General features: G+C 72.5%; 52 protein-coding genes (1 of these 52 cut by a window edge). 20 read left to right on the plus strand and 32 right to left on the minus strand.

Annotated elements, in window-relative coordinates; genetic code table 11:
- The first annotated feature begins 642 nt into the window (after positions 1 to 642).
- Positions 643 to 837 carry a hypothetical protein gene (locus IG86_RS0131365; protein ID WP_030664060.1) on the plus strand — a complete coding sequence of 65 codons (195 nt, stop codon included), beginning with the start codon at positions 643 to 645 and terminating at the stop codon, positions 835 to 837.
- A 240-nt stretch (positions 838 to 1,077) separates the two neighbouring features.
- Here IG86_RS0131365 and IG86_RS0131370 read toward each other — a convergent pair whose 3' ends face one another.
- Together IG86_RS0131370 and argS are read right to left on the minus strand one after the other, a co-directional pair.
- Complete coding sequence (locus IG86_RS0131370; RefSeq protein ID WP_030831996.1) at positions 1,078 to 1,875, minus strand: VOC family protein; 798 nt, start codon at positions 1,873 to 1,875, stop codon at positions 1,078 to 1,080.
- Between the two features lie 215 nt (positions 1,876 to 2,090).
- Positions 2,091 to 3,869 carry an arginine--tRNA ligase gene (argS, locus tag IG86_RS0131375; protein WP_030831994.1) on the minus strand — a complete coding sequence of 593 codons (1,779 nt, stop codon included), beginning with the start codon at positions 3,867 to 3,869 and terminating at the stop codon, positions 2,091 to 2,093.
- A gap of 191 nt (positions 3,870 to 4,060) precedes the next feature.
- Here argS and lysS point away from each other — a divergent pair, with 191 nt between their 5' ends.
- A complete protein-coding gene (gene lysS, locus IG86_RS0131380; RefSeq protein ID WP_030831991.1) occupies positions 4,061 to 5,800 on the plus strand; it encodes a lysine--tRNA ligase in 1,740 nt (579 codons plus the stop codon).
- A gap of 99 nt (positions 5,801 to 5,899) precedes the next feature.
- Here the strand turns inward: lysS and IG86_RS0131385 are convergent, their stop codons facing one another.
- The 3 genes from IG86_RS0131385 to IG86_RS42595 all read right to left on the minus strand — a co-directional run bounded on the left by IG86_RS0131385 (position 5,900) and on the right by IG86_RS42595 (position 9,166).
- Positions 5,900 to 7,240 carry a DUF2637 domain-containing protein gene (locus IG86_RS0131385; RefSeq protein ID WP_030831989.1) on the minus strand — a complete coding sequence of 447 codons (1,341 nt, stop codon included), beginning with the start codon at positions 7,238 to 7,240 and terminating at the stop codon, positions 5,900 to 5,902.
- Positions 7,241 to 7,370: 130 nt separating this feature from the next.
- A complete protein-coding gene (locus IG86_RS0131390) occupies positions 7,371 to 8,132 on the minus strand; it encodes a DUF3558 family protein (RefSeq protein WP_045937351.1) in 762 nt (253 codons plus the stop codon).
- Between the two features lie 113 nt (positions 8,133 to 8,245).
- The gene (locus IG86_RS42595; RefSeq protein ID WP_030901445.1) at positions 8,246 to 9,166 is read right to left on the minus strand and encodes a hypothetical protein; all 921 of its coding nucleotides are present in this window, start codon (positions 9,164 to 9,166) and stop codon (positions 8,246 to 8,248) included.
- Positions 9,167 to 9,357: 191 nt separating this feature from the next.
- Between IG86_RS42595 and IG86_RS0131400 the strand changes: the two genes are divergently transcribed.
- Positions 9,358 to 10,551 carry an RtcB family protein gene (locus IG86_RS0131400; protein WP_030831980.1) on the plus strand — a complete coding sequence of 398 codons (1,194 nt, stop codon included), beginning with the start codon at positions 9,358 to 9,360 and terminating at the stop codon, positions 10,549 to 10,551.
- A 73-nt stretch (positions 10,552 to 10,624) separates the two neighbouring features.
- Here IG86_RS0131400 and IG86_RS0131405 read toward each other — a convergent pair whose 3' ends face one another.
- On the minus strand, positions 10,625 to 11,209 hold the full coding sequence (locus IG86_RS0131405) for a Uma2 family endonuclease (protein ID WP_030831977.1): 585 nt from the start codon (positions 11,207 to 11,209) through the stop codon (positions 10,625 to 10,627).
- Positions 11,210 to 11,368: 159 nt separating this feature from the next.
- Here IG86_RS0131405 and IG86_RS0131410 point away from each other — a divergent pair, with 159 nt between their 5' ends.
- Complete coding sequence (locus IG86_RS0131410) at positions 11,369 to 12,052, plus strand: polysaccharide deacetylase family protein (protein WP_030901448.1); 684 nt, start codon at positions 11,369 to 11,371, stop codon at positions 12,050 to 12,052.
- Here IG86_RS0131410 and IG86_RS0131415 read toward each other — a convergent pair.
- Both IG86_RS0131415 and IG86_RS0131420 read right to left on the minus strand, forming a co-directional pair.
- Complete coding sequence (locus IG86_RS0131415) at positions 12,049 to 12,813, minus strand: SDR family NAD(P)-dependent oxidoreductase (protein WP_030831971.1); 765 nt, start codon at positions 12,811 to 12,813, stop codon at positions 12,049 to 12,051. The two genes, IG86_RS0131410 and IG86_RS0131415, sit on opposite strands and share 4 nt — an antisense overlap.
- A gap of 62 nt (positions 12,814 to 12,875) precedes the next feature.
- The gene (locus IG86_RS0131420) at positions 12,876 to 13,211 is read right to left on the minus strand and encodes a YnfA family protein (RefSeq protein ID WP_030831969.1); all 336 of its coding nucleotides are present in this window, start codon (positions 13,209 to 13,211) and stop codon (positions 12,876 to 12,878) included.
- Positions 13,212 to 13,326: 115 nt separating this feature from the next.
- On the opposite strand from IG86_RS0131420, the gene IG86_RS43280 reads away from it, so the two are divergent.
- The gene (locus IG86_RS43280; protein ID WP_244306176.1) at positions 13,327 to 13,836 is read left to right on the plus strand and encodes a hypothetical protein; all 510 of its coding nucleotides are present in this window, start codon (positions 13,327 to 13,329) and stop codon (positions 13,834 to 13,836) included.
- A gap of 42 nt (positions 13,837 to 13,878) precedes the next feature.
- Here IG86_RS43280 and IG86_RS0131430 read toward each other — a convergent pair whose 3' ends face one another.
- Positions 13,879 to 14,607 carry a Mut7-C RNAse domain-containing protein gene (locus tag IG86_RS0131430; RefSeq protein WP_030831965.1) on the minus strand — a complete coding sequence of 243 codons (729 nt, stop codon included), beginning with the start codon at positions 14,605 to 14,607 and terminating at the stop codon, positions 13,879 to 13,881.
- A 42-nt stretch (positions 14,608 to 14,649) separates the two neighbouring features.
- Positions 14,650 to 15,066, minus strand: coding sequence for a winged helix-turn-helix transcriptional regulator (locus tag IG86_RS0131435; RefSeq protein ID WP_030831962.1), 417 nt, complete (start codon positions 15,064 to 15,066; stop codon positions 14,650 to 14,652).
- Positions 15,067 to 15,198: 132 nt separating this feature from the next.
- Here IG86_RS0131435 and IG86_RS0131440 point away from each other — a divergent pair, with 132 nt between their 5' ends.
- A complete protein-coding gene (locus tag IG86_RS0131440; protein WP_030901455.1) occupies positions 15,199 to 16,095 on the plus strand; it encodes an NADP-dependent oxidoreductase in 897 nt (298 codons plus the stop codon).
- Here the strand turns inward: IG86_RS0131440 and IG86_RS0131445 are convergent.
- From IG86_RS0131445 to IG86_RS0131530, 18 genes are all read right to left on the minus strand, one after another.
- Positions 16,079 to 16,615 carry a GNAT family N-acetyltransferase gene (locus IG86_RS0131445; protein ID WP_030831957.1) on the minus strand — a complete coding sequence of 179 codons (537 nt, stop codon included), beginning with the start codon at positions 16,613 to 16,615 and terminating at the stop codon, positions 16,079 to 16,081. The genes IG86_RS0131440 and IG86_RS0131445 overlap by 17 nt on opposite strands.
- 51 nt (positions 16,616 to 16,666) lie before the next feature.
- Positions 16,667 to 17,449 carry a zinc ribbon domain-containing protein gene (locus IG86_RS0131450; protein WP_078906097.1) on the minus strand — a complete coding sequence of 261 codons (783 nt, stop codon included), beginning with the start codon at positions 17,447 to 17,449 and terminating at the stop codon, positions 16,667 to 16,669.
- 1,298 nt (positions 17,450 to 18,747) lie between these two features.
- The gene (locus IG86_RS0131455; RefSeq protein ID WP_030831952.1) at positions 18,748 to 19,320 is read right to left on the minus strand and encodes a phage tail protein; all 573 of its coding nucleotides are present in this window, start codon (positions 19,318 to 19,320) and stop codon (positions 18,748 to 18,750) included.
- Entirely contained in the window at positions 19,317 to 21,302 is a 1,986-nt protein-coding gene (locus tag IG86_RS0131460) for a putative baseplate assembly protein (protein WP_030901459.1), read from the minus strand. The genes IG86_RS0131455 and IG86_RS0131460 overlap by 4 nt, the downstream gene beginning before the upstream one ends.
- Positions 21,302 to 21,724 carry a GPW/gp25 family protein gene (locus tag IG86_RS0131465; protein ID WP_030664125.1) on the minus strand — a complete coding sequence of 141 codons (423 nt, stop codon included), beginning with the start codon at positions 21,722 to 21,724 and terminating at the stop codon, positions 21,302 to 21,304. Before IG86_RS0131465 ends, IG86_RS0131460 begins: the two co-directional genes overlap by 1 nt.
- Positions 21,724 to 22,041 (minus strand): PAAR domain-containing protein, encoded by a 318-nt coding sequence (locus IG86_RS0131470; protein ID WP_030831946.1) that lies wholly within the window; start codon positions 22,039 to 22,041, stop codon positions 21,724 to 21,726. The genes IG86_RS0131465 and IG86_RS0131470 overlap by 1 nt, the downstream gene beginning before the upstream one ends.
- A gap of 66 nt (positions 22,042 to 22,107) precedes the next feature.
- Positions 22,108 to 23,925, minus strand: a complete 1,818-nt coding sequence (locus IG86_RS0131475; RefSeq protein ID WP_030831943.1) for a VgrG-related protein — start codon at positions 23,923 to 23,925, stop codon at positions 22,108 to 22,110.
- Positions 23,922 to 24,647, minus strand: a complete 726-nt coding sequence (locus tag IG86_RS0131480) for a CIS tube protein (RefSeq protein WP_030664132.1) — start codon at positions 24,645 to 24,647, stop codon at positions 23,922 to 23,924. Before IG86_RS0131480 ends, IG86_RS0131475 begins: the two co-directional genes overlap by 4 nt.
- A gap of 75 nt (positions 24,648 to 24,722) precedes the next feature.
- A complete protein-coding gene (locus tag IG86_RS0131485) occupies positions 24,723 to 25,148 on the minus strand; it encodes a phage tail protein (protein WP_030831940.1) in 426 nt (141 codons plus the stop codon).
- Positions 25,149 to 25,182: 34 nt separating this feature from the next.
- Complete coding sequence (locus tag IG86_RS0131490; RefSeq protein ID WP_030901464.1) at positions 25,183 to 28,224, minus strand: hypothetical protein; 3,042 nt, start codon at positions 28,222 to 28,224, stop codon at positions 25,183 to 25,185.
- Between the two features lie 4 nt (positions 28,225 to 28,228).
- Positions 28,229 to 28,387 carry a DUF6760 family protein gene (locus IG86_RS43785; protein WP_167344733.1) on the minus strand — a complete coding sequence of 53 codons (159 nt, stop codon included), beginning with the start codon at positions 28,385 to 28,387 and terminating at the stop codon, positions 28,229 to 28,231.
- Entirely contained in the window at positions 28,384 to 28,881 is a 498-nt protein-coding gene (locus tag IG86_RS0131500; protein ID WP_030664145.1) for a zinc-ribbon domain-containing protein, read from the minus strand. Before IG86_RS0131500 ends, IG86_RS43785 begins: the two co-directional genes overlap by 4 nt.
- Positions 28,878 to 29,318: a phage tail protein gene (locus tag IG86_RS0131505; RefSeq protein ID WP_030031999.1), complete on the minus strand. Its 441-nt coding sequence runs from the start codon at positions 29,316 to 29,318 to the stop codon at positions 28,878 to 28,880. The genes IG86_RS0131500 and IG86_RS0131505 overlap by 4 nt, the downstream gene beginning before the upstream one ends.
- 59 nt (positions 29,319 to 29,377) lie before the next feature.
- Positions 29,378 to 30,943 (minus strand): phage tail sheath family protein, encoded by a 1,566-nt coding sequence (locus IG86_RS0131510; protein ID WP_030901466.1) that lies wholly within the window; start codon positions 30,941 to 30,943, stop codon positions 29,378 to 29,380.
- A 169-nt stretch (positions 30,944 to 31,112) separates the two neighbouring features.
- Positions 31,113 to 33,149, minus strand: a complete 2,037-nt coding sequence (locus IG86_RS0131515) for an ATP-binding protein (RefSeq protein WP_107051984.1) — start codon at positions 33,147 to 33,149, stop codon at positions 31,113 to 31,115.
- Between the two features lie 149 nt (positions 33,150 to 33,298).
- Positions 33,299 to 34,003, minus strand: a complete 705-nt coding sequence (locus IG86_RS0131520; RefSeq protein WP_030831927.1) for a Pvc16 family protein — start codon at positions 34,001 to 34,003, stop codon at positions 33,299 to 33,301.
- On the minus strand, positions 34,000 to 37,173 hold the full coding sequence (locus IG86_RS0131525; RefSeq protein WP_051785526.1) for a DUF11 domain-containing protein: 3,174 nt from the start codon (positions 37,171 to 37,173) through the stop codon (positions 34,000 to 34,002). The genes IG86_RS0131520 and IG86_RS0131525 overlap by 4 nt, the downstream gene beginning before the upstream one ends.
- Positions 37,174 to 37,358: 185 nt before the next feature.
- Entirely contained in the window at positions 37,359 to 38,072 is a 714-nt protein-coding gene (locus tag IG86_RS0131530; RefSeq protein ID WP_030831921.1) for a helix-turn-helix transcriptional regulator, read from the minus strand.
- A gap of 188 nt (positions 38,073 to 38,260) precedes the next feature.
- On the opposite strand from IG86_RS0131530, the gene IG86_RS43285 reads away from it, so the two are divergent.
- Positions 38,261 to 39,613, plus strand: coding sequence for a COG1470 family protein (locus IG86_RS43285; protein ID WP_078906099.1), 1,353 nt, complete (start codon positions 38,261 to 38,263; stop codon positions 39,611 to 39,613).
- Positions 39,614 to 39,964: 351 nt separating this feature from the next.
- The gene (locus IG86_RS0131540; RefSeq protein ID WP_030901479.1) at positions 39,965 to 40,870 is read left to right on the plus strand and encodes a helix-turn-helix domain-containing protein; all 906 of its coding nucleotides are present in this window, start codon (positions 39,965 to 39,967) and stop codon (positions 40,868 to 40,870) included.
- A gap of 120 nt (positions 40,871 to 40,990) precedes the next feature.
- Here IG86_RS0131540 and IG86_RS45175 read toward each other — a convergent pair whose 3' ends face one another.
- A complete protein-coding gene (locus IG86_RS45175) occupies positions 40,991 to 42,400 on the minus strand; it encodes an ice-binding family protein (RefSeq protein WP_276329202.1) in 1,410 nt (469 codons plus the stop codon).
- A 647-nt stretch (positions 42,401 to 43,047) separates the two neighbouring features.
- On the minus strand, positions 43,048 to 43,656 hold the full coding sequence (locus IG86_RS0131550) for a hypothetical protein (protein WP_078848567.1): 609 nt from the start codon (positions 43,654 to 43,656) through the stop codon (positions 43,048 to 43,050).
- Positions 43,657 to 43,789: 133 nt separating this feature from the next.
- Here IG86_RS0131550 and hemL point away from each other — a divergent pair, with 133 nt between their 5' ends.
- From hemL to IG86_RS0131590, 8 genes are all read left to right on the plus strand, one after another.
- The gene (gene hemL / locus IG86_RS0131555) at positions 43,790 to 45,112 is read left to right on the plus strand and encodes a glutamate-1-semialdehyde 2,1-aminomutase (protein ID WP_078848566.1); all 1,323 of its coding nucleotides are present in this window, start codon (positions 43,790 to 43,792) and stop codon (positions 45,110 to 45,112) included.
- A complete protein-coding gene (locus tag IG86_RS0131560) occupies positions 45,109 to 45,807 on the plus strand; it encodes a histidine phosphatase family protein (protein WP_030831904.1) in 699 nt (232 codons plus the stop codon). The genes hemL and IG86_RS0131560 overlap by 4 nt, the downstream gene beginning before the upstream one ends.
- A gap of 189 nt (positions 45,808 to 45,996) precedes the next feature.
- Positions 45,997 to 47,232 carry a polysaccharide deacetylase family protein gene (locus IG86_RS0131565; protein WP_030831902.1) on the plus strand — a complete coding sequence of 412 codons (1,236 nt, stop codon included), beginning with the start codon at positions 45,997 to 45,999 and terminating at the stop codon, positions 47,230 to 47,232.
- A gap of 88 nt (positions 47,233 to 47,320) precedes the next feature.
- Complete coding sequence (locus IG86_RS0131570; RefSeq protein WP_030831899.1) at positions 47,321 to 47,947, plus strand: TlpA family protein disulfide reductase; 627 nt, start codon at positions 47,321 to 47,323, stop codon at positions 47,945 to 47,947.
- A gap of 4 nt (positions 47,948 to 47,951) precedes the next feature.
- Positions 47,952 to 48,725 (plus strand): cytochrome c biogenesis CcdA family protein, encoded by a 774-nt coding sequence (locus IG86_RS0131575; RefSeq protein WP_030831896.1) that lies wholly within the window; start codon positions 47,952 to 47,954, stop codon positions 48,723 to 48,725.
- Positions 48,726 to 48,738: 13 nt separating this feature from the next.
- Entirely contained in the window at positions 48,739 to 50,466 is a 1,728-nt protein-coding gene (resB, locus tag IG86_RS0131580) for a cytochrome c biogenesis protein ResB (protein WP_030831893.1), read from the plus strand.
- Entirely contained in the window at positions 50,463 to 51,545 is a 1,083-nt protein-coding gene (ccsB, locus tag IG86_RS0131585; RefSeq protein ID WP_030831890.1) for a c-type cytochrome biogenesis protein CcsB, read from the plus strand. Before resB ends, ccsB begins: the two co-directional genes overlap by 4 nt.
- Positions 51,546 to 51,570: 25 nt before the next feature.
- Positions 51,571 to 52,086: an SRPBCC domain-containing protein gene (locus IG86_RS0131590; protein WP_030831887.1), complete on the plus strand. Its 516-nt coding sequence runs from the start codon at positions 51,571 to 51,573 to the stop codon at positions 52,084 to 52,086.
- Positions 52,087 to 52,150: 64 nt separating this feature from the next.
- Here IG86_RS0131590 and IG86_RS0131595 read toward each other — a convergent pair whose 3' ends face one another.
- Positions 52,151 to 52,633 carry a MarR family winged helix-turn-helix transcriptional regulator gene (locus IG86_RS0131595; protein WP_037849607.1) on the minus strand — a complete coding sequence of 161 codons (483 nt, stop codon included), beginning with the start codon at positions 52,631 to 52,633 and terminating at the stop codon, positions 52,151 to 52,153.
- A 100-nt stretch (positions 52,634 to 52,733) separates the two neighbouring features.
- Here IG86_RS0131595 and IG86_RS0131600 point away from each other — a divergent pair, with 100 nt between their 5' ends.
- Entirely contained in the window at positions 52,734 to 53,099 is a 366-nt protein-coding gene (locus IG86_RS0131600; protein WP_244306180.1) for a cupin domain-containing protein, read from the plus strand.
- Here IG86_RS0131600 and IG86_RS0131605 read toward each other — a convergent pair whose 3' ends face one another.
- Positions 53,100 to 53,414 (minus strand): PLD nuclease N-terminal domain-containing protein, encoded by a 315-nt coding sequence (locus IG86_RS0131605; protein ID WP_030831879.1) that lies wholly within the window; start codon positions 53,412 to 53,414, stop codon positions 53,100 to 53,102. It lies immediately after the preceding gene.
- A 90-nt stretch (positions 53,415 to 53,504) separates the two neighbouring features.
- Between IG86_RS0131605 and IG86_RS0131610 the strand changes: the two genes are divergently transcribed.
- The 3 genes in view from IG86_RS0131610 to mqnP are tightly spaced (each overlapping or abutting the next) and all read left to right on the plus strand, a layout consistent with a single transcriptional unit that may run on beyond the window.
- The gene (locus IG86_RS0131610; protein ID WP_030026270.1) at positions 53,505 to 54,962 is read left to right on the plus strand and encodes a menaquinone biosynthesis decarboxylase; all 1,458 of its coding nucleotides are present in this window, start codon (positions 53,505 to 53,507) and stop codon (positions 54,960 to 54,962) included.
- Positions 54,959 to 55,432: a hypothetical protein gene (locus IG86_RS0131615; RefSeq protein ID WP_030831876.1), complete on the plus strand. Its 474-nt coding sequence runs from the start codon at positions 54,959 to 54,961 to the stop codon at positions 55,430 to 55,432. Before IG86_RS0131610 ends, IG86_RS0131615 begins: the two co-directional genes overlap by 4 nt.
- Positions 55,429 to 55,675 carry the 5' portion of a menaquinone biosynthesis prenyltransferase MqnP gene (gene mqnP, locus IG86_RS0131620; protein WP_030831873.1) on the plus strand. It continues 677 nt past the right edge of the window, so the window shows 247 of its 924 coding nt (coding positions 1-247); it begins with the start codon at positions 55,429 to 55,431; its stop codon lies beyond the right edge, outside the window. Before IG86_RS0131615 ends, mqnP begins: the two co-directional genes overlap by 4 nt.

The following is a 55,675-nucleotide window of genomic DNA, read 5'->3' on the forward strand; positions in this document are numbered from 1 at the left end:
GACCGCCGCCGCGCATCTCCGACGCCCTGTCCCTGAAATCTGGGACCGGCCCGTTCCTTTGGGGGCTTCCCGGCAGTCTTTCGGATTTCCGTGGCGGGGTGGGCGGTCAAGGGTGGAGCGCAGCGACATCGCGTAGCGACGCGACGAAGGAGCGCCCTTGAGGGGCCGGTCCGACGCGGAGAGACGATGGGACTGACGGGAAACCCCCAAATCCTCTCTGATCCCGCCCGAGTGGATCCCGCCCTCCCGGCCCCCTCCTCCTTCCGGTCCCGCCCGGGTGGCTTCCGCCTTCCCCGGCCCCCTCCTCTTTTCGGCGCCGACCGGGCGGTTCCCGCCCCTCCCCGCTGCCCGGGGAGTCGTCCGGTGGGAGTTTCTGATCGGATGTCGATGTCGATTTCTTGGAATGCGCTTTCATGTAATTCGTAACCGGAAATGAATTCCAGGCTCAAGAGATTCGTTTCTCCGTGAATGGTAGCGCATGATTCGCGGGAAGTTCGCCGACACGGCAATGAGTGTTTCCGGGTTTGTGGTGTTCGGTGAGTAGTATTCCCTTGCTCGGATTGCGACCCCATGTGCAGGCTCGCCGTATCGGGCTGATCGCGCAGGGGTTCATGCCGTCTTCACTACAGAAAGAAGGCTCCCATGGCCATCCCCCTCCCCAACGACGTGACGACCTTCCAGGACAACTGGCGCTTCTGTAACCACTGTTACTCCCTGTGGTGGAACGGCCGCCCCGACAACGGGGCCTGTCCCTCGGGCAACTCCCCGGACGGGCAGCACCACGGTCAGGGGAGCTGGAACTTCTACCTGCCGGCCAATCCCAGTGAGTCCATCTGATTCGACCGGGTGAGGGCGTGAAATTCTCGCCGCCATTGGTCCGGGCGGATTTGGTTGCCGTTTTGATCAATGTCGGGGGCGGTGTGGAAAACGCCTCGCGTTCCGGCGGAGAACGTCGCTCGGCCCGTGCTTGAGCGAATACCCCCGACTGCCGAAATCAGTCGGGGGTATTCGCGTCCGGGTTCCTTCCGGCTGCTGTCGCGGATGGTGCGGCAGCAGGCGGAAGGGAGGGGGGCCGGGTCAGGCGGGCTGTTCCGGGGCGGTCGCCGTGATCACCGAGAAGGCGCCGCCCTGGGGGTCGGCGAGGACGGCCATGCGGCCCGCCACCATGTCGAAGGCCGGGGCCATGACGCTGCCTCCGGCGCGTACGGTGGCGGCCTGGATCTCGTCGACGTCGTCGACGTGGAAGTACGGCATCCAGTGCGGCGGCACCCCGGCCGGCAGCTTGGCGAGGTCCATCATCCCGCCGACGGCCCGGTCGCCGACCTTGAACTCGGTGTACTCCCCGGCGTCGGGCATCTGGGACTTGGCCGTGGTGACGGGGAGGATGGCGGTGTAGAACGCGGCCGCGGCGGGGACGTCGCCGGTGCTCAGCTCGTTCCAGATCAGGGCGCCGTGCTCGTTGACGATGCCCGCGCCGTCGAAGGTGCCGGCCTGCCACAGGCCGACGGCGGCGCCGGTCGGGTCGGTGATCACGGCCATCCGGCCGAGGTCCATGACGTCCATCGCGCCCATCATCACCGAGCCGCCCGCGTCGGTGACCGACTTGAGGGTGGAGTCGAGGGAGTCGGTGGCCAGGTACGTGGTCCACGCGGTAGGCGGCATCGGGTCGGGCACGGTGCCGTCCGGGTTCGAAGCCTTCATGATGCCGGCGACGGGCTTGCCCTTGAGGAGGCAGACGGAGTAGCCGCCCTGCTCGGCCGGGCCGACCTCGCCCTGCCAGCCGAACAGGTCGCAGTAGAAGTCCAGGGCCGCCTGCTGGTCGGGGACCATCAGGTCGATCCAGCACGGGGTGCCGGGCTTGTAGGGGCCGTTCATGTCGGGCACGGATGCCTCCGCTGGTGGATGGGGGAAGGACGCGCCGTCCCCTACCCGCCCCGCACACCCCGAATCGACCCATTCGGGTGACCTGCACCAGGGCGCCGACTTCGCCGGCCGTCGCCGAGATCACGGGACGGCCCGCACGGCGCACCTCGGCCGAAACGGCGCTGTCCCCCTGGCCGAAGGCCAGGGGGACAGCGCCGTCAGGTCGGTCAGAGCTTCTCGGGGGTGCGGATGCCCAGGAGCGACATGCCCTTCGCGAGGGTGCGCGCCGTCAGGTCGGCCAGGAAGAGCCGGTTCTCGCCCACGACCTGGCCCGGGTCCGGCTTCACGACCGGGCACTGGTCGTAGAACGTCGTGAACAGCGACGACAGCTGGTAGAGGTACGCCGCCACCTTGTGCGGGGCGTGCTCCGCGGCCGCCTCGGCGATCAGCTCGCCGAAGCCGTCCAGGTGCAGGCCCAGCGCGCGCTCGGCCGGGGCCAGCTCCAGCTCCGGGTGGGCGACCGGCTTGCGGTCGCCGGCCCGGCGCAGGATCGACTTGATCCGGGCGTACGCGTACTGCAGGTACACGGACGTGTCGCCGTTCAGCGAGACCATCTGGTCCAGGTCGAACTTGTAGTCCCGCGCGGCCGACGTCGACAGGTCGGCGTACTTCACCGCGCCGATGCCGACGTACTGGCCGTTCTCGACGATCTCCGCCTCCGTCAGACCGACCTTCTCGGCCTTCTCCCGGACCACGGCCGTCGCCCGCTCCACGGCCTCGTCGAGCAGGTCCACCAGCCGGACCGTCTCGCCCTCACGGGTCTTGAACGGCTTGCCGTCCTTGCCGAGGACCGTGCCGAAGGCCAGCTGCACGGCCTTGACGTCGTCGTTCAGCCAGCCCGCCCGGCGCGCCGTCTCGAAGACCATCTTGAAGTGCAGCGACTGCCGCGCGTCCACCACGTAGATCAGCTCGGTCGCCCCGAGGTTGGTCACGCGGTCACGGATCGCCGACAGGTCGGTCGCCGCGTAGCCGAAACCGCCGTCCGACTTCTGCACGATCAGCGGGGTCGGGTTGCCGTCCGGGCCCTTGACGTCCTCGAAGAACACGCACAGCGCGCCGTTGGAGCGGACCGCGACGCCCGACTCCTCCAGCAGCTTGCACGTCTCGACCAGCATGTCGTTGTAGCCGGACTCGCCGACCACGTCCGGGTCCTGGATGTCCATGTCCAGCTTGTTGAAGACCGAGTAGAAGTAGATCTTCGACTCGTCCACGAACCGCTGCCACAGCGCCAGCGTCTCCGGCTCGCCCGCCTGCAGGTCCACCACACGCGCCCGGGCCCGCGTCTTGAACTCCTCGTCGGAGTCGAAGAGGGCGCGAGAAGCCTTGTACAGGCGGTTGAGGTTCGACATGGCCTCCTCACCGGAAGCCTGCTCGTCGCCGTCGCCGGACTTGTGGTCCAGCTCGTGCGGGTGCTCCAGCAGGTACTGGATGAGCATGCCGAACTGGGTGCCCCAGTCGCCGATGTGGTGGCGCCGGACCACCTTCTCGCCGGTGAACTCCAGGATCTCCACCATCGCCGCACCGATCACGGCGGACCGCAGGTGCCCGACGTGCATCTCCTTGGCGACGTTCGGCTGCGCGTAGTCGATCACCGTCGTGCCGGCGGACGCGTTCAGCGGCACGCCGAGCCGGTCGTCCGCCGCGCGGGCGGCAAGCGTCGAGATGATCGCCCGGTCGGCGACCGTGATGTTCAGGAAGCCGGGGCCCGAGACCTCGATCTCCTGGATCAGCTCACCGGTCGGGATGCCCTCGACCACGGTCGTGGCCAGCTCGCGCGGGTTGGCCTTCGCCTTCTTCGCGAGTGCCAGGATGCCGTTGGCCTGGAAGTCGGCCCGGTCACTTCGTCGCAGCAGCGGGTCGGCGCCACCGGCCTCCGGCAGGGCGGAGGCGAGGGCGTCGGCGACGCGCTGGTTGACGGACGAAGCGAGCGAAGGGACCGAGGCCATGAGCTGCCGTTCCTGTGAGGTTTCGTACGTGGGTCGTACGCGGTGCGTACTTGGGTCTTCCGACAAGTGCCGAGTATCCCACGCGGGCGCCATCCGTTTCGCGGGATATCACTGGGCGGAAGCAACCCCGGAGTGGCCGCTTCCGTCTGGGAGAATGGCCGAAGCCAGCATTCGAGATAGAAGGACGTGTCGTGGCTCAGAGCGCGCAGAGCAGCACCGAGACCGACTGGGTCTCCCGTTTCGCGGACGAGGTCATCGCCGAGGCGGAGCGCCGAGCCCCGGGCAAAACCCTCGTCGTCGCGTCCGGCCTCTCCCCCTCCGGCCCGGTCCACCTGGGCAACCTCCGCGAGGTCATGACCCCGCACCTGGTCGCCGACGAGATCCGCCGCCGCGGTCACGAGGTCCGCCACCTCATCTCGTGGGACGACTACGACCGTTTCCGCAAGGTCCCCAAGGGCATCCCCGGCGTCACCGAGGAATCGCACGCCCAGCACATCGGGCGCCCGCTGACCGCCGTCCCCGCCCCCGAGGGCTCCGCCTACCCGAACTGGGCCGAGCACTTCAAGGCCGCCATGGCCGAGTCGCTGGCCGAGCTCGGCGTCGAATACGACCCGATCAGCCAGACCGAGCAGTACACCACCGGTGTCTACCGCGAGCAGATCCTGCACGCGATGAAGCACCGCGGCGACATCGACGCAGTCCTCGCCCAGTACCGCACCAAGGTCAAGCCGGGCGGCAAGAAGCCCCAGCAGAAGCAGGTCGACGAAGCCGAGCTGGAAGCCGCCGAGGGCTCCGGCGCCGCCGCCGAGGACGACGGCAGCGCCGGCGAGGGCGGCTACTTCCCGTACAAGCCGTACTGCGGCCAGTGCGGCAAGGACTTCACCAAGGTCACCTCGTACGACGACGAGACCACCGAGATGACCTACGTCTGCACCGAGGACGAGTTCACCGAGACGGTCAAGCTCAGCGAGTTCAACCGCGGCAAGCTCGTCTGGAAGGTCGACTGGCCCATGCGCTGGGCCTACGAGGGCGTGATCTTCGAGCCCTCCGGCGTCGACCACTCCTCGCCCGGCTCCTCCTTCCAGGTCGGCGGCCAGATCGTCCACATCTTCGGCGGCGAGCAGCCCATCGGCCCGATGTACGCCTTCGTCGGCATCAGCGGCATGGCCAAGATGTCCTCCAGCAAGGGCGGGGTCTTCACCCCCGGCGACGCCCTGAAGATCATGGAGCCGCAGCTCCTGCGCTGGCTCTACGCCCGCCGCCGGCCCAACCAGTCCTTCAAGATCGCCTTCGACCAGGAGATCCAGCGCCTCTACGACGAGTGGGACAAGCTGGAGAGCAAGGTGGCGGACGGCTCCGTGCTGCCCGCCGACGCCGCCGCCCACAGCCGCGCCGTCCGGGTCGCCTCGCACGAGCTGCCCCGCACCCCCCGCCCCCTCCCGTACCGCACCCTCGCCTCGGTCGTCGACATCACCGCGGGCCACGACGAGCAGACCCTGCGCATCCTGGCCGACCTCGACCCGTCGCAGCCCCTCACCACCCTCGACGAGGTCCGGCCGCGCCTGGACCGCGCCGAGAACTGGATCACCACCCAGGTCCCGGCCGACCAGCGCACCCTCGTACGCGAGGACGCCGACACCGAGCTCCTGTCCTCCCTGGACGACGAGGGCCGCGAGTCCCTGCGCCTGCTCCTGGAAGGCCTCGACTCCCACTGGTCGCTCGACGGACTCACCACCCTCGTCTACGGCGTCCCGAAGGTCATGGCCGGACTGGAACCCGACGCCAAGCCCACCCCCGAGCTCAAGGTCGCCCAGCGCACCTTCTTCGCGCTGCTCTACCGGCTCCTCGTCACCCGCGAGACCGGACCGCGACTGCCCACGCTGCTCCTCGCCGTCGGCGCGGACCGCGTGCGCAAGCTGCTCGCCGTCTGACACCCCGCCACCACGGGCGGACACGCGGACCGGACACACGGAAGGGCCCGCACCCCTCGGGGTGCGGGCCCTTCCGCATACCGGGACCAGCCTGCACGGCTACGCCGGCTCGGCCTCCCGGTCGGTGTGGTGCTGCTGCCTGAACGACGGGATCATCCGACGCAGCAGCGAACCGCTGCGCGGGTGCGTCACGCCAAAGCGGTCCGCCAGCGTTATGTCGAGGGCTTCGGCGGTCGGGTAGTCCTGCGTCTCCTCGACCAGCGCACAGAACACCTTGTACGCGATCTGCGCGAACTCGACCTCGTCCGGCGACTCCGGCTCCGGCACCTGCTGCGGCGAGTACGCGTCCGGCGCCGCCTCGTGCCGCGGCTCCGGGATCGGCAGCTGCTGCGCCTGCTGCGCCTGCTGCTCGTCCGGGCCCATCGGGGGCAGCACCGGGGTCGGCTCCAGCCCCTCCACGTACTGCGGGTTGTAGCCACCCTCGTACACGGCCTGCGGCGCCTTCGGACCGGCGAACCAGGCACTGTTGTGGGCCGCCGGCATCGCCGTCGGATCCACCGCGAACGCCGGCGCGACATGGGCGACCGCCCCGGGCACCGCCTGCTGGGCCAAAGCCTGCGCCTGGGCCTGCGCCTGTTCCAGGGCCTGTTCCGGGGTCTGGCTCCCGTCCGGCTGCGGCATGCCCGCCGCCGACGTCTCCAGCGCCGGAACCGTACCCGCGAGCTGCTGCTCCAGCGGCGGCAACACCGCCGGGTCGATCCCCGTCGACGCCAGCGCGTCCGGCGCCGTCTGCGAGAGCGGCACACCGATCCGCGCCAGCTTCAGCGGCATCAACGCCTCCACCGGCGCCTTCTGCCGCCAGAAACGCCCGTACCGCGCCTGCAGCCGCGCCTGGTAGATCAGCCGGTCCTGCTCCATGCCGATCGCCTGCTCGTAGGAGCGCAGCTCCCACAGCTTCATCCGCCGCCACAGCTTGAACGTCGGCAACGGCGACAACAGCCACCGCGTGATGCGCACGCCCTCCATGTGCCGGTCCGCGGTGATGTCCGCGATCCGGCCCACCGCGTGCCGGGCGGCCTCCACCGTCACCACGAACAGGATCGGGATCACGGCATGCATGCCGACGCCGAGCGGATCCGGCCACGACGCCGCGCCGTTGAACGCGATCGTCGCCGCCGTCAGCAACCACGCCGTCTGACGCAACAGCGGGAAGGGGATCCGCAGCCATGTCAGCAGCAGGTCCAGCGCCAGCAGGACACAGATGCCGGCATCGATGCCGATCGGGAACACCAGGGAGAAACTGCCGAAGCCCTTCTTCTCCGCGAGCTCGCGCACCGCGGCGTACGAGCCCGCGAAGCCGATGCCCGCGATGACGACGGCTCCGGCGACCACGACACCGATGAGTATTCGGTGCGTACGAGTCAGCTGCATCGCGGCCACCCGCGATCCCCTCCCCTTGTCGAGCACAAACCGAGCGCTTACCGCGCCTTTATGGAGCCGCGGCAGGCACAGCGTACGGGTGACTGGATGTCAGCGCTCCAGGAGGCCCCGACCCGACCCGCCACCACTGCTACTGGGGCTGGGGAGACTGCGGCTGCTCCGCCGGCTTGTTGGCGGTCGCGACCGAGGCCACGGCCTCCTTCGCCGCGGTGAGCGCGTCCTGCAGCAGCTTCGCCTGGTCCGGAGCGCCGGCACCCTCGTAGGCAGCACCGTTGTAGTCGAGCGTGACCACCACGTTCTGGGTGCGCGCCACGATCGTCGTGTTGAAGAAGTCGACGTCCTTCTTCACCGAGTACACCACCGACGTGCCCTGGTCGCCCAGGCCCTCGGCCGGCTCGGCCTTCACGTTCTGCGCGCCCTCGGTGGCCTTCGCCGCCTCGACCTGCTTGCCGTACTGCTCCTCGGCCCGCTTGTTGGCGTTGCCGAGCGAGGCGTGCGAGTCGGTACGGAAGAAGGAGAGCGAGAGCCAGCGGTACTGCGAGCCCTTCAGACCGTCCTCGTCCAGACCGTTCCAGGAGCAGCTGGCACGGCTGGCCAGGTCGTTCGACTTGGTCGCCGTACCGTTCTTGTCCTTCGCCTCCGGTACGAGCGTGTCTATCGTCGCCGTCTGGAGCGCCTTGCAGGGATCCGGGAGCGCGGCGAACGCCGCCTTCTCCAGCTCCGGCTTCTTCGACTTCTCGCCGGGCTTGGAAGAAGCGGACGAACCGGACTTCTTGTCGCCCTTCGCGGCCGATTCCTTGCCCGAGTCGGAGGAACACCCGGCCACGGTGAGGATCACCGGGACGGCTGCGCAGGCGAGAACGCGGGTGAGGCGCGAGGCTGATCGGTGCATGGTTCCTTCAGTGCTCTGGGGGTCTTCTTCGGACGCGGGACCCGGTCAACGGTAGCCCGATCGGGTGGCGGACTGCTGTGCGCGCCGTCACGCCGGGGCGCGGCGCGCACCGCTCACTCGTTGAAGCGCTCGGCGAGCGCCAGCGCCAACTGCCGTGCCCTGTCCTGTGTTTCGGCACTGGACGGGACCGTGCCGGGCAGGGCCGGCTGCACGCTGTACTCGAGCTTGACGATGACATTCGAGGTGCGGAACACAATCCGCACGGTGCGCGACTGCGCGGCCGTGGCCCCGGCGGGGCTCAGCTTGTCGTCCAGGAAGGCCTCGGTGCCGAGCCCCTCCAGGACGCGCGAGCCGAGCTCGGGCTGCGGGGACGGGCTCGTGCCGGGGGCCGGCGTTCCCGAGGCCGGCGCCCCGGCCGACGGCGCCCCGGCCGACGGCGCGCCGCTCGCGGGCGGTGCGGGGTTCGCGGGCGGGGGAGTGGAGGCGGCGGGCCCGGCCGGGTTGCCGGGTCCGGCCGGGTTGGCCGGGTTCGCGGCGCCCGGGCCGGGGGTCGTGGCCGGGCCGGGGAAGGGCAGGTGGGCGTCCGTGAGCAGGCGTACGTAGACCTGCTTGGCCTTGTCGTCGTCGCTGGCGGTGGCGCGGTCGTAGGAGACGACGCGTTCGAAGCCGACCGACAGCAGCCGGGTTTCCTCGGGGGTCTGCGCGCTCCAGCGGCAGCCGACGTGCCGGTCGCCGTCGTAGGAGGAGTCGGCGGTGCCCGCGTACATCTGGTCGAGCTGTTCGGGGGTGAGGCCGTCCGGCTCGGGGAGCATGGCCTTGAGCTTCTTGCTGTCGGCGGCCGCCCTGCAGGGCGCGGGCAGGCTCCGGTACTTCCCCGGCTGGGCGGGTGCGGCGGCGCCGCCGCCGGCCTTCGAGTCGCTGGTGCCCGCCCCGTCGCTCCCGCCGGTGCACCCGGTCAGGCCGGCCGCACCGGCCGCGAGCGCGGTGAGCATCGCGATGCCGGGCAGGACTCGCCGTACCGCCTTGCGCTGCACGTCCACTGGCTCCCTTCGACCGGCGGGCCCCCCGACGGTCAGGAAAATGCGTTGCCGCGACTTGGGCGCGGCTGGACACAATGTCTATCGCACACGCTGGTGCTGGCGCCGGTCCCCTGTCGTCTTTGGGATCAAGAGCGAGGCTTTTGCGCATTCTCACCTTTCTGTTGGTTTCGGGGGATTGATTCCTTATGTCGTATGTAGAGGTACCGGGGGCTCAGGTCCCGATCCGGATGTGGACCGACCCGGCGTCGGTCGAGGCCGGTGCGATGCAGCAGCTCCACAACGTCGCGACGCTTCCGTGGATCAAGGGCCTGGCCGTCATGCCGGACGTCCACTACGGCAAGGGGGCCACGGTCGGCTCGGTGATCGCCATGAAGGACGCGGTCTGCCCGGCGGCGGTGGGCGTGGACATCGGCTGCGGCATGTCGGCGGTGAAGACGTCCCTGACGGCGAACGACCTCCCGGGGGACCTCTCCAAGCTCCGCTCGAAGATCGAGCAGGCGATCCCGGTGGGGATGGGCCTCCACAAGGAGGCGGTGGACCCGTCGCGGCTGTACGGCTTCTCGGTGGAGGGGTACGAGGATCTGTGGACGAGGTTCGACTACCTCACCGATGCGGTCAAATTCCGTCAGGAACGTGCCACAAAGCAGATCGGAACGCTCGGATCGGGGAACCACTTCATCGAGTTCTGTCTCGATGAGTCAGGTTCGGTCTGGCTGATGCTGCACTCCGGCTCCCGGAACATCGGCAACGAACTCGCCGCGCACCACATCGGCGTGGCCCGGGGCCTCGCGCACAACCAGAACCTGGTCGACCGGGACCTTGCGGTCTTCCTTGCGGCCACGCCCGAGATGGAGGCGTACCGCAACGACCTGTTCTGGGCGCAGGAGTACGCGAAGTTCAACCGTGCGGCGATGATGAGCCTCTTCAAGGAGGTCGTCCGCAAGGAGTTCCGGAAGGCGAAGGTCTCCTTCGACCGCGAGATCAGCTGCCACCACAACTACGTGGCGGAGGAGCGGTACGACGGCATGGACCTGCTGGTCACACGCAAGGGCGCGATCCGCGCCGGCAGCGGTGACTACGGGATCATCCCCGGCTCGATGGGCACGGGCTCGTACATCGTGAAGGGACTCGGCAACGAGAAGTCCTTCAACTCGGCCTCGCACGGTGCCGGCCGGAAGATGAGCCGGACTGCGGCGAAGAAGAAGTTCTCGGCGCGCGACCTGGCGGAGCAGACCAAGGGCGTCGAGTGCCGCAAGGACTCGGGCGTCGTGGACGAGATCCCGGGCGCGTACAAGTCGATCGAGCAGGTCATCGACCAGCAGACGGACCTCGTCCAGGTCGTGGCCAAGCTCAAGCAGGTCATCTGCGTCAAGGGCTGAGGCCCGGGCGCGGCTTTCGGGGGAGTGGAGGGGCCCGGACCGGTGGAGACCGGTCCGGGCCCCTCCGCGTGTTTCAGTCCTCGTCGCCGTCGAGGAGGAGGTCCACCGACAGCTCCACGGAGACTCCGAGGGACTCGGGGAGCGGGACCGAGGTGCCCCGCTTGAAGGTCTTGCGGAGGCGGTAGGCGCCGTTGCGGGGGTCTGTGTGGAGGACGACCTCGTCGTGGTGGCGGTCGGCGATGACGTAGACGGGAACGCCGGCCCTGGCGTAGCTCTCGACCTTGATGCCGATGTCGTCCGACCAGTTCGAGGAGGTGACCTCGACGATCAGGCGGAAGGCGTCGGGGGAGTAGCAGTTGTAGGCCGCCCGGTTGCGCTTGTAGTCCGCTTCGACCAGGGCGAAGTCGGGGATGGCGAAATCGTCCGGCCCGGTCGGCAGCGTGATGCCGATGGTCTGGAGGTACTTCAGTCCGGCCTTTCTGGCTCCGGCTGCCGCGAACTCCTCGATGAGCCACGTGAGTGTCTCCGAGTGCGCTCCGTCGGCGGGTGGTGTCACGGTGAGCCTCCCCTGGAGAATCTCCACTCGGTGTCCGGGAAGCTCCTTGGAGAGTCGATCGGCGGCCTCGGCGATCGTGGTCTCGTGCTGCATCACGGCCATAGGTTCCTCCCTTTGAGGGCTCACGCTTTCGGATCGTAGCCGCGCGCGCCGACATACCGCGCGCATTCACCCATACGGGCCTCGGGGGCAGCGGGCCTCAACTGTCTTCTCGTGCATGAGGGTTGACCGTCCAAGTTGGTCTAGACCAAGGTGTGCGGCATGGGGAGATCTCGCGTGCTTGTCGCCGCGCTCGCGTCGTTGTCGCTGGCTCTCGGGGCCGCCGGGTCCGCGCAGGCCCGGGTGGGGTTGCCGCCCGTCGTTGCGCAGGTGCCGACCTCGGAGAAGGTCGTCTTCATCACGGTCGACGACGGGTGGCACCACGATCCCGAAGCCGCCCGGATCCTGCTGGAGCGGCGGGTGCCCGTCTCGCTGTTCCTGCTGCCGGGGGCGGCCTCGTACGACGCCGCGTACTTCACCCGGCTCACGGAGGAGGGGCGGGCGAGCGTGGAGAACCACACCCTCGGCCATCCGGACCTCACGACGCTCGACGCCGCCGGCAAGGACGCCGAGGTGTGCGGGGCGGGAGAGCGGCTCCGGGCGGTCTTCGGGCGGACGCCGAAGCTGCTGCGGCCGCCGTACGGGGCGGTGGACGACGAGGTGCGGCTCGCGGCGAAGGCCTGCGGGGTGAAGGCGCTGATCACCTGGACGCACGACTTCACCACCTGGGGCGACGCGCCGCCGCCCACTCCGCGGCTGCAGGCGGGCGACATCGTGCTGCTGCACTTCACGCCGACGCTGGCGGCCGACCTGCAGCGGGCCCTGGACGCGGCGAGGGCCGCCGGGCTGAAGCCGGCGGCCCTGATGCCGCACCTGAAGGGCTCCGGGGTGATCCAGGGGGCCTAGAGGTCGCGGTGGACCTTGGTGTTGGAGGCCTGGGCGCGGGGGCGGACCACCAGGAGGTCGATGTTGACGTGGCTGGGGCGGGTCACCGCCCAGGTGATGGTGTCGGCGACGTCGTCGGCGGTGAGGGGCTCGGCGACGCCCGCGTAGACCTTCTCCGCCTTCTCGGCGTCGCCGCGGAAGCGGGTCTTGGCGAACTCGTCGGTCTTGACCATCCCGGGGGCGATCTCGATGACGCGGACGGGCTGGCCGACGATCTCCAGGCGGAGGGTCTCGGCGAGGACGCGGGCGCCGTTCTTGGCGGCGACGTAGCCGGCGCCGCCCTCGTACGTGGCGTGGCCGGCGGTGGAGGAGAGGACCACGACCGTGCCGTCGCCGGAGGCGGTGAGGGCGGGGAGCAGTGCCTGGGTGACGTTGAGCGTGCCGATGACGTTGACCTCGTACATGGTGCGCCAGTCGGCGGGGTCGCCGGTGGCGACGGGCTCGGCGCCGATGGCGCCGCCGGCGTTGTTGACGAGGACGTCGCAGCGGTCGAGGGACGCGGCGAGGGCGTCGACGGCGGCGCGGTCGGTGACGTCGAGGGCGTGGGCGGTCGCGGAGTGGCCGGCCTCGGTGAGCTCGGCGGCGAGGGCCTCGATGCGGTCCTTGCGGCGGGCGGTGAGGACGACGTGGTAGCCGGCCGTGGCGAGCCGGCGGGCGGTGGCCGCGCCGATGCCGCTGCTCGCGCCGGTGACTACGGCGGTTCGGGTGGCGGCCGTGCTCATGTGCGTGCTCCTCGGTCGTTCGTACGGACGATTAACCGCCAGCATAGGCGCGGGCGGGTGGGTCAGCGGCCGCGCGGGGCGTACATGATCACGGCCATTCCGGCGAGGCAGACGAGGGCTCCGGCGATGTCCCAGCGGTCGGGGCGGTAGCCGTCGGCGACGGCGCCCCAGGCGAGGGAGCCGGCGACGAAGACTCCGCCGTAGGCGGCGAGGACGCGGGCGAAGTCGCCTTGGGGCTGCAGGGTGGCGACGAAGCCGTAGAGGCCGAGGGCGATCACGCCGGCGCCGATCCAGGCCCAGCCCTTGTGTTCGCGTACGCCTTGCCAGACGAGCCAGGCGCCGCCGATCTCCAGGAGGGCGGCGAGGGTGAAGAGGGCGACGGAGCGGGCGATCGGCATGGCTCAAAGGTACGTAGGGCGGATGGGGGCGGGCGCGCCCTCGTTCGTGTGATGGTCCGACTGGCCGGGGGTGGTCCGGGCTAGCCTCCGCGCGAGATGCGAGGAGGTGGTGGCGGTGCGCCGTGTCGCCGTACGGAGTGTGGTGGTGGCGGGGTTGCTGGCGCTCGGGGCGGGTGTGCCCGGGCCGGCGCAGGCGTCGGTGTGGGCGCCGGTGTCGCCGGGGGCGCGGGTGGGGGCCGGGCCGGAGGCCGACGTGTCGTACCACGGCCGGGTGGCCCTGTCCGGGTCGCAGCTGCGGGTGTGGCTGGTTCCGGAGAACGACGGGCCGGCCGCGCTGCCGAACGCGACGTTGCGGGTGCGCCTGTCTGCCGACCTGGCGGACCGGCAGCAGCTGGCGGAGGGCTGTGCGCGGGCGGGTCTGCGTGAGGTGGTGTGCGAGACGGGGCCGTTGCCGTTGCACGGGCGGGGCCGGCACGTGGGGCTGGCGCTGGAGCTGCGGGAGCGGGTGCCGGAGGTGGTGGTGCGGGTGGACACGTGGTGGAACGGCGGTGCGACGGACCGGAACCACGCGAACAACGATCACGTGGTGCTGGCCCTGGACACGGGTGACGCGTACGCCTTCTAGGCCCGGGCGCAGTGGCCCGGGCTCCCGGGCCCCCGGGCCTCGTCAGGCGGTGCCGAATTCGACGAGTGCCTCGTCGACGATCCGTTCCAGGCGGGCGTGGTGGGCGCCGCGCCAGTAGACGCGCTCGCATGCGGTGCACTGGGCGAAGACGTCGTAGGAGCGGTGCGTGCCGTGTTCCAGGCGGTCGCCGACGCTCTCCTTGTCGGCCTCGTGGAGCGGCCCGTTGCAGGCGGTGCAGCGGGTCCACGGGGCGAGGGCGGGTGCGAAGCGGCCGAGGACGTCGCGCAGTTGCTCGTCGGGGTTGTCGCTGTAGACGTACGCGCCGGCGAAGATCTCGCGGCGGCGGAGCAGGCCGCGGTCGCGGGAGAGCAGGACGCGCTGTTCGGCGGCGGAGCGGGTGGCGAGGGCGGGGTCGCCGATGTCCTCGTTCTCGTAGGCGGCGTCGACGCCGAGGAGGCGCAGGCGGCGGGCGAGCGTGCCGAGGTGGACGTCGAGGAGGAAGCGGAGGGGGGCGCCGGGGATGTGCTGGGGGCGTTCGACTCCGAACACCTCGACGTTCTGGCCGTCTCGGGGCACGTAGGAGACCGGGACCTCGTGCCCGTCGACGAGGAGGCGGCCGACCTCGGTGAGGGGGACTCCGGCGGATTCGACGACGTGGCCGAGGCTGGAGGCGCCGTCGGTCGCGGTCGGTACGCGGTCCGTGCGCCGGCTGGGCGGGGCGAAGAGGCGCAGTTCGGGGGCGAGGGTGAGCTGAATGCCGGGTCCGTTCACGCTGTCAGCATGCCATTTCGGGGTGGGTGGTCGCGCCTGATTTCAGGAGGCGGCGTTGGCCCGGTCGTAGGTGTCGCGGTGGGTGCTGACCTCGTCGAAGTGGTTCTCGGCCCAGGTCTTCACGGAGGACAGGAGGCAGCCGAGGCTGCTGCCGAGGTCGGTGAGCCGGTAGTCGACGCGGACGGGGACGGTGGGGGTGACGTGGCGGGTGACGAGGCCGTCGCGTTCGAGGGAGCGCAGGGTCTGGGTGAGCATCTTCTGGCTGACGCCGGGGATCTTGCGGCCGAGGTCGCTGTAGCGCAGGGAGCGGTCGTCGGCCTCGCCGAGGGCGCTGACGATGAGGCCGACCCACTTGTCGCTGATCCGGGCCAGGAGCTGGCCGGTGGGGCATTCCTTGAGGAAGGCGTCGTAGGCGAATCGGGCTTCCTCGCGGCGGGCCGCGGCGGTGCTGGTGGCCATGGGCACCCACTTCCAGGTCCGGTACGCACCTTGGAGTACGTACTTACGAAAGGAGAGTACCTCTCCCTAGGTTAGTGGTCATCGGAACGAGCGAAGACGACGGAAGCGGGGAGAGAGATGAGCGAGCGGACGATGCTGGCGGCCGTGGTGACCGGGTTCGGCGGTCCGGAGCGGGTCGAGCTGGCCGAGGTGCCGGTGCCGCGTCCGGAGGCGGGTCAGGTCAGGATCCGGGTGGCGGCCGCCGGGCTCAATCCGGTGGACGCGGGGGTCCGCGCCGGGGTCTTCGGCGGCGCCGGGCAGCGGCTCGGCCTCGGCTGGGACGTCGCCGGGGAGATCGACGAGGCCGGCCCCGGGGTGACCGGTTGGAGCCGCGGCGACCGGGTGGTGGGCCTGCACTACGGCACGGTGAAGCCGCTGGGCACGCACGCCGAGTACGTGGTGCTCGACGCCGGCGCCGTGGCCGCCGCGCCGGCCACCGTGGACGTACCGGCCGCGGCGGCGCTGCCGCTGGCCGGCCTGACCGCCGCCCGCGCCGTGGACCAGCTGGGGCTGGCCCCCGGCTCCTCGGTACTGGTCACCGGTGCCGCGGGCGTGGTCGGCGGTCTGGCGGTGCAGCTCGCCGCGGGGGCCGGCCTGGTGGTGACGGCCCTGGCGGGTCCGGGGGACGAGGAACTCGTACGGTCGCTGGGCGCGGCCGCCTTCGTGCCGCGCGGCGGGGCCCCGGCCGGGCCGGTGGACGGGGTCCTGGACGCGGCCGTCCTGGGCGGTGCCGCGCTGGCCCACGTCCGCGACGGCGGGGTCTACGTCGGCCTGATCCCGAACCACGCCCCGGCGGCGGAGCGCGGCGTCCGGGTAGAGGAGCAGGAGGTCGCCGCGGACGGGGAGCTGCTGGCCCGCCTGGTGTCCCTGGTCGAGGCGGGCGCGCTCACCCTGCGGGTCTCGGAGGTCTTCCCCCTCGCGGAGGCGGCGAAGGCGCACGACCGGCTCGCGACGCCGGGTGTGCGCGGCCGGATCATCCTGACGCCGTGAGCGTGCGCGGCGGCCCCACCCGGTAGCGCCAGTCGAGGCTGGGGTGGGGCACGCCGGGCGGGTACTCGAAGTCGACCTCGCCGAGGCATTCGAACCCGGCGCGCCGGCATACGGCGTTTGAGGCGGGGTGGTCGGTTCCGGGGAAGGCGTGGACGCTGTCGCGGGATCCGTGCTCCCGTACGTAGGACAGGAGCCGGGTCAGGGCGGCGACAGCCAGTCCGCGGCCCTGGAACTCGGGCAGGATGCCCCAGCCGGCCTCGTAGACCGGCTCGCCCCGCCACTCGCGTTCCCAGAAGCCGATGGATCCGGCGCTCTCCCCGGAGGCTTCCAGGACCACGCGGAACATCCGCCCGGCGGCGGGCTCCCGGGCGCTCAGGGCCTCGTAGCGCCGCTGGCGGTCGAGGAGCTTCTCGTCGGACTCGGGGCCGCCGAGGTGTTGCGTCATGGCGGGTTCGTTCGCGCGTCGCAGCAGCCAGAAGTCCGCGTCGGACCACGGTTCCAGTCGTACGTCCGTCTCCATCCGCCCACCCTACGCATCCTGCCCGCCGGGACCCTCCGTGCGGGTGTGTGGTCAGCCGCGCTGGAAGAACTCCACCTCCGCGAGGGCGAGATGCCGGTCCGGAGCCGACCCGGCGGGTTCTTCCAGGGTCAGCCGGATCGTCGTGACGTCGCTGATTCCGAGGGGGAAGGTCTGCGGTCCGGGCTTGTCGCTGAGGACGAGCTTCTTGTGGACCGTGGCGCCGTCCCGGTCCGTCACCTCCATGTCGATGCGCAGCGCCCGCCCCTGCTTCGCGTACTCCTCGGGTGCGGGTGAGGCGCCGTTGGTGACGATCACGTCGACGAGGCGGAACGGCTTGCCGAAGGTGTACGTCGCCGACGTGCCGGGGGCGGGCGCGCCCCAGTAGCGGTTGCTGAGGCCGTCCGTGCTGTGGGCCACGGGGTGTCCGGGGAGTTCGGCGGTCGCCTGGACACGGGTCGGGGTCACCGCCTTGGCCTTGCCGAGCTTGTCCCGGGTGTCCTCCATGAGGTGGCGTCCGGCCGGCAGCAGCAGGAAGGCGGCCGCGCACAGGGCCAGTACGACGCCCAGGACCACCAGGAAGCGGACCAGGCGGCCGGAGCCGGCCCGGGTACGGCGGCGGAACGGCCAGACGGTCCGCCACCACGGCAGGGGGGCCGCGATGGTGGTGGGCGTCAGCGGTGTCGCGCAGCGGCGGCAGAAGCGGCGGTCGGGCGGGTTGGGGGTGCCGCAGGCCGGGCACGGTGCGCCGGTGACGTCGTCGCTCGCCGGGAGGGGGCGTACGACGGGGCGCGGCGCGACGGCCCTGGCGGGCAGTACGGGAGCCGGGGACGCCACTGGTGGGGTGGCGGGTGCTCGCGGTGCCGGTACCGGGCGTGCCGGTGCGGGGCGTGCCGGTGCCACGGGCGCGGGCGAGGATCCCGCCGAGGCGCCGGACGGCGCACCCGGCCGGGGCTCCGCGCCTGCGGCTGCGGACGCGGCCGGGCCGGACTCGGTGTCGGCGTTGGCGGCCGCGGCCGGGGCGGGCCTCCTGCGCAGCCAGGACAGCCACCGCCCCACGCGGGACGCGGGCGACTCTGATCCCGCCTCCGCCGCCGCGGCGTCCGACGAGCCGGCCCCTCCGGACTCCGTGCCGCCCTGCGGGGTGGCTTCCCGGGCCGTGCCGTCCTGGCTCGTGCCGCGTGGGGTGGGGGCTTCTTGGGCTGCGCCCTGCCTGGGTGTGTCGGCCTGAGGGGTGGCCGCCTGCCGGGCGTCTTCCTGAGCCGTGCCGCTCTGGGGTGTGCCGGTCTGCGGGGTCGGCCCCTGGGCCGTACCGCCAGGGGCGTTGGTCTCTTGGGCTGCGCCCTGCCTGGGTGTGACGGCCTGAGGAGTGGCCGCCCGCCGGGCGTCCTCCTGAGCCGTGCCGCCCTGAGCCGTGCCGCCCTGAGCCGTGCCGCCCTGAGCCGTGCCGCCCTGGGGCGGCACGCTCCGGGACGTGCCGCCTTGCGGCGTCGGGCTCTGGAGGGTGCCGGTCTGCGGGGTGGGCCCCTGGGTCGTACCGCCAGGGGCGGCGGTGTCTTGGGCTGCCCCCTGCCGGGGTGCGTCGGCCTGAGGGGTGGCAGCCTGCAACGTGCCGCCCTGGGGGGTGGCTTGCCGGGTCCGGCCACGGTGGGCCGCGTCAACGCCGGGCGCGCCGCTCCCGGCCGTGTCCTCCCGGGGCGTGTCGGCCTGGGGCGTGCCCGCCCGGGCGAAGGGCTCCGAGGCCGTGCCCTGTCGCGGCGTGCCGGTGCCAGGGGTGGCGCCCTGAAGGGTGCCCTCCTGGGTCCGCCCACCGTGGGCGGCCCCCGCCGGGGCCTGGCCGCTCTGGGCAGTGTCGGCCTGGGGTGTGGCTTCTCGGGCCGTGCCGCTGCGGGGCGTCCCGCCCGCGGCGGTGGGACCCTGGGGCATGTCGGCCTGAGGCGTGCCCCTTTGGGCGACGGTGTCCGGGGCCGTGCCCTCCCGCGGCGTGCCCGTGTCAGGGGTGTCCTCCTGGGGCCCGGTGTCCCGGGGGGTGGGGCGGCTGGGGGAGGACCAGTTGAGGTAGGCGCCGCAGTTGGTGCAGAAGTCGTCCGTCGGGGCGGTGGACGCCCCGCACGCGGGACACGTACGCAATGCCGTCAGCTCCCTTCGGCCGTGGGCGGCCCGGGCAGGATCTCCACCCGGCAGGCCGTGTGGACGGGACACAGGGTGTGGACGAGGGCACGGACCCGGTCCGCGTCCACCTCGTACGCGGCGCCCGGGCCGCGCGGCCACACCCGTACGAGGACCTCGCCGGACGGAGCCGGCGCCGGTTCGGTGCCGGCCGTGCGGGACCAGACGGCGGTGCCGTCCCCGCTGACGTCGGCGGACACGCCCAGTACCAGGCGCAGGGCTTCGACCAGGCCGCGCCGGGTGCCGCGCCACCGGTGGAGTTCCACCGCGCGGGCCACCGCCTCGCGCCGCAGTGCGGTCGGCCAGTCGGGGTCGTCGGCGCCGCCGACCCAGGAGGCCAGCCAGGCCAGGAAGTCGGCCGGGGCCAGCCGGGGGTCGAAGTACGAGGGCAGGTTGTCGAGGGTCGTGAACACCGGGGCCAGGACGGTGTCCAGGCCGGCCGTGAACCGCTGGGCGAAGTCGTCGTCGGAGTACAGCGCGGGCAGTTGCCCGCCGATCGGGTGCCGGCTGGGGAGGCCGGGTACGGCGGCGCGGCTCATCCGTGCACCCCCGTCCCCGGCTCGGGCTCGGTGACGACCACCTGGTGCTGGTAGGAGAAGACGAGCGTGCCCGTCCCGATGTCGATGCGGTCGACGGGGGCGCCGCGCCGTCCCGTGATCGGGTCGGCGGCGAACATCCGGATCTCCTCCACCAGGACGTCCCCGATGGCGCGTTGCAGTACGCCGAACACCTCGCCGTACTGCACGGGCCGGCCGAACGGCCAGCCGGTGCCGTCGGGTCCGCCGTGCAGCGGGTTGAGGTGCCGGTACAGGGCGGCGAGCGCCGCGTCGCGCACCCGGTCGGCGTCCGCGGCGGGTGCAGACAGCCGGGCGACGACGGTGACGCCCTGGTAGACGGGCGGTTCCACGACGAGGCTGGTGCCGATCAGGCGCCGCTCGTCGAGGGTGTCGGTGATCGCGGTGAGGACCTGGTCGGAGGGGATCAGCTGCTCGAAGCGGAGCCGGTCGCCCTCGTCGGCGACGGCGTCCGGCACCACCAGGACCCGTACCGGGCCGGCGCCGCGTCCGCCGTCCGTGGCGGGCAGGCAGCGGACCCGGCGTACCGAGGGCGCCGCCCGGCGGGCGATGATCTCGTAGTCCTCCGCGGTCACGGCGCGTTCCTGCATGCGCAGGGCCTCCGGGGCGCGCAGCTTGGCGTTGTCGATGGTCTCCCCGGCGACACCGCCGCGTGCCGCCTCCCGGTTGGTGACGCGGGCGACGTACGGGACGGAGCTGCGCAGTACGGAGATCGCGCCGCGCGAGACGTTGCCGGCCGGGCCGCCGCCGGTGCGGTAGCGGGTCACGCGGATCTGGGAGCCCTTGGGCGGTACGGCGCCGCAGGCGCGCAGCGTGCCGTCGGCCTCGCGGAGCACCGGCGGGAAGGAGAACTCGCCGGTGGTGGCGTCGACGCGGACGTGCCGGTCGTCGGGTCCGGAGCGGCCGAAGTGCTCGACGACGTCCCAGCGCTGCCAGCCCTCGGGGGAGGACACCTCCACCACCGGGGGTTCCCTGTCGAGGAGTACGGGCGGGCGGCCGAGGCGGAAGCTCTGTCCGGCCACGCCTTCCGAGGCGCCGAGCGGTACGTCGTTCACGCGCTCGGCGTGTTCCACGGTCATGGTGCCGCCGACGGTGAAGACGGCGGCCTCGCGGACGGTGGGGGACTCGGAGTAGAAGGGCTGGCCGGGTTCGGGCTCGGTGACCCGGCAGCGCAGCCAGCCGGCGCGGGTTCCGCTGATCACGGAGGCGGTGTGCCCGGCGGGGACGTACACGATGATCTCGCCGGGCCGGTTCAGGCCGCCGGTGCTGTCGGAGTCGGTGGCGCAGCGCTGCCAGCGGCCGCCGTCCCAGGCCTCCCACACCAGCGGGGGCTGGCGCGGGTCGACGCCGACGCCTTCGACGCGGCTGTCCAGGCGCACCGCGACGACGCAGCGCGGCACGGCCGTCGGGAGGCCGAAGAGCAGGGCGTCGCCGGGTTCGGGCGTCGCCTGGAAGCAGGGTATGTCGCGGCCTTCGGTGAGCGCGCCGGTCCGGTCGGCGGGTTCGCCGGCGCGGGGCGCGCTGACCAGCCTCGTCAGTTCGCTGGGCAGGATCCGCAGGTCGTCGGTGGTGGCGAAGACGACGGCTTCCTCGGTGTCGCCGGACGCGGTCGTGACTTCGGTCGTCACCTCGGTGCCCGCGGGCAGGGTGACGGTGTCGGGCTGGGGGGCCGACAGCCAGAAGTCGACCTCGGCGGAGGCGGCCGACGGCGGGTACAGCTGGATGCCCAGCAGGTCGAGGAAGGCCAGGTAGTTCTTGTCCGGGACCCGGTTGAGCCGGTACAGGAGCTGGTCGACGAGGTAGGCGAACGTCTCGATGAGGGTGACGCCCGGGTCGGAGACGTTGTGGTCGGTCCACTCCGGCGCGCGCTGCTGCACGTACCGCTTCGCCTCGTCGACGAGTTGCTGGAACCGTCGGTCGTCCAGGTTGGGGGAGGGCAGGGCCATCAGTCCGCGACCATTTCCTCGGCCCCCTCCTCGGAGGGGATCGTGTAGAAGGGGAAGACCAGGTTGCGCCGGTCGTTGGTGGTGCGCACCGTGTAGTGCACATCGATGTAGAGGGTGCCCGCCTCGACGGCGTCGAAGGCCACGACGACGTCGTCGACGGTGATGCGGGGCTCCCAGCGTTCCAGTGCCTCGCGGACCTGCTGGGCGACGCGGCCGGCGGTGTCGCCGTCGCCGGGGGCGAAGACGTACTCGTGGATGCCGCAGCCGAACTCGGGCCGCATGGGGCGTTCGCCGGGCGCGGTGCCCAGGACGAGGCGGATGGCCTCTTCCAGCTCGCGTTCGCGTTCGACCATGGCGATCCCGCCGGTCGGTCCGACGCGCAGCGGGAACGCCCAGCCGCGGCCGATGAACCGTTCGCTCATCACACGCCTCCGATCAGGACGTCGAGGGCGCCGGTGAGGACCTGTGCGCCGCACGCGGTCTGGTCGCGGGCCCGGGCGGCGGGCAGTCCGCCGATGAGGACCGTTCCCGCGGTGAGGGCGGCCGGATTGGGGACGATCACGTTGGCCGGGCCGAGGGCGGCGTGCGGCGGGACCACGCAGACGTGCAGGCTGCCCACGACGGCGGCGGGCCGGCCGCCGATCAGCACCGTGGCCACCGCGGCGGCGGCGCCGGGCGGTGGCGTGGCGAGCCGGCCACCGTGGTTGGTGGGGTCGCCGGTACGGGCTGCGGCTGGCATCGGGGCTCCTCGGGGACGGCGGTCGTGGTGCGGGGGCGGGCGGCAGGGGGTACGGGGGTACGGGGGTCAGTTGATGCGGATGAGGCGGGCCTTGAGGACGGCGAGCAGGCCGCCGTTGACCGTGACGTCCGCGGTTCCGGACACCTTCACCGACCGGCCGCCGATGCTGACCCCGGCGGTGCCGTCGATGTCGACCTGGCGGCCGGACACCTTCACGGTGCCCTTGCGGGCGTCGAGCGTGATGCCGTTCTTGTCCAGGAGGACGGAGGTCAGCGGTCGGCCCCGGCCCGCGTACACGGTGAGTTCGATGCGGTCCCGGCGGTCGTCCATGCGTACTTCGAGCCGCTCGTCCCCGGTCACCAGCCGCAGCCCGGAGGGCCCGGGCGCCGCCGCGTCGAGCAGCTCCACGCGGTGGCCCGAACGCGACACGATCGAGCGGCGGTTGACCTTGCCGCTGGTCTTGTCGATCAGCGGCACGTCGTGCGGTGAGGGCTGGTCCACGCCGTTGTAGAGGCCGCCGATGACGTACGGGCTGTCGAGCAGGCCCTGCTCGAAGCCCACCAGCACCTCGTCGTTGACCTCGGGGCTGACCACGCCGCCGCCGCCCTTGCCGCCCCACTGGACCGTGCGCACCCAGTCGCTGACGTAGGTGTCGTCCAGCCACGGGAACTTCAGCCGTACCGCGCCCCGTTGGGAGCCGTTCGGCTCGCGTACGTCCGTCACCACGCCGATCGCCAGGCCGGGGATGCGCGGCCCGCGCCCGGGGGCGTTGGCGCCGGTGACCAGGCCGGTCAGGGAGCGGTCGGGGCTGGCGCTGACCCACACGGTGGTGCGGAAGCCGCCGTGCGGTTCCAGGACGTGCTGGACGGCGGTGGCGGTGTACCGGCCGGAGAACGCCTGTCCGACGTTGCCGAGCGCGACCGGTTTGCCGGCCCGCAGCAGCGGGTTGCCCTCGGCGACCGCCTCCAGCTCGCCGAAGCCGGAGCTGATCTGGGCCGCGGCCGCCTTCGCGACCGCCGTCGTCTCGGCCTGCGTGCGGTAGGGGGTGTCGGTGACGGGCACGGCCGCCGCACCGAAGCGTGCGGCGGTCTGGGGGCCGAGGCCCGGCACCACCGTGTCGCTGACCACGGACGGCTGCTCGGCGACCAGCGGCCGCTTCGTGGTCACGTCCCAGCCGCGCACCTGCACCTTCGACGCGCCGTCGGCGGCCGTCAGCGCGGCCCGCAGGGCGATGAGGTTGCGCCCGTACTCCAGCACCATCGGGTCGCGGACCGCCGACGTCGACGGGGCGGGCGCCCCCGAAGCCTTCACGGGCCGGGTGAACTGCAGGAGCCCCTTGTCGTCGACGCGGACCTGTGCGCCGCTCTCCCCGGCGAGGAACTGCAGGAAGTCCCAGTCGGAGACGTTCGCCTGGGACAGCTGCTTGTACGTGACCGGAGCGGCCTCCACCTTCCCGACGGCGAGTCCGGCGCCGGCGGCCACCTTGCGGACGATGGCGGCGGCCGTCATGTTCCGGTAGGCCACGACCTTGCGGCCGCGCTGGAGGCGGTGCGCCTTGGAGTAGGCGCGTACGACGGTGAACGAGCCGGTGCGGTCCCGGTCGATCTCCAGGGCCGTGACCTCGCCGTTGAACAGCCGTTCCCGTGACTGCCCCTTCACGGTCGCCACCGACACCCGCAGCAGGGTGCCGATGGTGATGCCGGTGGCGCGCAGGAACTCGTGGTCGGGGTCGCGGTAGGTGAGCACCGCGGTGTCGGGCAGGCCCACGTTCTCGTCGACGACGCAGCTGACCAGCTGCGCCGCCCAGATCTGCGGCAGTTCGCCGGGGGCTTCCACGATGGGGTCTGCCGCGAACGACCGGCCCCCGGTCTCGGACCCGCTCACCGCTGCTCCTCCTCGCCGTGCTGGTCCCGTGTGCCCGGCACCACGATCTCGCTGCCGGGTACGAGGGCCATGGGGTCGTCTATGCCGTTGGCCTCGGCGATGACCCGCCAGGCCGTCGCGTCGCCGTATTCGCGCCAGGCCAGCATGGCCAGGCTGTCGCCCGCCACCACGGTGTGCGTGCTGCGGGCGGTGCGTGATCCGGAGGTCGGGTTCTGACCGGGCGGGTCGACGCTCGCCTCTTCGATGGACAGCGAGCAGGTGGCCCGCAGCGGCTTTCCGTCGACGTCGAAGAGCGTGTACGACACCGACAGGTTCGACAGGACCCCGTCGAAGGAGGTGGTCCGCGCGCTGCCCCACTCGAAGCGCACCCACGGGCTCGCCGGCTTCTTGCGGCCGAGGCTGGCCGGGGTCGGCACGCACGCCTTCATCAGCTTCTCCACCGCCTGCTCGACCGAGTTGTCGTGGGTGGCGGTGGCGTCGAGGAACACTTCCAGGCTCAGGGTGCGCGGGCCACTGCCCACGAACTCGGGCAGCGCCGACTGGCCCGCCATGCGGGACGGGGAGCGCCGCCATTCGGTGGTCTTGCCCAGTTGCAGGGTCGACGGGTTGAACTGCAGGTCGAGCCGGGCGATCGTCCCGCCGGGCTTGGCGCCGACCGAGGCCGGGGGCTCCTTGAGGGTGAGCTGGGCCCGGGCGCGGCTGGCGCGTGCCGAGGATGCCATGCCGTGGACTTCCTTCCGGGGCGGCGACGAACGGGACGGGGGCGAACGGTGCAGGGGCGAGGTGGAGTTGCGGGGTCAGGAGGGCAGCAGGCCCGCGTGGGCGATCTCCAGGGTCTCCACCGCCGCCGCGGAGTTGGCGGGGTCGAAGGACGGCCCCTGCCAGCGCACCGGGACGATCCCGAAGACCTGCCAGCTGATGATCCGGCTCAGGTCGGGCCGCAGCGCCACGATCTCGCCGTCCTTCGGTTCGACCCGCCGCAGCGTCTCGTCCAGCCAGCGGGCGATCTTCGCCGTGTCGGCGGTGACGGGCCGGGTGAGGGTGATGTTCGACCAGGTCACGCGGCCGGGCAGCTGCCAGGTGAAGCCGTTGTTGCCGCCCTCGGCGTAGCTCTCCATCTCGACCTCGGCGCCCATGCCCGAGCAGGTGTGGAAGGCGCCCAGGTCGTTGCCGCCGATCGCCAGCCGGAAGAACACGCTGGTCGCGAAGATGTTGTCCGTCATCGGTCCGTCGTCCGTTTCTCGTTCGTACGTGTTCTCAGCGGCGCCCGTCGAAGGGCCTGCCCGCGCGTTCCCGGCCGCGCCGCAACTCGGTGCGCAGGAGGCGGGCGACCGGGTCGAGCAGACGCCGTGCCAGGTCGTCCAGGTCGAGGTCGCCGCCGCCGTGGGGCGCGTTCTCGCGCGCGCCCTCGGGCCGGCGAGCCGCTGCGGCGGGGGCGGTCGTCCCGGTACCGGTCCGGCCGGCCCGGCCCGTGTCCCGCTGTACGGGGGGCGGCGGGCCGCTCGGCGGCGGCGCGGGAACGGCCGGGCCCGGCCCCGGGCCCGGGACTGCGGCGGGGGTCGACGCCCTGGGCCGTACGACGGGCACGGGCCCGGCGCCCGCGGCGGCGGGTGCCGGCTGGACCACGAGCGGCGGTGTGTACGGGCCGGTCACGGGCAGGGGGGCCGCCGCGGCACGGGCCGCAGGTGACGCGGGCGCCGGGCGCACGGGGCGTGCGGGGCGCGGCGGTACGGCGGCCGGGCTGCGCCTGCCGTCGGCGGCACGCTGGACCGGCTGCGTCTGCTGCGTCTGCTGCGTCTGCTGGGGGGCGCCGGTGGACGGGGCGGACCAGCGTGCGGGGACCACCGGCCGGCCGGCCGGGCGGGGGCCGGGGGCGGCGGCCGGCGCGGCCCCCATGCCCGCCACGTCGAGGGTGCCGAGGGACAGGGGCCGGGCCGCCAGGAGCTGGAGGGCCCGGGGCGCGGTCGCCTCCGGCGCGGGCGTCCCCCCGACGGCACGGACGGCGACGAGCGGGACCGGGCCGGAGGGCCGCGGGGTGGCGGTGGCCCGCTGGACGGGCGGACGCACCCCGGCCGGCCCACCCGTACGGGGCTGCGTGGCGGACGGGCCCGCACCCAGCAGGGGCGCCTGCCCCCGGGACCCGGAGGAGGCGCCGGACGCGGGTACGGCGGCACTCGCCGGCATCGACGGCAGGGGCGCCCCGAGACCGCTGCGCACGCGCGGGCCGACGGATGCCGGTCCGCTCGCGGCGGGCTCCGCCTGGCGCTGCACGGTCGGCATGGCCGGAGTCACCGCCGGGCCTGCGGCCGGCTTCGACGGTGTCGCGGTGGGCGGGAGTTCACCGAGCGGCGCGCCGAGGGGCGCCCGGGTCCGCATCCGCCGGCCGGGTATCTCCGGCGCCGGTCCGCTCGTGGCGGGCTCCGCCTGCCGCTGCACGGTGGGCATGGCGGGGCCCGGCGCAGTCGGTGCGGGGCTCGACGGCGTTGCCGTGGGCGGGAGTTCGGTGAGGGGCGCGCCGAGCGGTGCGCGGGTGCGCACCGGCTTCTCCGGAGTCGGCGCCGGGCTGTTCTTCGTGGGCTCTGCCTGTCGCTGAACGGCAGGCAGGGCTGTCGGGGCAGCCGGTGCCGGGCCGCTCGCGGCGGTGGGTTCCGTCTGTCGCTGCACGGTGGGCATCGCGGGGCCCGGCGCAGTCGGTGCGGGGTTCGACGGCGTTGCCGTGGGCGGGAGTTCGGTGAGGGGCGCGCCGAGCGGCGCCCGGGTCCGTACCGGCTTCTCGGCCGCCGGTCCGTTCGCCGTGGGCTCTGCCTGTCGCTGAACGGGAGGCAGAGCGGTCGGGGCAGCCGGTGCCGGGCCGCTCGCGGCGGGCTCCGCCTGTCGCTGCACGGTCGGCATGGCCGGGCCCGCGGCAGCCGTTGCAGGGTTCGACGGCGTTGCCGTGGGCGGGAGTTCGGTCAGCGGCGCGCCGAGCGGAGCGCGGGTGCGCACCGGCTCCGCCGGAACCGGCGCCGGTCCGCTCGCGGCGGGTTCCGCCTGGCGCTGCACCGTCGGCATGGCCGGTGCGGCAGGGGGGACGGGGGGCGTCGAGGGTGTGACTGCGGGCGGCACCTCGGTGAGCGGGGTGCCGAGCGGGGCGCGGGTCTGCCCACGCTGCACCGGGGTGCCCGGGCCGGCCGCGGGCAGGGCGGGGGGACGGACAGCGGCCACGCGGCGCCGGGGCATGGCAGGGACCCGCGCGGCGGTGAGCGCACGGCCGACGGGGCGCGGCCGGACCGCAGTGGTCGACCCCCGGCCCGTACGGTCGGGCCGCGCGTCCCCAGGTGCGTCGGACCCGGATGCACGGGCAGCGGCGCGCTGGACGGGTGCGCCGGCCTGCCCCTCGGCGGACGCCCCGGGTGCCCCGGATGCCCCCGGGACCACCGCGATACGGCGGACCACCGGGAACTGCGCGGGCGAGGCCGCCGTACGGCCGGGCTCGGCAGGGGAGACGGCGGCGGCCCGCTGCACGCCGGGGGCGGACGCCCCGAGCACGGCTGCGGAGCGGGTGGAGGTGAGGCCCCGCGCACCGGATCCGGATCCGTCCTGGGGCCGTTCGCGGGACGGTGTCACGGAACTCGCCGCAGCAAGCCGCGTGTCCGGCTTCGCGGCGTCGGCGCCGGCCCGGGCAGGGGCGCGCGAGACGACCGGGCCCGGCGTACCGGTCTTCGCGCCTCGGTCCGAGGCCGGTGCCGGCCGTACGGCGTCCGGAGCGGAACTGGCCCCGGACCCCGCCCCGGATCCGGACCCCGCCCCGGATCCGGACCCCGCCCCGGATCCGGACCCCGCCCCGGATCCGGATCGGCTCGGCGAGGCGGCGCCGGGCCGCGTACGGCGCGAGCTCTGCGGGGTGTCGCGTACGGGTCCCGCCCCGGGCTCCGGCTCCGCGCCGGGCTCGGTGGGAAGCGCCCGCAGCAGCAGCGGGCCGCCGCCGCTGTGGGTGGGCCGGGCGGTGGCGGGGCGGGCGACCCCGCGGACGAGTCCGGCCGGGGCGGACGGCAGCAGGCCGTGGCCGAGCCCCGTGTCGAAGGACGGGTCGCGCCACGCGGCCAGGCCGGAGCGGAAGGCGAGCCCGTCGCTGACGCCCAGGGCCGCGCGCGACACGGTCAGCGCGGGCGGCGCGGTCGTGCGCCAGCCGCCGTCCCAGTCGGCGGGCACCTCAACCGGCGCCGACGCAGGCGCGGGCGCCGGCCCCGAGGAGGCCGGCGCCGTCGCCGCGGTGTCCGGCACGGCGGTGCGCCGACGCAGCCTGTCCCGCCATGCCATCTGCTCAACCGCCTTCGTTCACACGGGTGTTGATACGAGCTATCTCGGTGACCCAGTCCTGGCGCTCGCCGTGGGTCAGGTCGAGGATCTCGTCGCGCCGCCAGTGGAAGTGGTAGGCGATGTACGCGATCTCCTCCCGGAGCCGGGGGAGCGCGTACGTCACGATTCCCCCAGGCGCCCACCGGAGAGGTCGACCTCGAAGCCGCCGTCGCAGTGCGGGCAGGTGACCGCCGCGCGGGTGTGGCCCTCGCTGTTGACGCGCCGGTAGAAGTCCTGGAGGAACGCGACGTCGGTCGCGTACATCCGCTCCACGACCCCGGCGTGCACGTCGGTGATGGTGCCGAGCCGGGTGATCACCTGGCTCAGCAGCACCACGCTCAGGTACGCCGGGTTCTCCTTGACCCGCAGGTCGATCTGCGGGCGGAGCTCGTCGCGCGCGGTGGCCAGGCGCATCGCGCCGTGCCGGTGCACCGTGCCCGCCTCGTCCACGTAACCGCGCGGCAGCTCGAACTCGAACTCCGTGCGCAGCCCGTGGTCCTCGCGCGGGGCCGGAGCGGCGGCGGCCGGGGGTGCCGCCGCCTGCTCCGGGGCCTGGGCGGGCGCCGTGACCTGGAGGATCTCCTCCAGGCTGCCCGCGGTCACGGTACGGCGCCTCATTCGACGATGATCTCCTCGAACACGATGGTCACGGACTCGGTGGCCGCGGCGGACTCGCCGGCCTTGAGGGAGGGGCCCTCCCACTTGGAGGCCCAGCCCTGCATCAGCTGGATGCGGCGGATGGTCGCGCCCGTGGAGTCCTTGATCTCGATCGTGAGGTTCTGTCGCGCGGTGTCGACGGCGCCGTTGTTGAGGGTCTCCTTGATCCACTTGGTGAACTCGCTGCTCTTGTCGAGTCCCCGGGTGATCGTGACCTCGCCCGCCTGGCGCGCGCCGGGCTGCTTGCGGATGATCTGCTTGCCCTCCGCGCTGACCTGGCGGACCTCGACGACCTCTTCCTCGACGGTCAGGCCGCTGATCTCCTGGATCGATTCGACCAGGTAGCCGCCGAGCTGCACGCCGAAGATATGGGTGGAAAGAGCATCGCCCTCTGCCATGACTGTCCTTCACCTTTCCTTGCTGCTGCTGGTCCCGCCGGTGCCGCCGGCCCGGAGGGTCACTCGTCGACGAGGCTGGTGCTGTCGGAGAACTGGGCCAGCCGGAACACCACGAACTCGGCGGGCTTGACGGGCGACACACCGATCTCACAGACCACGCGGCCCTGGTCGATCGACTCCTGCGGGTTGTTGTCCCGGTCGCACTTGACGTAGAACGCCTCCGCCGCCGTGCGGCCGAACAGGGCGCCACGGCGCCACTCCTCGGTCAGGAACGCGGTGACGTTGCGCCGGATGCTGGACCAGAGCCGGTCGTCGTTCGGCTCGAAGACCACCCACTGGGTGCCCAGGAGGATGGACTCCTCCAGGTAGTTGAAGAGGCGGCGCACGTTCAGGTAGCGCCAGGCCGGGTCGGAGGAGAGGGTGCGCGCGCCCCAGATCCGGATGCCGCGGCCGGGGAAGGCCCGTACGCAGTTCACGCCGATCGGGTTGAGCAGGTCCTGCTCGCCCTTGCTCAGGCGCAGTTCCAGGTCCACCGCGCCGCGGATGACCTCGTTGGCGGGGGCCTTGTGCACGCCGCGCTCGGCGTCGCTGCGCGCCCACACGCCGGCGATGTGACCGCTCGGCGGGACGGTGGTGTTGCGGCCGGCGGCCGGGTCGAAGACCCGCACCCACGGGTAGTAGAGGGTGGCGTAGCGGGAGTCGTAGCCCGCCTCGTCGTTGCGCCAGGTGCGCACCTGCTGTGCGGAGAGGCCGGGCGGGGTGTCCAGGACGGCCACCCGGTCGCCCATCTGCTCGCAGTGGGAGATCACCGCGAGCTGGACCGTGCGCACGCCCTCGGAGTCGATGTCGCCGCGCTCGTAGGCGCTCATCAGGTCCGGGACCGCGACCATGGTGATCTCGTCGATGGTCTCCAGGCCGGCGAAGCCGGTGCGGGCGCCCGCGTCGCCGACGTACTCGGCCGGGTCGAGGCGGGACACGGTGCCGTTGCCGGTCCCGGCGGGCACGGCGGCCGGGGCGTCCGGCAGGGCCACGGTCTGGCCGGCGGGCCGGGTCTGGGCGGCGGACCGCTGCTCGGTGACCTCGATCAGCTTCGAGGCGCGCGCCTGGGTGACGAGGTAGCCCTTGACGTTCTTGCGGGCGGAGGCCTCGAAGGTCTCGGCGACCTGCTCGCCCTGGCGGACCAGGAGCTTGAAGCGGTCCTCGGGCGGGTTCTCCCCGTCCGCGTCGGCGATCTCCACGGACACACCGGTGATGCCCGGCCGCGCCGTGATCAGGAAGCCGCCGAGCTCGACGGGCTGCGCCGCACGGGGCTGGGGGACCGATCCGGCGGCGGCCGGTGCGGAGGAGGCGTCGGCGCGGTCGGATCCGCCGATGCGGACGACGTACGCGGCTCCGCCGCCGTTGGCGAAGTAGCCGTAGACGGCGTGGGGCAGGTAGGTGCCCTCGGTGAAGCCGCCGAAGTGCTGGGAGTACTGGTCCCAGCTGGTGACCAGCGTCGGTTCGTGGAAGGGCCCGCTCTGGGCGAACCCGACGAACGCGGCGACGGCGGTGCCGACCCCTTCGATCGGGCGAGCACCGGACTGCACCTCCTCCACGTACACGCCCGGGGTGAGGTACGTCGGCATGCTCGCTCCTTCGTCACGGCTTGCAATCAGGTCTGGTCACAGCCTCGTGCGCGTGCGTCGCAGTCGGCAGGGGCGTGCGGACCTGGTCAGGGGCAAGTGCGCTGCCCTCACGGTCGTTTCCGCCGGGCCGTCCAGGCAGCGCGCCCGCCCCGAATGCCCCGTCCGCGGCTCACACGTCCGTGACCTGGCCCAGGTACGGTCCGAACTCGCCCTCCAGGACCAGGCGTCCGAGCTTGCGGTACTCCTGGGCGACGGCGGTCATCACCTGGCGCATCGTCAGCGGTCCGCCCGCCGCGGCCGCGAAGTAGGCGGCCGTCACCGCGCAGGACCGGATCGAGCCGCCGGCCAGTTCGAACCGCTCCGCGCAGAAGCCGAGATCGACGTCGTCGGCCCGGGGCAGCCGGTCGCCCAGGCAGCGTTCCCACAGGGCCCGGCGCTGGGCGGCGTCGGGCACCGGGAAGTCCGCGATCACGTCGAGGCGGCGGGTGAACGCCTCGTCGAGGTTGGCCCGCAGGTTGGTCGTCAGGATGGCGATGCCGTCGAAGGACTCCATCCGCTGGAGCAGGTAGGCCGACTCCATGTTGGCGTGCTTGTCGTGGGAGTCCTTCACGTCCGAGCGCTTGCCGAAGATCGCGTCGGCCTCGTCGAAGAGCAGCACCGCGTTGACGGCGGACGCCTCCGTGAAGATCCGCTCCAGGTTCTTCTCGGTCTCGCCGACGTACTTGTCGACGACCGTGGACAGGTCCACCACGTACAGGTCCATGCCCAGGTCGGCGGCCACCACCTCGGCGGACATGGTCTTGCCGGTGCCGGAGGAGCCCGCGAACAGGGCGATCACCCCGCGTCCGCGGCCGCCGCCGGGGCGCATGCCCCACTGGCCGAGGACCTGGTCGCGGTGGTGTGCGCGCACCGCGAGTTCGCGCAGCCGGCGGTGGGTGGGGGCGGGCAGCACCAGATCGTCCCAGCCCACGGCGGGCTCCACCCGGCGGGCGAGGCGGGCCAGGCCCGCGCCGTTCTGGGCCCGTACGGCGGCGCGCAGGTCGGCGGGGGAGACGGGACGGCCGTCGAGCGCGGCGGTGCGCGAGGCGGTGTCGGCGGCGCGCCGCAGCTGCCCGGCGTCGAGGCGGTGCGCGGACACGGACCGGGCGAGCGCTTCGACCTCGCCGGACCCGGCCGCCCCACCCGGCTCGCCGTGCTGCTCCCGGTGTTCACCGTGCTCTGCGGCGGCGCGTTCCAGCGCGTGCCGCCAGCGCGCGGCCTGCCGGTCGGGGGAGGGGGCCGTCACCGTCAGGGAGACGGGGGTGGCGGCCGCCCAGGCGGGCTCCCAGCCGCTCGTGCCGTGTGTGAACAGGGGGATGCCGCGCAGCACCGTGCACAGCGTGCGCAGTACGTGGGCGCGTTCGTCGGGCTTGTCGGGCAGGGCCTCCAGCGGCCCGAGCAGCACGCCGGCGCCCAGCAGCCGGGCTTCGCGGGCTGCGGCGCGGGCGAGTGCGGGCAGGGCGCGGGCGTGGTGGGTCAGCGCCGACGGGTCCAGGACCAGGGGACGCAGCCCGCGGGCCCGCAGGGCGGCGGCGGCCAGGCCCTCGGGGTCGCCGCCGCGGGTGCGCAGGTGGACGTGGCCGGTGCCGCTCAGGGCCGCGGCGGCGGCCCGGTGCAGCTCGTCGGGGTCGACGGCCGGGTCGTCGGCGGCCTCCCCGAGCACCTCGGCCAGCTGCGGATCGGGCGCGCAGTCGCCGAGGAGGTGGGCGGTGACCCGGTCCGGTACGGCCAGTACCCGTGACAGGGGCGGTCGTTCGGGTTCGTTGACCTCCAGCAGGCCGCCCGCGACGAGCGGTGCGCCGGGGGCGAGCCGGAAGCGTGCGGCGGCGGCCCGGTCGCGGCCGCACAGTTCGAGGGCGAGTCCGACGGTGGGCCGGCGGCGCGTCAGGTCGTCGTTGAGGTAGCCGTAGAGCCGTTCGAAGCGGGCGTCCAGGTCCGGGGCGAGCGCGACCAGGAGCAGGTCCACGTCCAGCGGCTGCAGGCCGAAGCGCGTGACGAGGACGTCGAGCGGTGAGCCGGGCGGCGGCGGGCCGGCCGGGGCGAGCGCGGGCAGGTCCGGGGCGGGTTCCCCGTCCAGGATCCGGGCGACCGCCTCGGGCGTGAGGTACTGGCCCCGGTAGGGGTCGTCGGGGTCGGGGTCGACGGCGCGCCGCAGGTCCACGGCCATCCGGACCCGTTCCTCGACGAGCCGGAGCCGTGCCCACAGGTGGGGGACCTCGCCGTCGAGGGCCCGGTCCGGGTCCCGGTCCCGGTCCGGGTCCCGGTCCGGGTCCGGGTCCGGGTCCGGCGCGGTGGCCTGGGGCTGGAGGGTGTGCGTCACGGCTGGCGTTCTCCTCGTCGCCGGCGGGCGGGGGCCTTGGGCCGTTCCCGGGATCCGCCGAAGCCTTCCGGCCCCGGCGCGCTCAGCTCGACGTAGCGCAGCCGGCGCGGGCTCCCGTCGCCGTCCGGTTCGGTCCGGGGTACGGAGTCCACCACGAGGCCCTGGGTGACCGGCGGGGCGGCGACCTTGCTGATGCCGGCCAGCGGGGCCTTCACGCGCAGCCCGAGGGACGGCTTGAGTTCGCCGCCCAGCGCCGACCACACGTCGGAGGCGGCCGGCGCGTCCATTCCGGTGCCGCCCGCGTCCACGTCCACGAGCAGGCCGAGGTCGGCGAGGGTGCCGGTGAGCAGGCGCGGTGGCAGCGTGTCGGTGTTCACCAGGCAGGACAGCACCTGCGACAGCAGCCGGTGCTCGTCCTGCGGCCTGCCCGCCCAGGCGGTGACCAGGTACGTCAGCTCGAACCAGCGGGGCGGGGTGCGGCGCGCGACGACGAAGCCGTCCGCGTCGTACACCTCGCCGGCGCCGCTGCCGCGCCGGGTCGGGTCCTCCCGGATGTCGTACAGGAACACGCAGACCGTGGGCGCGCTGCGGCGGGCCGCCCAGTCCCGGGTCGGCGCGTCGAAGACGACCTCGACGCCCGACGCCTCCAGGCCGGACTCCGCCAGCAGCCGCCGCAGCCCTTCGTCGACCTCGTGGATCACCGGCGGGCCACCTCGTCGGGCGGCTGCACCGTGCCGTTGACCACGAGGAAGTCGGTCTGCACCGGGGAGAAGCCGGGGCCGCTCGCGATGATGACGCGGGGGCCGGTCTGGTCCTTGGCGAGGATCAGCAGCTGGCCGATGAAGGTGCCGTCGGCCTGCGGGTAGGTCGGCGCCGCCGCGGCCGTGATGCCCGGCTTCCACGTGAACCGCACCGGCGCGCCGGGCGGGAAGTCCTCGCCGCGTACCGAGGTGACGAAGCCGGGCCTGCCGATCGGCGGGACGGCGACGATGCGCGGCTGCAGGACGCGCAGCTGCTGCTGCGCGGTGTTGTCGCCGGGGTCGGCGTCCGTGCCGGTGGTGGTGAGGGTCGCGGTGACCTGGGCGGTCAGTGCCTTGTCGGGGCTCAGGACGACCCGCAGGACGCTGCGGGCGCCCGGTGCCAGGTCCGGCAGCACGCACGTCCAGTTCTGGTCGCAGCCCGGCGGCGGCCCGTCGTGGGGGACGCCCTGGGGCAGGCCGATGCGCAGCCGCAGGCCGGTGGCCAGGGCGCTCCGGCCGTTGGCGACGGTGTAGGTGACGACGACGCGGCCGCCGACGTAGCCGGGGTTCGGCTGCGCGGTGATGCTCACGCCGGGGCCGGCCTTGGGTGCCGGCGGCTGCGGTGCGGGCGTGGGCGTCGTGGGCGGGGTCGTGGGCGGGGCCGGCGTCGGGGTGGGCGGGGTCGGCGTCGGCTTCGGGGGTACGGGGGCCTCGCGCACCGGCACCACGGTCCGGCCGGCGTTGTCGCTGGGGCGGGGGTCGAGGACCGTTCCGGTGACCGACCACTCCACGGGCTGGTCGCCGGGGGTGACGCCGGTGAGGGTGACCGTCACCGGCACGGTGGTGCCGGGGCGCACCACGCCCAGGGTGCAGGTCAGGGCGGCGGCGTCGCAGGTGGCGCCGGGTGCGGTGAGCGCGGTGACGCTCACGCCGAGCGGGGGTGCGACGGTCAGCCGGGTGCCGGGGGAGGCCGCCGGGCCGTGGTTGACGACGTCCACCCGGACGGTGGCCGAGCCGCCGACGGTGAGCGGCGGCGTCTTCTCGGGTGCCCGCACCGCGAGGTCCACCGACTGCTGCACGGCGGGCTCCTTCTGACGGCCCGGCAGGCCGGTGACGAGCAGGTTGTGGGCGCCGGTCGCCACGTCCACCAGCTTCAGCTTCTCGGGACTGTTGACGGCCCGGGCGCCGCGGCCGGTGAGCACCAGGCTCTTGCCGTCGGCGGTCCAGGCGGCGTCGCGGGGCTGGAAGGGCCCGGAGCCGGTGGTCTCGGGCAGTTCGCGGCCGCAGGCCCCCGGCTTGTCGCGGGCGGCGTCGGGCAGCAGGACCCGGCAGGTGCCGCCGGTCGCGGAGGCCAGCAGGATGCCGCTGCGCTCGTCGATGCGGCCGCCGCCGTTCTTGCGGTTGAAGGCGATGGTGGTGCCGTCCGGGGAGAACGCCGGGCTGTCGTCGATGACGTCGCAGGCACCGGGGCACATGGTGGCGCTCAGGTCGCGCTGCCGGTCCAGGTGGTCCACCGGCACGGTCCAGACGTGCTTGTTCCCGCCGTGGCCGTTGATCACCAGGTTGCGGGTGAAGGCGAGCGTCGTGCCGTCGGAGGACCACGTGGGCTGGGCGTCGCCGCCGCGGGGCTGGCCCGCGGGCGGGGTGATCTCGCTGCGGATCGCGCCGGTGGCGGCGTCCGCGATCAGGATGCGTCCGGGGCCGGCGGCCTGGCCGACGCCGCCGGGCGAGGTGCGCGTGAAGGCGAGGTACCTGCCGTCGGGGGAGAAGGTGGGGTCGGTGTCCCAGTCCTTGGGGCCGCGGCCGGCGAGGGGCAGGACCGATGCGTTGGTCCCGTCGGCGTCCGCCGTCCAGATCCGCTGGATGCGGGCTTCGGGCTCGCCCTCGAAGCGGGTCACCACGATCCTGCGCCCGTCGGGCGTGTAGCTCTGCCGCTCCGTCCACGGGTCGTGCTTGGGTCCCGGCTGGAACAGCGGGTCCTTGGCCGGGTCGGTGTTGGTGTCGGCCGCCGGGTCCTCGTCGAGGATGGTCAGGTTCAGGTCGCGGGGGTCGGAGCCGTCCGTCCGGGCGTCCTGCAGGGTCACGGTGTGCGGCCCGGCCGCCGAGATCCGTTCGACGACGGCGCCGCCGCCCTTGAGGGGGCCGAGCCAGGTGGGCGAGCCGATCTCGCGGTTCTCGCTGTAGACGAGCTGCGGGGTGTCCGCCGAGTGCGCGGGCACCTGGAAGACGTGGTCCCAGTCGCCCTTGCAGTCACAGGTGCGGTCGGGGCTGAGGAAGAGCAGGCCGTTCCCGTCGGGCAGCCAGGCTGCCCCCCGGGTGCGCCAGCCGGCCTGGGCGCCGGCCAGCAGCTGCCCGTCGGCGCGGCCGTTCGTCCACCGCAGGCGGGGCCCGGAGGCCCCGGTGGCGGTGTAGGCGATCACGTCGCGGTTCGTGGCGTCGTCCACGGGGTTCCACACCGGTTCGGTGGCCGGGCCGTTGGCCGGGTCGGTGAGCCGGGTGGCGGCGCCGCCGCGCAGGGGGCGTACGTAGACCTGCCGGCCGGCGGCCCGGTCGCCGTCGGAGGAGTACGCCAGGCGTCCGCCCTCCGGGGATACGGTGGGGTGCTCCTCGTTCGCGGGAGTGTCGGTCAGCCGGGTCAGGCCGGTGCCGTCGGTGCGCACGAGCCACAGGTCGCGCTGGACGCCGCCGGCCGTGGCGCGCTGGGCCGAGTCGAAGACGACCGACCGCCCGTCGGGGGTCAGCCGCGGGTTGCCCGCGTCCATGCCGCTGGTCAGCCGGCGTACCGAGCCGTCGGCGGACCGCAGGTAGACCTGCGGGGTCTTCTCGTCGCGCCGGCTGGCGAAGACGAGCTGGTCGCCCAGCGCGGCGGGCTGGACGTCGAGGTGGACCGGTCCGTCGCCGAAGAGCGGGGTGCTGGTGTCGGACTTGCCGATCGCCACCCGCCCCAGACTGCGGTGGCGCGTACCGGCGTACGCGACCCGGCTGTCGCCCGCGTCGGCCGCGAGGGGCTGCGCCCCGGCGTCGCCCGGTCCGGCGGCCGCCGTCACCGCGAGCAAGGGCGCCAGCAGCAGCATCGACGCGCCGGCCCTCCCCCAGCGGTGTCGCCGACTGCCGGACCCATCCGTGCCCATCACGGCCCACCTCACAGTCCGGTCCAGCATGCTGCCTGTCACCCCGCCACCCTGCGGCCGGGACCCGCGGGTGCGGCAGGGCCGCGGGGCCGGATGCGGGGGAAGCGTGCGTTGCGCTTTCGGGCAGTGGCGGGCGGCCGTCCCCGCCCACCACCGTCCCCGCGCGCCACCGTCCGGCAGCGCGGTCAGATCAGCCCGTTGCGCAGGGCGTAGCCGACCGCGTGCGTCCGGTTGCGCAGCTGCAGGCGCGTGATGACCTCGTGCAGAACGTTCTTGACGGTCCGTTCGGAGTAGGAGGTCTTGCGCGCTATCTCCGCGGTGTCCAGGCCCTCCGACACCAGGCGCAGCATGTCCGCCTCGCGGGAGGTCAGGGTGGACAGGGACACGGAGCGTGGGTCGAGCGCGGAGCGCTGCAGGCTGCCCATGTGGTCGAGGAGTTTCGCGAGGAGGTCGCCGGGCAGCACGCCCTCGCCGTTGGCTATGGCCAGGACCAGCCGCAGCAGCCGGTCCTGGTCGGCCTCGGCGCGCCGCAGCACGGCGCTGACCCCGCATTCGATGGCGCGTTGCAGGGCGTCCCCGGACTCGAAGGTGCCGACCACGAGCCCGGTGCGCGTGTCGGGGTTGTGCCGCAGCCGGTACAGCAGTGCGGCGGTCTCGTCGTCGACGCTGTCCACGGTCACCAGCGACACCTGCGCGGTGTCGGCGTCCGTGTCCGGGACGAGTTCGATCTCGGGGCGTTGGCGCAGCTGGTGGACGACCCCGACGCGCAGGATCGGGTCCGACGCGTACACGGCCACGGTCACCCGCCGGCCGGTTCTGCGGGGAGGGGCCGGAGTGGGGGGCTGGGACGTGCCGGTGTGGGACGTGAGGACGGGGCTGTTGGTGTCAGCGCAGCGCATGTGTCGTACCTGCTCCGTGATGCGTATGTGGGGTAACGGAATTGGCCGGCCTGCTCGGATCTCGACGCTGAGACCCAACCGATGGCCGTACATGAGGAGTTGGAAAGTCTGTGGGGGCATCGGGACTGCCCGGGGCCTTGCCCCCGCGTCCGTGGAGCCGGCGGGCGGCGTCGGCGTAGCGTCGGGGCGTGACATCCCCAGCTGCATCTCCCAGCCCTGGCGCGCCCTTCCTCGACATCGAGCCGGTGTCGGTGATGCCGGGCGGTACCGCCACCACGAGCCTGACCGTCCGCAACGACAGCGACATCGTCGAGGCGTACCGCCTGGAAGTCGTCGGCGACTGCGCTGCCTGGACCACGGTGGAACCCGAGCGCGTCTCGCTGTATCCGGGCACCTCGGAAACGGTGACGATCCGTCTGGCGCCGCCCCGTTCGCCCCAGGTGCGGGCCGGGGACGTACCGCTCGCGGTGCGCGTGCTGCCCACCGAGCAGCCCGAGGCGGTCCGGGTCCCCGAGACCACCGTGCACGTCGAGGAATTCCGGGAGCTGCGGGCAGAGAGCGCTCCCAAACGCCGCCGCGGCTGGCTCCGCGGGCGCTACCGCATCGCCGTGCGCAACGAGGGGAACTCCCCGGTGCGGGTGGGCTTCACGCCCGCGCAGCCCGGTGAGGACCTGAAGTTCGACTTCGCCCCGGCCACGCTGAAGCTGGAGCCGGGCGAGTCCGCCGAGGTGGTGCTGAAGGTCCGCGCCGGCGGTCCGGTGTGGTTCGGAACCCCCGTGACCTGGCCGTTCACCGTGGAGGTGACCGAGACCAAGGACGGCGAGGACGCCGACGCCGCCACGGCGCGGCCCGACCCGGAGACCGTACGGGCGCCGCTGGACGTGGAGTTCGTCCAGATCCCGATCTTCCCGACGTGGCTGCTCGCGGTACTGGCCGCGCTGCTCGCGCTGCTGCTCGCCTGGTTCATGCTGGTGCGCCCGGCCGTGCGCAGCACCGCCAAGGAGGCCGCCGCCGAGGCGGCCAGGAACCCGGCGCCCGCCGCGGACGGGGCGGGGCAGACCCCGGTGGCCGGTGGCGGCAAGCAGCCGGGCGGCGCGGGCACGGCCCCGGGCGCGGCGAAGGGCAACCAGCCCGGAGCGGGCGGCGGCGGTACGGGTGGTGGCGGAACCGGCGGCGGTGGGGGCGGGCTGCAGAGCTCGGCCACCATCGACCTGCAGACAGGCGGCGGCCAGTCCAAGACCGGCTCCTACACGGTGCCCGCGGGCAAGGTGTTCGGGATCACGGACCTCGTCGTCGCCAACTTCCAGGGCGACGAGGGCGTGGTGACGATCAACTTCGGTGACCGCAAGATCACGACGATCGCGCTGGAGACGTTCCGAAACCAGGACTACCACTGGGTCACCCCCATCAGCATCACCGAGAGCCAGACTGTGACCGTCCAGGTGACCTGTGCAAAGCCGGGCACGCCGGCCACCGGCCGTCAGGCGCAGGAGTGCCACGAAGTCCTCAACGTGAGCGGTGTGCTGAGCGACCTCAGGTGACCCGAGCGGCACGGACATCGTCCGTCAGGCTCGCCCAGGAACAAAGCGGACCCGCTCCGGTCCGTCCGGAAAGTGTCGACCGGGCGGACTGGTGACGGGTCGTCGGCATTCCCGCCTTCCTGTGGGGTTACGCCGTTCCACGGCTATTGCGTGGCTACTGGACGGTAGTAAGGCAGCCGAAAAAATATGGCTGTATTTCGACTCCAGCCTCTCTTCCGCACACCTCGGCGGGAGCCTGCCCGCCCCGCGTGAATCACGGTCCACGACACGGGACCAAGCCGGATGCGATGGGGGCCGACCGTGGCAACCTGCTGACCAGCGCAAGGTTCTTGGAGCGGAGGTGCACGCGCCGTGGATGTCACCGGCAACCCCACCATCGCCAGACGCCGGTTGGGGGCGGAGCTGCGCCGGCTCCGCGAGACCAGCGGTATGACGACGCAGCAGGTGGCGGCCCGACTGCTGATCTCCCAGCCCAAAATCAGTCTGTTGGAGAATGGCCGGCGGCTCATCAAACCGCGCGATGTGCGCGATCTTTGTGAGCTGTACGGAGTCCGTGATCGGCGGCGCATCGAGCGTCTGATGGCGATGGCCGCGGAATCGGGGCGGCAGGGCTGGTGGAAGGTCTACGGGGACATCCCGTACGGCGCCTACATCGACCTCGAAGCCGAGGCGGCCGCGATCCGGTGTTTTGAGCCCCTGGTGGTTCCGGGCCTTCTGCAGACTCCCTCCTATGCGCGGGAGGTCATCGCAGGAACGATCCCGCATGGCACCGCCGAACACGCCGCCGCCTGCCTCCAGGTGCGGCTGCGGCGCCAGGCCCGGCTGTACGCCCCGGGTGACAAGCGGCTCCGCCTGTGGGTGGTGCTGGACGAAGCGGTGCTGTGGCGAGTCGTGGGCGGGCCCGAGGTCATGCGCGAGCAACTGGACCATGTGGTCCACCTCGGCGCCCAGCCGTACGTCACCGTCCAGGTCCTGCCTCACGACGCCGGTGCGCACCCGGGTGTCTCGGGACAGTTCTCACTGCTTGAGTTCGCCGACACCTCCGATGCGAGCGTGGTGTATCTGGAGAGGTTCACCAGCGACCTCTATGTGGAGAATCGTTCCGACGTGCGGCGCTACAGCGACTTGTACGCGCACTTACAGGCCCGCGCGCTGAGCCCGGACAGTACGCGGCGTCTCATCGCGGAAGTCGCCGGGGCGTACGCCGTCGCCGAGAGCCGGTCGGACGCCCGCCCGCCGACCCCGTCGAACGCCTGACCCTGCCGTCGAGGCCGCACAGCACCGCCGAGCCCCACAGCACCGCCGAGCCCCCGGACGGACGTCCAGGAGCTCGGCGGCGATCGGTGCGACGAGCGGGACAGTCAGGCCACCGACGCGTCAGTCCTGTCGGGTCGCCGTGCCTCGCCGGGTCCTCTTCATGGCGAAGAAGGCCGAGCCTGCGATGAATGCCAGCGCGGCCGCAGAGGCGGCAATGACGCCGGTCCCGCTGCCCTGGCCGGTCGTGGCGAGGTCTGCCGGCGCCTCCTTCGGCGCTCGGCCGGTGGCCGCGCTCACATGGGCGAAGTTGACGCTCTTGGCGGTGTGGCCGGGACCGAACTGGCCCAGGGCGTCGTCGAGGCCGCCCGGCAGGAAGTCGGCCCATGGGGGCTTGCCCTGGTCGTCGTGGCCTTGACCGGGTGGCCTTCCGTGGTCGTGGCCGTCGTGACCGTGCTCACCGTCGTCGTCGTGACCGTGGTGGTGATCACCCGAGTCGCCTTCTTCGCCCTTGTCGCCGCGCGGCCCCTTGGGTCCGGCAGGTCCGGCGGGGCCGGCGGGTCCGGCAGGTCCGGCAGGTCCGGCGGGTCCGGCGGGGCCGGCAGGTCCTACAGGTCCGGCAGGTCCGGCAGGTCCGGCAGGTCCGGCAGGTCCTACGGGGCCGGGGCTGCCGGACGGGCCGGGGGCACCCGTCGGTCCGGGGGCGCCGGTCGGTCCGGGCGCGCCTGTCGGGCCGGGGGCACCGGGGCTGCCGGACGGGCCGGGGGCACCCGTCGGTCCGGGGGCGCCGGTCGGTCCGGGCGCACCCGTCGGGCCGGGCTCACCGGTCGGTCCGGGGGCGCCTGTCGGGCCGGGCTCACCGGTCGGTCCGGGGGCGCCGGTCGGGCCGGGTGAGCCGGTCGGTCCGGGAGGCCCGGGCGGGCCGACGGCACAGGCCGCCCTGGTGATGGTGTTGGTGTCCAGCGTGACCGCGCCATTGCGCGCCAGGGCGCGGCCTTCGAGTACGGCGCCGCTGTTCAGCGTGATGGACGTCAGGGCAAGGATGTTGCCCTTGAACTGGGTGTTCGTGTCGAGCGTGGCGGAGCTCCCCACCTGCCAGAACACGTTGCAGGCGTTTGCTCCGTTGATCAGGGCCACGACGCTCGCCGGAGCCGTGATCAGGGTCGAGGGGATCTGGAAGATGAAGACGGCCTCGGGGTTGTTCTGGCCGTCGAGAGTGACCGTTCCGGTGAGGTTCAGTGTCGACGAGGCCGTGTAGACGCCGGGCGCCAGCGTTTGTCCGCCGATGTCGGCCGGAGTGGCGGTGCCGGGTCCCCGGCTCGCCGCGTCGTTGTAGGCGATGACGAGGTCGGACTTCGCCTGAGCGGCGGCGGCGTCGGTGATGTGCTGCGTTCCGTTGACGACGCCGGGCGGGAAGCCGGTCACCGATGTGCCCGGGTGGAGCCCCAGGTCGCCGTTGATGACGGTGGGGCCAGTGTTGGTGACCGTCGAACCGGCCAGGACCGCGTAATTGGTGGCGGTCCCCAGGTTCACGGGGGCTTCCAGAGCGTGAGCGAGGTTAGGGACCAGGGTTGCCGCCGCCAGGAGCGCTGCGGGGAGCAGGACGAGGACTCCCCGTTTGAACAGATTGCGTCTAGGCCTCTTGTCGGGTGGACCCGATCGGATGACATCCAATGCCACAGCAGGACCTTTCTTGTTGCTTCGGGCCTCAGTCCTCCCCGAGGAGGTGCCCAAGCGCCCGCGACGATGACCGCTCAGGGCCGCAGGCCGCCATTCCGCCCCGACGCGCAGGCCGATCCTGAACGGGACGACGGAATGGCTACCAGGCAGAGGTGTGATGAGCCGTCATGCGGGAGTATTCACGCATATTTCCCTGCAATAGCAGCAAAACGGAAAAAGCGGCTGCATGAGTGACGCAGTGTCAGGTTTCAGGGGCGCATGCGTGTGCGAACCCGTCGGATCCCCGGCCGCCGGGCGCGGGAGTCGGCCCCGCCCGGAGGGGCGGGGCGCAGGTAAGGGGCGCGCGTGGGCTCGTGGTCAGGCAGTCGCGGCGGTGCATGCGCAGTTGGCAACCGGGCGCGTTCCTCGGTTGCGCGTCCTCGACGTGTCCCGACCGCCGGCCTCCAACGGGGCCGCGGCGCCCTTGCGGAGGGCTGCGGATCGGCGTCGGGGGGCAGTGATCAGGGCCAGACCAGGCAGTACGGCTGGTGCCCGGCCTCGTGCAGGCGGTGGCTGAAATCCTGCCACTCGTGCAGCAGCTGGTAGACGTTGAAGGCGTCGCTCGGGCCGCCGCGGTCGGGGACCGTGGACCAGATGAAGGCGGCCGCGCCCACGGACTCCTCGCCGATCCCGCGCAGCGGGTCGACCACCGTCATGGGGAGCTTGACCACCGCGTAGTCGGGGTGCAGGACGACCAGCTCCAGCGGGGGCACCTTGTGCAGGGGTATGCCCTCGATGCCGGTCAGGACCATCGCGGCCACCGTCTCCGGCTTGATCTTGGTGAAGAGTCCGCCCATGCCGAGCTCGTCGCCGCCGAGCTCCTCCGGCCGCATCGTCACCGGGACCCGCGCCGCAGTGGCGCCGTCCGGGGCGCCGAAGTACTTGTACGTCACGCCCATGCCGCGGCCCCTGGGCACGTCCTCCGACGGCGTCGCGGGCTCCGGCACGGCATCGGCCGCCTCGGTGGCGCGCCGGCGGTGCTTGCCCCGGCGGCGGGCCTCGCGGGCTTCGCGGGCGCGCTGCGGATCGAGGCCGTCCGTACCCTCGCCCGGTCCACCACCGCGTTGCATATCTCCACCCGACTGGTCTTGCTCGCCACGGCCCCGCGGCGCCCGCCACGCAGCCTGATCATCATGGCAGTGACCTCCCCCGCGGCGACGCGGTGAAACGCCCGCCCGCAAGTCTGTCGCAGCCTCTGAGACCATGGCTGGTGTGAGCTACCCGTACCCGTATGAAGCCCCAGTTTCGCAGACGCTCTTCGAGCGCGCCTCCCTCGTGACCCCCGGCGGCGTGAACTCTCCCGTGCGCGCCTTCCGCGCCGTGGGCGGTACGCCCCGGTTCATGGTGTCCGGCACCGGTCCGTACCTCACCGATGCCGACGGTCGCGAGTACGTGGACCTCGTCTGCTCGTGGGGGCCGATGATCCTCGGCCATTCCCACCCCGAGGTGATCGAGGCCGTCCAGGCCGCCGTCGCCCGCGGTACCTCCTTCGGCACGCCCGGTGAGGGCGAGGTGGCGCTCGCCGAGGAGATCGTCGCGCGCGTCACACCCGTGGAGCAGGTGCGGCTCGTCTCCTCCGGGACGGAGGCGACCATGTCGGCGATCCGGCTGGCACGCGGCTTCACCGGTCGCGCCAAGGTCGTGAAGTTCGCCGGCTGCTACCACGGTCACGTGGACGCGCTGCTCGCCGCCGCCGGTTCCGGGCTCGCCACCTTCGCGCTGCCGGACACCCCCGGCGTCACGGGTGCGCAGGCCGGAGACACCATCGTGCTCCCCTACAACGACCTCGAAGCGGTCCGGGCGGCCTTCGCCGCGCACCCCGGCGAGATCGCCTGCGTGATCACCGAGGCCGCGCCCGGCAACATGGGCGTGGTCACCCCCGCCGAGGGCTTCAACCAGGGACTCGCGGACCTCTGCCGCGAGAACGGCGCGCTCTACATCTCCGACGAGGTCATGACCGGCTTCCGGACCTCCCGCGCCGGCTGGTACGGCATCGACGGGGTCAAGCCCGACCTGCTGACCTTCGGCAAGGTCATGGGCGGCGGCTTCCCCGCCGCGGCGTTCGGCGGCCGCGCCGACGTCATGGGCCACCTCGCCCCCGCCGGGCCCGTCTACCAGGCCGGCACGCTCTCCGGTAACCCCATCGCCACCGCCGCCGGCCTCGCGCAGCTGCGCCTGCTCGACGCGGCCGCGTACGAGAAGGTCGACGCCGTCTCGGCGCAGATCCAGTCCCTGGTCACCGGGGCGCTCGCGAAGGAGGGCGTGGCGCACCGCCTGCAGACCGCGTCCAACATGTTCTCCGTCTTCTTCACCGAGGGCGCGGTGCGCGACTACGACGACGCGAAGAAGCAGGAGAGCTTCCGCTTCAACGCGTTCTTCCACTCGATGCTGGCGCAGGGCGTCTACCTGCCGCCGTCCGCCTTCGAGTCCTGGTTCGTCTCCACCGCCCACGACGACAAGGCGATCGAGCGCGTCGCGGCGGCACTGCCGGCCGCCGCCCGTGCCGCCGCGGAGGCCACCGCATGAGCAACGACGGACGCGACGCGAAGTCCGACCTCACCGTCGTGCACCTGGTGCGCCACGGCGAGGTGCACAACCCGGACGGGGTCCTGTACGGACGCCGCGAGGGCTACCACCTCTCCGAGCTGGGCCGCCAGATGGCGGACCGGGTCGCCGAGCACCTGAAGAGCCGGGACATCGCCTACGTGGTGTCCTCCCCGCTGGAGCGGGCGCAGGAGACGGCCGAGCCGATCGCCAAGGCCCACGGCCTGGACCTGGCGACGGACCGGCGGCTGCTGGAGGCGGAGAACGTCTTCGAGGGCAAGACCTTCGGCGTCGGCGACGGCGCGCTGCGCAAGCCCGGCAACTGGAAGCACCTGACGAACCCGTTCAAGCCCTCCTGGGGCGAGCCGTACGTCGAGCAGGTGGTCCGGATGATGAGCGCGCTGGAGGCGGCGCGCGACGCGGCCCGCGGCCGGGAGGCGGTGGCGGTCAGCCACCAGCTGCCGATCTGGATCGTGCGCAGCTTCGCGGAGAAGCGCCGGCTGTGGCACGACCCGCGCCGCCGGCAGTGCACCCTCGCGTCCCTGACGTCCTTCACCTTCCAGGGCGACAGGCTCGTGTCGGTGGGCTACAGCGAGCCTGCCCGGGACCTGGTCCCGGCCCACCTGCTGGCCGGCGCCAAGCCGGTCAAGGGCGCCTCCAAGGCGTTCGGCGCCTGATCCGCGCCCGGTCCGCGCCCGGTCCGGGTCTGATCCGACGGTTCCGACGGTCTGTTACGGACCGTTACAGGTCTGTCTAATTAAATACAAGATGCGCGGGAATCACCGTGTCAGCACACATGTCCGGTCAACTTGTCCGTTTATATGGACTTTGGGTCGGGGCGTGTTGACGACGAGGGGGACGGTGACATGCGCGACAACAGGGGAGTCAGTCGGAGGGGGCTGCTGGGACTGGGGCTTGGCGCCGCGGCCGCGATGGGAGTCGCCGGCTGCGGTCTGCCCGACGTCTCCGGTCCCGGCGCTCCCGGACCCGTGAAGAACCCGGAGCCCGGCGAGAAGCCGCCGGCCAGGCCCATCGGTGACGGCTCCACCGCCGACACCGGCCCGCAGCCCCACCAGCCCGACCGGCCCGTGCCGCTCCAGCCGGGCGAGACGCCGCCGCAGTTCGTCGTCTTCAGCTGGGACGGCGCGGGGGAGATCGGCAACGGCCTCTTCCCGCGCTTCCTCAAGCTCGCCAAGGACCACGGCGCGGCCATGACCTTCTTCCTCTCCGGGCTCTATCTCCTGCCCGAGTCGAAGCGGCACCTCTATCGGCCGCCCAACAACCCCGTCGGCGCATCCGACATCGGCTACCTCAAGGACGAGAACGTCCGGGCCACCCTGAAGTACGTCCGTGAGGCGTGGCTCGACGGGCACGAGGTGGGCACGCACTTCAACGGCCACTTCTGCGGGGGCCCCGGCTCCGTCGCCCGGTGGACCCCGGACGACTGGCGGAGCGAGATCGACCAGGCCGTGTCCTTCGTCACAAACTGGCGCACCAACACCGGCTTCACCGACGTGGAACCGCTGCCCTTCGACTACCGCAAGGAGCTGGCCGGCTCCCGCACCCCCTGCCTCCTCGGCCGGGACAACCTCCTGCCGACCGCCCAGGAGCTGGGCTGGCGCTACGACTCCGGCTCGCCCGGCGGCCTCCAGGTGTGGCCCGTACGCAGGTCGGGCGTCTGGGACCTGCCGCTGCAGTCCCTGCCCTTCCCCGGGCACTCCTTCGAGGTGCTGTCGATGGACTACAACATCCTCGCCAACCAGTCGAAGAACACCACGCAGGGCGTGCCCGCCAACTACCCGGCCTGGCGCGCCCAGGCCACCGCCACCTACCTCGGCGGCTTCCGCCGGGCCTACGAGACCAACCGCGCACCCCTTTTCATCGGCAACCACTTCGAGGAGTGGAACGGCGGCATCTACATGGACGCGGTCGAGGAAGCGCTCAAGGGCATGGCGGACAAAAGGGATGTACGGCTCGTATCCTTCCGCCAGTTCACCGACTGGCTGGACGCCCAGGACCCCAAGGTGCTCGCCAAACTGCGCACCCTCGGCCCCGGCCAGTCACCGACCGGTGGCTGGAACACGTACCTCACGGCCGCCTGACCGGGTACTGCCCATCCTCTGACCAGGGCATTGACATCGGCGCGGGGGGCGCGGTAGATCGCGGAACCACTCATGCGAAACTTTTCACATGAGCCTTAGCCGCGCCCCCCGACGCCGCTCGACCGGCGGCCGCGCCCTCCTGCTGACCGCGGTGACCCTCACCGGCGCCCTCGCCCTCACGGCGTGCACCGGTGCGGACAGCGGCAAGCCGACCGGCAGCGGCGGGAACTACGTCACGGGCGCGAAGGGTGTCTCCACCGCCGCCAAGGGCGAGCGCACCGAGGCCCCCAAGCTCGACGGCGAGACCGTCGAAGGCAAGACGCTCGACACCACCGCCCTCAAGGGCAAGGTCGTCGTCCTCAACGTGTGGGGCTCGTGGTGCCCGCCGTGCCGCGCCGAGGCCCCGTCGTTCGCGAAGGTCTCCAAGGAACTCGCCGACGCCGGCAAGGACGTCGTCTTCGTCGGCGTCAACGTCCGCGACAACAGCAAGCAGAACGCCGCCTCCTTCGAGGAGACCTTCGGGATCACCTACCCGAGCCTCTACGACCCCGACGGCAAGCTGCTGCTGCGCTTCCCCAAGGGCAGCCTCAACCCGAACGCCATCCCGTCCACGCTCGTCCTGGACCGGGAGGGCAAGATCGCGGCGCGCACCCTCGCCCCCCTCGGCGAGGAGCAGCTGCGCTCGATGATCGACCCCGTCCTCGCGGAGCAGTGACCTCGTGGTCCCGTACGTCCTCGCCGCCGAGGCCACCGGTGTGAACGAGACGGTGCTGAACGGCGCGCTGCTCCTCGCACTGCCGATCGCGCTCCTCGCCGGTCTGGTCTCCTTCTTCTCTCCCTGCGTGCTGCCGCTCGTCCCCGGCTACCTCTCCTACGTGACCGGCGTCAGCGGCGCCGACCTCGCCGAGGCCCGCCGCGGGCGGATGCTGGCGGGCGCGCTCCTGTTCATCGCCGGCTTCACCGCCGTCTTCGTCTCCACCGGCGCGCTCTTCGGGTACTTCGGCGAGACCCTCCGGGAGAACAACGAGATCATCTCCCGCGTCCTGGGCGGCGTGGTGATCGTCATGGGCCTCTTCTTCATGGGGGCCATCCCGGGTCTGACGATGCGGGAGTTCCGCTTCCACCGGAAGCCGACCGCGGGCCTGCTCGGCGCGCCCCTGCTCGGCGTGCTCTTCGGCGTCGGATGGACCCCCTGCATGGGCCCGACCCTCGCCGCCGTCACCACCCTCTCCCTCGACCAGGCGAGCGCCGGCCGCGGCGCCCTGCTGACCGTGGTCTACTGCCTGGGCCTCGGTGTGCCCTTCATCCTCGCCGCCCTCGCCTTCCGCAAGGCGCTCGGCGCGTTCGGCTGGGTGAAGAAGCACTACGCGTGGGTGATGCGCATCGGCGGCGGCATGCTGATCCTGACCGGACTGCTGCTCGTCACAGGAATGTGGGACAGCATCGTCAGCGACATGCAGAGCTGGACCCAAACCTTCACGGTGGGGATCTGAGGACTTAACGGACATGAGTACGACAGACAAAGCGTCCACCGAGGCGTCGCACGAGCCCGCCGAGTCCGCCGATCCCGGCGACTCCGCCGCCCTCGGCGACGCGGGCGCCCAGCTCTCCACCGCACCCGTCGAGGACCGCGGTCCCGTCGGCATCGGCGTGATCGGCTGGGCCCGCTGGTTCTGGCGGCAGCTCACCTCCATGCGGGTGGCGCTGATCCTGCTCTTCCTGCTGTCGCTGGGCGCCATCCCCGGCTCCCTCGTGCCGCAGACCAACGTCGACGCGCTGAAGGTCGCGGAGTGGAAGGACGAGCACTCCTCCTACGTCGCCGTCGCCGACGCGCTCCAGCTCTTCGACGTCTACAGCTCGGTGTGGTTCTCCGCGATCTACCTGCTGCTGTTCATCTCGCTGATCGGCTGCATCATCCCGCGCGCCTGGCAGTTCGTCGGCCAGCTGCGCGGCCGCCCGCCGGGCGCCCCCAAGCGGCTCGACCGGCTGCCCGCCCACACCACCTGGAGCACCGGGAAGACCCCGGAGGAGGTCCTCGCGCTCGCCAAGTCGCTCCTCGGCGAGCGGCGCTTCCGTACCGAGGCGGGCACCGACCACGTCGCGGCCGAGAAGGGCTACCTCCGCGAGGCCGGGAACCTGATCTTCCACGTCTCGCTGATCGTGATGCTGGTGGCCTTCGCCTGGGGCCAGTACTTCAAGTCCGAGGGCGGCAAGCTGGTCCTGCGCGGCAGCGGCTTCTCGAACACCCTCACCCAGTACGACGACTTCAAGCCCGGCACGCTCTTCCACCCGGACGACCTGCCGCCGTTCAGCTTCACGCTGGACCGGTTCGACGCCACCTACGAGATGTCCGGCCCGCAGCGCGGCACCCCGCGCGACTTCAAGGCGTACGTCACCTTCCGCGACGGCGCGCACGGCGCACCGCAGAAGCGCGAGATCCAGGTCAACAAGCCCCTTGAGGTCGACGGGTCCAAGATCTACCTGCTCGGCCACGGCTACGCGCCGATCATCTCGGTGACCGATCCCACCGGGAAGGTGATCTACAAGGACGCCGTCCCGGTCCTCCCGCAGGACGGCAACCTCACCTCCACCGGAGCCATCAAGGTCACCGACGGCTACAAGGACAAGGACGGCAAGAGCGAGCAGCTCGGCTTCAACGCCGTCTTCGTGCCGACCTTCGCCGGCGAGGGCATGGGCACGATGTTCTCGCAGTTCCCCGCCCCCCTGAACCCGAAGCTCATGCTCAACGCCTTCCACGGCAGCCTCGGCGTCGACTCGGGTCTGCCGCAGAACGTCTACCGGCTCGACACCACCAAGCTGGTGCCGTTCAAGGACGAGTCGGGCCAGCAGTTCAAGCAGAAGCTGGCGCCCGGCGACACGATGACCCTGCCGAACGGCGCGGGCACCGTGAAGTTCGAGGGCATCGAGCGGTGGGCCACCTTCTCCGTCACCCACCAGCCCGGCAGCGGCCTCGCTCTCGGGGGCGCGATCGCCGCCATCGCGGGCCTCGCCGGATCGCTGTTCATCCAGCGCCGCCGGATCTGGGTCCGCGCGGTGACCGGCAAGGACGGCGTCACCGTCGTCGAGATGGCGGGCCTGGGCCGCAGCGAGTCCGCCCGGCTCCCGGAGGAACTGGCGGACCTCGCCGCCACGCTGCACCAGCAGGCGCCGAGCGCGCCGACCGCACCTGCCGAACCACGTGTCGAAGAAACCCCTGAAGGAGAGCGCGGATGACGCCGCTCGCAGCCGCAGCCAACGAGAACCTGGCTCAGATCAGCAACTACCTGGTCTATTCGTCGATGGCGGTCTACACGCTCGCCTTCTTCGCGCACATCGCCGAGTGGACCTTCGGCAGCCGCAGCAAGGTGGCCCGTACGGCCGCCGCGCTCACCGGCGCCGAGGCGGCCTCGGCGCCGGCCGTGCAGGTGCGGGGCAAGGGCGGGGCCACCGCGGTCCTCGACCGGCCGAAGGTCACCACCCGCTCCGGCGCCGGCACCCGTGACGTACCCGACGGCCCCGGCGCCGCCGGCGGCACCGTGCAGGGCGACCTGTACGGCCGGATCGCGGTCTCGCTGACCGCGCTCGCCTTCCTCGTCGAGGCGGCCGGAGTCGTCGCCCGCGCGATGTCGGTCGAGCGTGCCCCCTGGGGCAACATGTACGAGTTCTCGATCACCTTCTCCACGGTGGCCGTCGGCACGTACCTGGCGCTCCTCGCCCTGAAGAAGAACGTCCGCTGGATGGGCCTGATCCTGGTCACCACCGTCCTGCTGGACCTCGGCATCGCCGTCACCTGGCTCTACACCGACAGCGACCAGCTGGTCCCGGCCCTGCACTCGTACTGGCTGTGGATCCACGTCTCCACCGCCATCTTCTGCGGCGCCGTCTTCTACCTCGGCGCGGCCGGCGCGGTCCTGTACCTCTTCCGCGACTCCTACGAGGCCAAGCTCGCCGGCGGCGGCAAGCCCGGCAGGATCGCCTCCTCCGTCCTGGAGCGGCTGCCCTCGGCGGCCTCCCTGGACAAGTTCTCCTACCGCATCAACGCGGCCGTCTTCCCGCTGTGGACCTTCACGATCATCGCGGGCGCGATCTGGGCCGGCGACGCCTGGGGCCGCTACTGGGGCTGGGACCCCAAGGAGGTCTGGTCCTTCGTGACCTGGGTGGCGTACGCCTGCTACCTGCACGCCCGCGCGACCGCCGGCTGGAAGGGCCGCAAGGCCGCCTACCTGGCGCTCTTCGCCTTCGCCTGCTGGATCTGGAACTACTACGGCGTGAACATCCTGCTCAGCGGCAAGCACTCGTACGCGGGCGTCTGACCGGCGGGAGTGGGACGCTGGTGGCATGTCCCTCGTGAGCCATGCCACCAGCGAACGGCGCGGCGAGAACCACTGGCTGCTCCGCTTCGAGCTGCACCTGCCGTACGCCTACGAGGCCCTCTGGCACGCCCTGACCACGCCCGACGGGCTGCGCGGCTGGCTGGCCGCGGCCGACGTCCTGGAGCGGCACCTCGGCGGGGCCGTCACGCTGCGCTGGCTGAACACCGGGACCGTGGTGAGCGGCCACGTCTCGGCCTGGGACGTGGAGCGCGTCGCCGAGTACACGGTGAGCGGGCACGGCCGGATCCGCTTCCACCTGGAGGCCGTCGGCACCGACTCGACGGTCATCCGGTTCGTGAACGAACGCGGCGGGTCCGACGAGGAGCGCCTCGACTGCCTGGCCGGCTGGCACGAGCACTTCGAGCTGCTGGACGCCGCCCTGGCCGGACGCCCGACGGACTGGTCCGCCTGGACGGACACCCGCTGGGCACAGCTGCGCGACTCGTACGCGTCCTTCACCCGGGCCCGCAAGGCCTCCTGAGGCCTCCTGAGGCCTCCAGAGGCCTCCTGAGGTCCGGGCCCGGGTTCGAGCCCCGGGGCCGCGTTCACCACACCGGGCGCAGCGGAGGCAGCCCGTCCGCTCCGTGGAGCGCGCGCACGACGCGGGACAGTTCCCGGCGCAGGGCGCCGACGTCGGCGCTGCCCGCGAGCTCCGCCTCCAGTTCGTGCAGGACGCGGCCCGCCACGAAGAGGTGCTGCCGGGCCGCCGGGGTCAGGACGACCAGCTTGCGGCGGCCGCCCTCCGGGTGCGGCTCGCGGCGTACGTAGCCGCGCCTCTCCAGGTCGTCCACGATCTGCCCGGCCGCCTGTTTCGTCACCCCGAGCCGCTCGGCGAGCTCGGTGGCGGTGGCGCCGTCGCCCTTCAGGGCCTGGAAGGCCATGCCGTGCACGGGGCGCAGGTCCGCGTATCCCACCTCGGCCAGGCGCCGGGTGAACTCGCCCAGCACCAGCTGGAAGCCCAGGCCGAGCAGGAAGGTCAGCTCGACGCCCTCGTCCGGGCCGTTCCACGTCACGTCGTCTCTCGTCACGCAAATATGGTGACACGGCCGAGTCAAGCTGCTTTACTTCATGTGAGTAAAGCAGCTTTACTCATTCGACCGCTCTCAGAGACGAGGACTCGCCTTGCGCGTGATCGCCGCTTCCCCCGACCACGTCACCACCACCCCGAACGCCACCATGACCGCGTTCGCCGCCCCCAGCCGCGGCAGCTCCGAGCTGTCCACCTGGCTCGTCGACATGCCCGCCGGCGCCACCGGCCCCGAGCACTCCGTCAGCCGCGAGCAGGTCTGGACCCTGACCGCCGGCACCCTGGAGATCACCTGCGAGGGCCGCACCGAGAAGGTCACCGCCGGCCAGACCCTGGTCCTGCCCGCGGACGTACCGCGCAGGATCCACTGCGCCGAGACCTTCCGGGCCTACGTCGCGATGCGCGCGGACGGCGTGGTGTCGGTGGCGGGCGAGGAGGGCACCCGCGTCCTCCCCTGGGCCCGTTAGTCAGTCGGAGTCCTGGTCCTTGTCGCGGTCCTTGTTCTCCTGCTCCTCGCGCAGGGACTTGAGGAACTCCGGGTTGTCGTCGGGAGCCACCCACTGGCTCCGGCCCCGGGTGCCGCCGCGCCCCCCGCCGGAGGTCACCCGCTTCTTGCCCGCGAACAGCCACACCACCGGTCCCACGATGGAGAAGAGCAGGATGATGAGCACCCACATCGCCTTGGGCAGGTGCTTGACCTCTTCCTCCGGCGTGTTCAGGCAGTCGATGAAGGCGTAGATGGTCAGCGCGATGATCAGCAGGAACGGCAGATAGCGCAGCACGGTGTGGGACCGACTCCCGGGCAGTGACGGCGGGCCCGCAAGGGGCCCCGGTGACGCTCCCAGCGTAGTTGGTGACGGATACTGGCCCCTATGGCTTACGACGATCTCCGCTCGCTGCTCCGGGCTCTGGAGCGAGAGGGCGACCTCAAGCGCATCAAGGCCGAAGTCGACCCGTACCTGGAGGTCGGGGAGATCGTCGACAGAGTGAACAAAGCGGGCGGCCCCGCGCTCCTCTTCGAGAACGTCAAGGGCTCGGCGATGCCGCTGGCCATGAACGTCTTCGGCACCGACCGCCGCCTCCTGAAGGCCCTCGGGCTGAAGTCCTACGCCGAGATCAGCGAGAAGATCGGCGGCCTGCTCAAGCCGGAACTGCCGCAGGGCTTCATCGGGGTCCGCGAGGCCTTCGGCAAGCTCGGCTCGATGGTCCACGTGCCGCCGAAGAAGGTGAAGGGCGACTCCGCGCCCGTCCAGGAGGTCGTCCTCACCGGCGACGACGTCGACCTGGACCTGCTGCCGGCCCTCTTCACCTGGCCCAAGGACGGCGGTTCCTTCTTCAACCTCGGCCTGACCCACACCAAGCACCCCGAGACGGGCGTGCGCAACCTCGGCCTCTACCGGCTGCAGCGCCACGACAAGCGCACCATCGGCATGCACTGGCAGATCCACAAGGACAGCCGCAACCACTACGCCGTCGCCGCCGCCAAGGGCGAGCGGCTGCCCGTCGCGATCGCCTTCGGCTGCCCGCCCGCCGTCACGTACGCGTCCACCGCGCCGCTGCCGGGCGACATCGACGAGTACCTCTTCGCCGGCTTCGTCGCGGGCAAGCGGATCGAGATGGTCGACTGCAAGACCGTCCCGCTCCAGGTCCCGGCCAACGCGGAGGTCGTCGTCGAGGGCTGGCTGGAGCCCGGCGAGATGCTCCCGGAAGGCCCCTTCGGCGACCACACCGGCTTCTACACCCCGCAGGAGCCCTTCCCGGCCCTGAAGATCGACTGCATCACGATGCGCAAGCGGCCGCTGCTCCAGTCGATCGTGGTGGGCCGCCCGCCGACCGAGGACGGGCCGCTGGGCCGCGCGACGGAGCGGTTCTTCCTGCCCCTGCTGAAGATCATCGTCCCGGACATCGTGGACTACCACCTGCCCGAGTCGGGCGGCTTCCACAACTGCGCGATCGTCTCGATCGACAAGAAGTACCCCAAGCACGCGCAGAAGGTCATGCACGCCATCTGGGGCGCCCACATGATGTCGCTGACCAAGCTGATCATCGTGGTGGACAAGGACTGCGACGTCCACGACCTGCACGAGGTGTCCTGGCGGGCCCTCGGCAACACGGACTACTCCCGCGACCTCACCGTCGTCGAGGGCCCGGTGGACCACCTCGACCACGCCTCCTACCAGCAGTTCTGGGGCGGCAAGGCGGGCATCGACGCGACGAAGAAGCTGCCCGAGGAGGGCTACACCCGCGACGGCGGCTGGCCGGACATGGTGGAGTCGGACCCGGCGACCGCCGCCCTGGTGGACCGCCGCTGGAAGGAGTACGGCCTGTGAGCCCCATCGCCGTGGACGGCCCGGAACTGAACATCGGCACCTCCGGGACGTATGTGGTCCTGGCCCGCCCGAAGATCGACCCGACCCAGCCCGGCGTGATCGTCGCGGCCCGGGACGCGGGCGTGAGCCCGGAGGAGTTCGCCGGCCCCGGCGACGTCTGGGCGCTGATGTACGACGAGGAGGGCGACGGCGACGGCTTCGAACTGCCCGGCGCCCGGGACACGGAGGCGGACGCCTTCGCGGAGCAGTTGCAGCAGGCCCTGGCCGCTGCCGAGCCGTTCACCGTGGAGGCCGGCAACTTCCTGCGCCTGGACGCCCGGCCCGCCGGCGCCGCCTGGGAGGTCACCGCGCACGTCACCCCGCCCGAGGGCGAGGACGACGGCGCCGCGGCCCGGACGCTGGAACTGGGCGCACTCCCGGCGGCGGACCTGCTGGCCGAACTCGAACAGTTCCGGAGGGAACTCGCATGATGACCACCGCCGATGGAGTGGTCGGACAGGGGCCCGCGCCGGAGGCGGCCAACAAGGTCAAGGCCTTCCTGCGGCTGGTGATGATCGAGCACTCGGTCTTCGCGCTGCCGTTCGCCTACATCGCGGCGCTGACCGCCATGTTCCAGCTCGACCGGACCGTGCACTGGGGCAAGCTGCTCCTCGTCACTGTCTGCATGGTGGGGCTGCGCACCTTCGCCATGGCCGCGAACCGGATCATCGACC

This window comes from Streptomyces virginiae (assembly GCF_000720455.1).
Taxonomy (GTDB): domain Bacteria; phylum Actinomycetota; class Actinomycetes; order Streptomycetales; family Streptomycetaceae; genus Streptomyces; species Streptomyces virginiae.

Excerpts from the sequence above, each read along its gene's own strand:
- IG86_RS0131365 (WP_030664060.1), top strand. The coding sequence starts at position 643 with ATGGCCATCCCCCTCCCCAACGACGTGACGACCTTCCAGGACAACTGG.
- IG86_RS0131370 (WP_030831996.1), bottom strand. The coding sequence starts at position 1,875 with ATGAACGGCCCCTACAAGCCCGGCACCCCGTGCTGGATCGACCTGATG.
- argS (WP_030831994.1), bottom strand. The coding sequence starts at position 3,869 with ATGGCCTCGGTCCCTTCGCTCGCTTCGTCCGTCAACCAGCGCGTCGCC.
- IG86_RS0131390 (WP_045937351.1), bottom strand. The coding sequence starts at position 8,132 with ATGCACCGATCAGCCTCGCGCCTCACCCGCGTTCTCGCCTGCGCAGCC.
- IG86_RS0131400 (WP_030831980.1), top strand. The coding sequence starts at position 9,358 with ATGTCGTATGTAGAGGTACCGGGGGCTCAGGTCCCGATCCGGATGTGG.
- IG86_RS0131405 (WP_030831977.1), bottom strand. The coding sequence starts at position 11,209 with ATGGCCGTGATGCAGCACGAGACCACGATCGCCGAGGCCGCCGATCGA.
- IG86_RS0131410 (WP_030901448.1), top strand. The coding sequence starts at position 11,369 with ATGGGGAGATCTCGCGTGCTTGTCGCCGCGCTCGCGTCGTTGTCGCTG.
- IG86_RS0131415 (WP_030831971.1), bottom strand. The coding sequence starts at position 12,813 with ATGAGCACGGCCGCCACCCGAACCGCCGTAGTCACCGGCGCGAGCAGC.
- IG86_RS0131420 (WP_030831969.1), bottom strand. The coding sequence starts at position 13,211 with ATGCCGATCGCCCGCTCCGTCGCCCTCTTCACCCTCGCCGCCCTCCTG.
- IG86_RS0131435 (WP_030831962.1), bottom strand. The coding sequence starts at position 15,066 with ATGGCCACCAGCACCGCCGCGGCCCGCCGCGAGGAAGCCCGATTCGCC.
- IG86_RS0131440 (WP_030901455.1), top strand. The coding sequence starts at position 15,199 with ATGCTGGCGGCCGTGGTGACCGGGTTCGGCGGTCCGGAGCGGGTCGAG.
- IG86_RS0131445 (WP_030831957.1), bottom strand. The coding sequence starts at position 16,615 with ATGGAGACGGACGTACGACTGGAACCGTGGTCCGACGCGGACTTCTGG.
- IG86_RS0131455 (WP_030831952.1), bottom strand. The coding sequence starts at position 19,320 with ATGAGCCGCGCCGCCGTACCCGGCCTCCCCAGCCGGCACCCGATCGGC.
- IG86_RS0131460 (WP_030901459.1), bottom strand. The coding sequence starts at position 21,302 with ATGGCCCTGCCCTCCCCCAACCTGGACGACCGACGGTTCCAGCAACTC.
- IG86_RS0131465 (WP_030664125.1), bottom strand. The coding sequence starts at position 21,724 with ATGAGCGAACGGTTCATCGGCCGCGGCTGGGCGTTCCCGCTGCGCGTC.
- IG86_RS0131470 (WP_030831946.1), bottom strand. The coding sequence starts at position 22,041 with ATGCCAGCCGCAGCCCGTACCGGCGACCCCACCAACCACGGTGGCCGG.
- IG86_RS0131480 (WP_030664132.1), bottom strand. The coding sequence starts at position 24,647 with ATGGCATCCTCGGCACGCGCCAGCCGCGCCCGGGCCCAGCTCACCCTC.
- IG86_RS0131485 (WP_030831940.1), bottom strand. The coding sequence starts at position 25,148 with ATGACGGACAACATCTTCGCGACCAGCGTGTTCTTCCGGCTGGCGATC.
- IG86_RS0131490 (WP_030901464.1), bottom strand. The coding sequence starts at position 28,224 with ATGGCATGGCGGGACAGGCTGCGTCGGCGCACCGCCGTGCCGGACACC.
- IG86_RS0131500 (WP_030664145.1), bottom strand. The coding sequence starts at position 28,881 with ATGAGGCGCCGTACCGTGACCGCGGGCAGCCTGGAGGAGATCCTCCAG.
- IG86_RS0131505 (WP_030031999.1), bottom strand. The coding sequence starts at position 29,318 with ATGGCAGAGGGCGATGCTCTTTCCACCCATATCTTCGGCGTGCAGCTC.
- IG86_RS0131510 (WP_030901466.1), bottom strand. The coding sequence starts at position 30,943 with ATGCCGACGTACCTCACCCCGGGCGTGTACGTGGAGGAGGTGCAGTCC.
- IG86_RS0131515 (WP_107051984.1), bottom strand. The coding sequence starts at position 33,149 with ATGGCCGTGGACCTGCGGCGCGCCGTCGACCCCGACCCCGACGACCCC.
- IG86_RS0131525 (WP_051785526.1), bottom strand. The coding sequence starts at position 37,173 with ATGGGCACGGATGGGTCCGGCAGTCGGCGACACCGCTGGGGGAGGGCC.
- IG86_RS0131530 (WP_030831921.1), bottom strand. The coding sequence starts at position 38,072 with ATGCGCTGCGCTGACACCAACAGCCCCGTCCTCACGTCCCACACCGGC.
- IG86_RS0131550 (WP_078848567.1), bottom strand. The coding sequence starts at position 43,656 with ATGCAACGCGGTGGTGGACCGGGCGAGGGTACGGACGGCCTCGATCCG.
- hemL (WP_078848566.1), top strand. The coding sequence starts at position 43,790 with ATGGCTGGTGTGAGCTACCCGTACCCGTATGAAGCCCCAGTTTCGCAG.
- IG86_RS0131560 (WP_030831904.1), top strand. The coding sequence starts at position 45,109 with ATGAGCAACGACGGACGCGACGCGAAGTCCGACCTCACCGTCGTGCAC.
- IG86_RS0131565 (WP_030831902.1), top strand. The coding sequence starts at position 45,997 with ATGCGCGACAACAGGGGAGTCAGTCGGAGGGGGCTGCTGGGACTGGGG.
- IG86_RS0131570 (WP_030831899.1), top strand. The coding sequence starts at position 47,321 with ATGAGCCTTAGCCGCGCCCCCCGACGCCGCTCGACCGGCGGCCGCGCC.
- resB (WP_030831893.1), top strand. The coding sequence starts at position 48,739 with ATGAGTACGACAGACAAAGCGTCCACCGAGGCGTCGCACGAGCCCGCC.
- ccsB (WP_030831890.1), top strand. The coding sequence starts at position 50,463 with ATGACGCCGCTCGCAGCCGCAGCCAACGAGAACCTGGCTCAGATCAGC.
- IG86_RS0131590 (WP_030831887.1), top strand. The coding sequence starts at position 51,571 with ATGTCCCTCGTGAGCCATGCCACCAGCGAACGGCGCGGCGAGAACCAC.
- IG86_RS0131610 (WP_030026270.1), top strand. The coding sequence starts at position 53,505 with ATGGCTTACGACGATCTCCGCTCGCTGCTCCGGGCTCTGGAGCGAGAG.